This is a genomic window from Mycoplasma sp. 246B (assembly GCF_054353935.1).
Genome location: NZ_JBTHHM010000001.1, coordinates 1 through 57671 on the forward strand (window position 1 = coordinate 1; position 57671 = coordinate 57671).

The window sequence follows — 57671 nt, forward strand, 5'->3', positions numbered from 1 at the left end:
AGCTGACCATTACTAATAAATTGATAGGTTTAAAAGTAAATGTATTCAAGACATTCTAATGAATTATAATTACTATTCAGTTTTCAAAGGACTATGCCTAAGGGGCATTTTTTTAATTGAAAACACAAAAAAGAATAAAGAAATTTAATTAACATAAAAATATTTTAATATAGCAAGAATGATAAAATAAAAATCTAAAATTTTATGTTTTTATTTTTACAAAATTATGCTAAAATATATTAGCAATAAAAAAGAAAAGTTTTTTTGATATATATAGTTTTATTGTATAATACTATAGCCAATACACGGAGAAGTAGCTCAGTTTGGTAGAGCACTACATTTGGGCTGTAGTGGTCGCAGGTTCAAATCCTGTCTTCTTCACCATTTCGGGGGGTTAGCTCATTTGGCTAGAGCGCCTGCCTTGCACGCAGGAGGTGGTGGGTTCGAATCCCATACTCTCCACCATTTATGGCACTATAGCTCAGTTGGTTAGAGCATCCGGTTCATACCCGGAAGGTCAAGAGTTCGACTCTCTTTGGTGCTACCAAAAAATCTATAAATTCGGAAATGGACCTATAGCTCAACGGTTAGAGCAACCGGCTCATAACCGGTTGGTTACAGGTTCGAATCCTGTTGGGTCCACCAATATGGGTGATTACCCAAGTCCGGTTGAAGGGAGCAGTCTTGAAAACTGCCAGGGGCTTTACGGCCCGCGGGGGTTCGAATCCCTCATCACCCGCCACCATAACTTAACATAATATGAATTTATAGAACATATCGCGGAATGGAGCAGTTTGGTAGCTCGTCGGGCTCATAACCCGAAGGTCACAGGTTCGAGTCCTGTTTCCGCAACCAATGGTTCAGTGGTAAAGTGGTTAATACGCCTCCCTGTCACGGAGGAGAACGCGGGTTCGATCCCCGTCTGGACCGCCATTGGCTCTGTAGCTCAGTTGGTAGAGCAACAGATTGAAGCTCTGTGTGTCGCTGGTTCGATTCCTGCCGGAGCCACCATCAAAAATTGCTATATTTTATAAACTGCAGTAAATTAGTTTATAAAATATAGCAATTTTTATTTTTTTGCTAAAATATATAGATATAAAAAAGGAGAAAAATATGGACTATAAAAAGACATTAAATATGCCAAAAACTGATTATGAAATGAGAGCTAATTTATTAGTTAAAGAACCAAAATATCGTCAGTTTTGGGAAAGTTCTAAAATTTACCAAAAAGTATTATCAAAAAATAAAAATAACCCAAAGTATATCTTGCACGATGGTCCACCATACGCTAATGGAGGTATTCATGTTGGTCATGCATTAAACAGAGTTTTAAAGGATATTATTGTTAGATATAAATCTTTATCAGGGTTTTATTCACCATTTGTACTTGGTTGAGATACACATGGTTTACCAATAGAGCATAAAATGCTTACTGAGAGCAAATTAAATAAGGATGAACTTAATCCTGTAATTTTACGTAAAAAAGCAGCTCAATATGCTTTACAACAAGTTAATAACCAACGAAACCAACTTAAATCCTTGCAATTATTTACCGATTATTCAAAATCATATATAACCTTAGATAAACAATATGAGGTTATGCAGCTAAAGGTTTTTAAAAAGATGGTAATGGATGGATTGGTATATAAAGGATTAAAGCCTGTATTTTGATCACCTAGTTCCCAAAGTGCTTTAGCCGAATCTGAGGTAGAATACCAAGATGTAATTTCACCATCAATATATGTTGCTTTTGAAGTTGTAGCAAGTAATTTTGAAAATGTTAAAACTGGTGATAATTTAGTGATTTGGACTACAACTCCATGAACATTATTGGCTAATGCAGCGGTAGCAATTGGTTTAGATATTGAATATGCTCGTGTAAAAAATAATGGAAGTTTTTATATTATTGCAATTGATTTATTAACTGTTGTTGCATCAAAATGTGGTTGAGATACATATGATATTGTTTCAGTTTTTAAAGGTTCGCAAATTTTAAATTATAATATTGAATATTTAACACCAATTTTGAAGTTTCATGCTCCATTAGTGATCGGACATCATGTTAGTGTTGAATCAGGATCTGGTTTAGTTCATATTGCTCCGATGTTTGGTGAAGATGACTTTTTAATTGGACAAAAAAATAAGTTACAGATGATTATGCATATTTGTGATAAAGGTTATATTGAAAATACCAATACTGATTTTGATGGGATGTTTTATCAGGATGCAAATAAGAAAATATCAGAATTTTTAGCAAACAAATTATTACACTTTGAAAGATTTAAGCACTCATACCCACATGATTGAAGAACTCATAAACCAATTATCTTTCGCGGGACACCACAATGATTTGTTTCAATTGACAAAATTAGAGAGCAAATTTTAGATCAAATTGAAAATAATGTTACTACTTATCCAGAATGACCGAAAAAACGTTTATATTCAATGATTCAAAATCGTTCTGATTGAACTATTTCACGTCAAAGAAGTTGAGGAGTTCCACTAATTATCTTTTATGATAAGGATGGAAAACCAGTTTTTGATTCAGAATTATTTGATCATGTTATAGATTTAGTAGCAAAATACGGAACTGATATTTGATGAGAAAAATCAACTGAAGAATTATTACCTTTAAAATATCAAAATCAAGGTTTTACTAAGGAAAAAGACATTATGGATGTTTGATTCGATTCAGGTGTTTCAAGTGTAGCTGCTGTAATTGAACCGAATTTACAATCACCATATGATTTATATTTAGAAGGAACTGATCAATATCGTGGTTGATTCAACTCATCAATTATTAATTCAGTTGCATATAAAGGATTAACACCTTATAAAAATCTTATATCACATGGTTTCGTTGTAGATGCTAAGGGAAATAAGATGTCTAAGTCAAAAGGTAATTCAGTTGAACCTTCTGATATTATCAATAAACGTGGTGCAGAGATTTTAAGATTATGAGTTGCAAATTCAGAATATCAAGGTGACATTTCAATAAGTGAAGATATTTTAAATCAAAATACCGAAATATACCGTAAATTAAGAAATACCATTAAATTCTTGCTTGGTAACTTAAATAATTTTGAATATTCTAAAGACATTAAAAGAACCGGAATCCATATGTTTATTTATCAACAACTTCAAGAATTAAAATACAATGTAATTAAAGCATATGACGAATATAAGTTTTTAATGGTTGTAAAACTGCTTTCAAACTATGTTGTTGAGCTTTCTAGCTTCTATTTGTCTGTTACCAAAGATATTTTGTATGTTCGTTCATTAAACGATCCACAACGACTTATGACACTTACAAATATGTATGAGATAGTCGAATTTCTTATAATAGCGCTTGCTCCGATTTTACCTACCACATCCGAAGAAGCATATGAGTTCTTTAATAAAAAAGATAAATATGAATCAGTATTTTTAGAAAATTTACCAAAACTTTCTGAAATAGCATATGATGCAGCATTAATTACTTCATATAAAGAATTTTTTGAACTACGTGATAAAGTTAATGTGCTAATTGAAAATGCGATTAAAGCTAATTTAGTGAAGCGATCAAATGAATTAGAATTATTTTTACCTAAAACATCTGATTTAATAGCTAAACTTGATTTAAAAACATTATTAATGGTAGGAAAAATAACACAGGGAAATGAATTAAAAGTTGAAAAATTTGATTCATTAAAATGCTTAAGATGTTGAAATCATTTTGATAAAGAAAATGTTAAAAATGATTTATGTAATCAATGTGAGCAAATTGTAAGAGAGTTTCATGAATAAAAAAATAAAAATATTAAAAAACTACTTATCTGTAAATAAAAAACGTATTTTAATAACATATATATTTATTTTTGCTTCATTAATAGTTTTTTTATTTATAGATCAGATGACAAAGAATCTATTATTTAATCACGGTTCAATAAAAACTTTGGATCAAAATTTTGAAGTATCTTATAATAGACAAAGATTTCCTGCTGAATCTATATTAAATAGTTACACAGTTTCGCCACTACTTGGGATACGAAGCATCTGACACGGTGGAATTACTTTTGCTAAAACTCGTAATACAACTTTAATTCAAACCATTTCAATCATTTTGTTTATTTTTATTTTAACATATGGATTGTTTTTAGATAAACATAATAAAATACGTGCAATATTTGTAGGAATAATATTGGCAGGTGATTTAGGTAATATGTTAGATCGTTTTATTTTTAGTGGTTATGTTAAAGACATCTTCTTTATACCTTTTTTAAATAGAGATGGCACATTTAATTTTGCTGATTCATTAATTTTCACCGGAATTGCTTTATTGCTTATCGGTAGTTTGATACCAGAGAGCAAAATTAGAGACCTTAAAAGACATAGGGATTTAATAATTCATTAAAACAAGCATATATGCTTGTTTTTGTTTGCAAAGCATTAAAAAATCGGGATATAAACCCGATTTTTAAATTGTTTATTTAATAATCTTTGTTACTGAACCAGCACCAACTGTACGTCCACCTTCACGGATAGAGAATTTGGTTCCTGCTTCAACAGCGATAGGAGCGATTAATTTAACTTTTAAGTTAACGTTTTCTCCTGGCATAACCATTTCACGTTTTGCATCAAATTCAACTCCACCAGTAACATCAGTGGTACGGAAGTAGAATTGTGGTTTATAGTTTTTAAAGAATGGTGTGTGACGTCCACCTTCTTCTTTTTTTAGAACATAAATAGCTGCTTCAAATTCTGTGTGAGGGATAATTGAACCTGGTTTTGCTAAAACTTGTCCACGTTCAACATCTTCACGGTTTACTCCACGAAGTAATAATCCAGCATTATCTCCAGCTTGTGCTTCTTTAAGGTTTTTACGGAACATTTCAATTCCTGTAACAACTGTTTTCTTAGTAGGTTTTAAACCAACGATTTCAACTTCTTCGTTTAATTTAAGTGTTCCACGCTCTACACGTCCTGTAGCAACTGTTCCACGTCCTGTAATGGTGAATACATCTTCAACAGCCATTAAGAAAGGTTTTTCAAAGTCTTTAATAGGTGTTTCAATGTATGTATCAACTGCATCCATTAATTCCATAATTTTTGGTTCTCATTTTGCATCACCTGATAATGCTAATGATGCAGAACCACGTATAACAGGAGCATTATCTCCATCAAATCCATATTCTGTAAGAAGTGAACGAACTTCAAGTTCAACAAGGTCGATCATTTCTGCACCTTCATCACCTTCTAGCATATCACATTTATTTAAGAATACAACGATGCGAGGTACACCAACTTGTTTTGATAAAAGAATGTGTTCACGAGTTTGAGGCATTGGTCCATCGGTTGCAGCAACAACTAAGATAGCACCATCCATTTGAGCTGCTCCGGTAATCATATTTTTAACGTAGTCAGCGTGTCCAGGACAGTCTACGTGAGCATAGTGACGTTTTTCAGTTTGATATTCAATGTGTGCTGTGTTAATTGTAATTCCACGAGCTCTTTCTTCTGGAGCGGCATCGATTGAAGCATAATCACGAGCTTCTGAAAGTCCTTTTTTAGATAAAACTGTAGCAATAGCAGCAGTCAAAGTTGTTTTACCGTGATCAACGTGTCCAATGGTTCCAACGTTAACGTGTTCTTTACTACGATCAAATTCTAATTTTGCCATATTAATATTCCTTTCATATTGTTTATGATTTAAATTAATTTAGTTTGTCTTAGCGCTAAAACCAACCATAGCCTAGTCTTTCATCTAGGTCCTGTCCATAAGCACCAATAATTTTAGCAAATTCTTTTATATAATTTAGAAATTGCTTTTTGTATTAATATATTTTACCATATTTTTTATATTCATTAATCATTAAGATTATGCTTTTAAGGCTTTATTCTATGATTTTATTTACTAAATGATTGATTTATATAAAATAAATTATTCAAAAAATCAATAAGGTTTCCTTATTGAAAGTTTTATAATAATTTTGCTGCTTTTGAATCTAAAATTATAGTTACATCATTATGTGTTTGTAAGAAACTAGCAGGAACATCCGAGCAAACAGGACCATTTATTGTTTTTGTAATTGCATCTGCTTTAGAATCTCCATCTGCTAACAAAATAATTTTTCTTGCTTTTAATATAGTTCCGATACCCATTGATATAGCTGTTTTTGGAACTAACTTTATATTGTCAAAATACTTTTTATTAGCATTTATAGTACTTTTAGTCAAAATTACTTCACGAGTTATATCATTGATTTTTGAACCTGGTTCATTAAATGCAATATGTCCATTGATACCGATTCCTAGTATCATTAAATCTATACCACCTTTTTCTGCTATTAACTTTTCATATTTTTTAGCATTTAAACCAATATTTCCTATTCCGTTTGGCAGATTAATATTTGATTTATCTACATCAATATAATTAAAAAGTGTATTGAACATAAAATAATGGTATGAGCAAGGGTTTTTTATATCAATTCCAACATATTCATCAAGGTTAAATGTTGTAACATCTTTAAAAGAAATCTCTTTATTTTGATATTTTTGAATCAATAATTGATATGTTTTTATAGGAGAGTTACCAGTTGCAAAGCAAATGTTTAAATTAGGTCTTGATTTAATAGCATCTGCTATTAAATCTGCTGCATATTTAGCTTGTAAATCTGAATTTTCTTTAATTATAACTTTCATATTTTCCTTAGTTTACCTTTTTTCCATCAATATAAACACTTTTAATATTTCAATTATAATCCATTAATACTATATCTGCTAGATAACCTATCCTAATTTTGCCTAACTTTTTATTTAATCCTAAGTATTTAGCAGCATTATATGATGTCATTTTTACTGCATCACAAGAATTTACATTGATACTCAATAAGTTTTTAAAAGCATCGTGTATACTGATACCTGAACCTGCAATAGTATTACTGTCTTTTAAAGTTATTTTTAATCCATCTTTTATAACAGGGATATCACCTGAAATATTTTCTCCATCTTTATAATAAGCAGGTTTAATTGCATCTGAAACAGCAATAATTTTATCAAAACCTTTATTTTTGATAGTGAATCAAATAGACTGCTTACAAATATGAAATAAATCGAAAATCATTTCTACATAAGTGTTTTCGTTCATTAATGCAGCCTGAAGCAAACCTGGGTTTCTTGAGTCGATTCCTGACATTGCATTTCATAAGTGACATACAGATTTGCAACCATTATCAAAGAAGATTGATGCAGTTTCAAAATCAGTTGCTGAATGTCCGATAGACCCTATTATATTGTGTTTTTGCATCTGTTTAAATACTTCTATATCTACCACATCAGGATCGAATGATATTTTTCTTAGTGTGTTTTGTGATGCATTAATAAGTTGTTCGATATCTGAAACAGTTGGTTTTTTAAGATACTCAAATTTATGTGCTCCTTTTTTAGCATTTGCAATAAAAGGACCTTCTAAATGCAAACCTAAATTTCTTGCAACATATTTAGCATTTTTACTCACATCGTCTAAAACATCTAAAATATTTTGTCACTGATTTGTCATCAATGTAGGCATAAAAGCAGTTGTTCCATGTTGAGCAAGTTTTTTTGAAATAGCAGAAACCGCATCGCTTCCTTCCATAACATCGTAATTATAAAAACCGTGTATATGTGTATCGATAAATCCAGGAACTGCTATATATTTTGCTTGATTTTGATTTGGTATAATTTTTTGTATTTTATGATCTTTTATATATATATCAGCACAATCAATGATGTTGTTATAATTTATAATTTTAACATTTTTTATTTTCATTATCCAATTACTTCCCTTAAATTATTATGTGATTTTTTTAATAGCTTAATCGCATTTATTTTATCAACTTTATTTAAATGCATTACAGCAGCAACTTTAATATTTTGATCTGCTTCTGAATATAACTTTTGTGCATCTAATGCAGATATATGTGTTATTTGTTTTAAAATATCAATGCTACGCTTAACTAATTTTTCGTTTTTAGGAATTAAGTCAATCATTAAATCATCATATACTTTACCTAGTTTTATAGCAGTAATTGATGAGATAGTGTTTAAGATAAGTTTTTGCAAAGTCGCTGCTTTTAAACGAGTAGAACCAGAAATAACTTCTTTACCTACATCACCAACTATAACATCATCTGAAACAGATTCACAGTCTCCATTTTTTTGATTTGCTATCAAGGTAGTTTTTGCATTAGTAGTTTTTGCATAAACAAAAAAACCTTTTATATATTTAGTATTTCCCGATGCAGACAAACCGATGATTAAATCTTTATTATTAATATTTTCTTTTTTTGCATCACAGTAACCTAAGTTATAATCATCTTCATAGCCTTCTAATGACGCTAAGATTGCTGCATCTCCACCAGCCATCGAGTATTTGAATCAATTTAACTCTCCAAATGTAGGTAAAATATCTAAAGCATCTAATAAAGCGATTCTTCCACTACTACCAGCACCTACATAAAATATTCTACCGTTTTTTTTGATGACTTTAACACATTGCTTAGCAAGTTGAATAATATCTTTTTTCAAATTATTATATGCTTTGATTACATCTTTATTTGATTCAGCAAAAATATTTACAAGCTGTTTATAATTTAATGTATCTAAATGTTTGTTCATAACAACCTCGCAATTATTTTATTATGGAAGTCTATTTGATATGTTAAATAAAAAAATTTTTTATTTTTTATATTAAACATCATTAATAAAACAAAAAATATGAAAAATTTTTTCATCTTAGCATTTGTATATGAAAATGATTTTATAATATTTTAGAGTGTAAATCACTCAGTGAGGTTATATGGATAAATTTTTAAAAAAACTCAAAGACTTGCACTGGTCGCAATGAGTTTATATTATTTTATGAACTTTATTTATTGTCTTCTTAATCATACTTATCGGATTATTTGGAGGTTTCACAGAAAACAGTCACGGGTTTTCAAAAGAAAAACTAGGTGCTCATTATGATGCATATGTTGCTGCTTTCAAAAAATTTCGATCAGATGTAATAGGGGCAATGGGATTCTTATTCTTTCTTAGCTTTTTTGGAGCAATTATCGCTACAATTGCTTCACATGGATTCTTTTTGAAGAAGAAAAAACTTCTTTTAGCTAAAGCAGGAGGTAAATAATGACTACAACTGCTAAAAAAACATTTTCAGGTGGGTTAGCTAAAGGATGAATGACAAAACTCTCACGTATAGGATCAGCATTGATGTTTCCGATTGCGGTGCTACCGGTTGCTGCGATCTTGTTAAGAATCGGAGCAGAATTACCAGGTGATTCTCCGTTTGGTAAGTTTGTGCAATCATTATTATTAAAAAGTGGTGATGCAGTATTTTCAAACTTATACATTATATTTGCAGTAGGTGTAGCATTTGCTTTCACAAAAGACAAACGGGGTGAAGCAGCATTTGCTGGATTTATTGGAATAATGATATTAACCTTTTTAATGGTTGCTTTAACCGATGTGTATTATGGAACTTTGTTTGTACATAAAGGTTATGTAGATACTGATACAGGTGTTATTAAGGATTTTGTAGCATCTTCGCCAAAAGATACAAAATCAGGAACAGGATTTAAGGAATTTACTAAAACTTATCAAGTAGTTTCTACTGGTTTTCATACAATTTTTGGAAAGAAAACAGATGACGTTCTTGCTAAAAATGTACTTAATGGTATTGTAGTAGGTGCTTTAACCGCATTTGTATATAATCACTCAAACAATGTTGCATTGCCAAAAGTATTAGGATTCTTTAGTGGAAAAAGATTAGTTCCAGCAGTTGCTATTATTGCATCAACATTATTTACAATTGTTTGAGCAGTTATTTTCCCTTGAATCGGTTATGTGATTTTTGCTATTTCAGAAGCGATGTCAAAAGCCGTAACATCAAAACAAGGTGAATCATTTAATTTAAAAGCACAAGCGCGCTTTGCAAGAGCGGGAATAATGGGTGTATATGGATTTTTAAACAGACTTTTAATTCCATTCGGATTACATCATATTCCAAATAACATCTTCTGATTCCAATTAGGTGAATGACCAAAAGAAGGTAATCCATCACAAACTGTTAATGGTGATATTCTTATTTTCTTACAAGGACAAGCAAAAGGCAACCCAGGCGGTATCTTCCAAGCAGGATTCTTCCCAATGATGATGTTCGGATTGCCTGCCTTAGTGGGTGCATTTGTTTATTCAGCAGAAACCAAAGAACAAAAGATTAAAGTTGCTTCATTATATGGTTCAGCAGCAATTGTAAGCTTTTTAACAGGTATTACAGAACCAATTGAATTTGCTTTCTTATATGTTTCTCCACTTTTATACTTATCACATGCAATCTTAACAGGTATCTTTGCATTTATAACAGGAGCATTTGGAATACAATTAGGATTTGGATTTTCAGCTGGATTATTAGACTACATTACTTCAATACCTAAGTCATTAAGAATAATCAACGAATCAGGTTATACAGGCGCAGCAAGAGTGTTTGCTAACCCAGGATGAATTTTCCCTATTGGATTTGTAACTGCTGCTGCTTACTTTGGTGTAGGGGTTGGATTTATCAAAGGATTTAACTTATCAACACCTGGTCGTGGTGAAGGTATCATACGTTCAGAAGAAGAAATAAAAGAAGTTGTCTCACCAGAAGCAAATGATGGTAGCTTTTCAACAAAAGCAAGAAATATTGTTAAAGCTTTTGGTGGCTGAGATAATATAACAACTTTTGAAAACTGTTCAACACGACTTCGTTATGAAGTTAAAGATGGAAGTAAAGTATCTGAAGAAGATTTGAAAAAAGCAGGTGTATTTGGTTTAGTAAAAGTTTCTGAAAAATCATTTCAAGCAATAGTTGGAGTCGAAGCAGAAAGTATTAATAACCAGATTACATCAAATAAAGGTGCAGAATTATAATAATTTAGATGACACAGATGTGTCATCTTTTTGTATTATATAGTTTTATAATAAGATTGATTAAAATAAAGAAGAGGAATAAAGAAAAAAATATTGCAAAATAAAGAAACATAAAAAGCATAAAACACAAAAATAATTTGCATTTTTATAAGCAAAATATATAATTATTTTTACCTATGAAAAAAGAAATTTTTGATAATAATCTAAAGCAAATAATTACATCAAATCAACATATAAAATCATTGATAAAATTAACCGATTTTATTAGTTTATATCCTAATGGTTTTTTAGAATTATCAACTTTGCAATTATCTGATAAGCTTGATGTGTCACAAGCAACTATTTCTCGTATTTCAAAAATATTAGGTTTTAGAAATATTCAAGATATAAGAATCTATATTTCAGCAAGATTGCAATATTTAGATGATCGTATTGATTGAAATAATAATGAATCAAGCGAAAATTTATCAGATGTAATTTCTAATATTAAATCACATTATATGTTTACAATTGAAAAAAGTGTAAATAAGTTTTTAGATAATAAATACATTTATAAGTATATTAACACATTATTAGAATACAAAATTAATCTATTTTTTGGCATTGGTGATTCTGGTATGATATCAGCTTATTTTGCTAATAATTTAAGAAAAATAGGATTTAATGTTTTATATTGTAGTGATGTACATACCTTTTTAAGCTTTAATTCATTGCTACAACTTAAAAAAGTACATGTAACAGTGATATCTAAATCAGGAACAACTTTAGAAATAAAATTTGTTATAAACTTCTTAGAAACAAATAATATTCCATATTCTGTATGAACAAAGAATCAGAGTTTACAAAGCAATCATTCGTTGAATTTATTGTATGTTGATTCGCTTGAGCAAAAGTATCGTATTGGAGTGCTAGGCTCAAAGATTTCTTATTTTATGCTTTGTGATATTATTTATTCATTTTTATCAGTAAAAATAGATAAAAATAAGAAAATCTTTTCGCAGATTAATGATTATATTAGTAGTTGAAATAATTTATTGGATAATAAAAAATAAGGTGCAAACCTTATTTTATTGTAAGTAAATTGGAATGTTAATGAATGAAAGCATATAGTATAAAGTATAAGTGTCAATTAATAGATCGTTATAAATTTTATTAATTACTATTTCTTTGTTTTTTAAACGAAGTGGGACATTAAGATACATAAACCCAAAATCAACATTATAGTTTAAGTAGATAAAATCTCCAGTAGAAAAAACATTAAATCTTTTAATTTTTGAACCTTGGGTATCTTTAAGACGCTTAAGCATTAATTCTTGTGATAATGGTGTAAACATCATTGTGGCTTTAAATCTATCGTTTATCATTGGTGTAACATACTTGTTGAATTCTTTGTTTTCCATTTGAATTTTTTGTAAACCACTACCACTAGCAAGTTTTCCAACCATTAATGTAAATACCATTGCTTTATCTTCAAGATATCTTGTATCTATTTTAAGCATACCGGTATAGTAATGTTTTTCTTCAGTTAGATTACCTTTACTATCTCTTCTTTCATAAACTCAGTGGACATTTATAAGAGAAAGTGGATAGTGTTTCATTAATAAACAATGTTTTGGTTCTTTAACTTCTGATATATATGCCCCACCAGGAATACCAACTGTAAATCTATGTAAATCCTTTTTGCTAACTTGACAATGTCTAAATGCTTCTTTAAAGTCAGTGCTTTCTTCTGTTGGTATATAATCCATTTCGTCATCAAGGATATTAAATGATTCAACATATAGTGCTTCTTGGTTTAAGTTTTGTTTTAATACATGAGCTAAATTAACCCTAAAACGATAAAATTTTCTTCAATAGACAGCACCTAAAATAACACCAATTAGAATAGAAATAATGAATAAGATTAAAAAAACAAAAAAAGGAATAAAACCATTACTTACTACACTGATAATAATGGCACCGATTATTAAGAATACAACACCAGGTATAATAGTACTTAAAAGAGATACTCAGAATTTTTTAAATGCTTTTTTATAATCATTCATTACTTCAGGAGTTAGTATGTTATTTACTACTGTTGTAACAATTGGTAGAAGTTTTTCGTCTGCTTTATTTTTATAATCAGCAAACTTTTGATAATCGCGAACAACTCTCACTATTTATTATTAAAATAAACCTTTCATTGAAACATCTTGTTTTTGTTGTTCAGATGCTGCGTATAAAGGAAGAGTTTCAAGCTTTAACATTGCCGCAATAATTGAAGCAGGATATGAGAAAATTTCTTTATTAAAGATGTTAGCATCTTTATTATATAGTCTTCTTGCAGCTTGTAGCTCTCTTTCTAAATATGTTGATTGATTCATTAATTCTTTATAAGCATCCATTGCTTTTAGTTCTGGATATGCTTCAGAAACTGCCATCAATCTTCCGAAAACACTTGTGTTAAGCTTTTCGATTTCATTTGCATTAGCAACTCCACCTTGACTTACTAATGATCTCATTTTTGCAATTTGTGTAAGTGTTTCATTTTCATACTTGCTGTAACTTTTTGTAATTTCAACAAGTTTGTTTAATGTGTCATAACGTTGTGTTAAGAACACATCAATGGTTGAAGCCGATTCATTTGTTTGTAATTGCATTCTATTAAAACTATTTCTTTTTACAAAATAATAAATTACACCACTAAATAGAAGAAGAATTCCAAGGATTCAGAAAATTACCTTTGATGCTGTTGATGTTGTTGCAGCAGTAGGTCTTGAATCTACATTTGGTTGAAATCCATCTGGATGATGTGCTTCTCTGTTATTAACTAAATTTGCCATATTGTCCTTTCTTTATTTGTCATAATAACTTGTTATATTATACAAAATTTGCATAAAAATTTAAAAAGTCAAAGCAAATATTTGCAGAGACTTTTGTAAGGCAATTCTCTTTTACTAGAAGAAAAAAATGTGTAAATTCTAATGAATTTCTATCAAAAATACCTTTTTCTTACCGATATGTAATAAAGCAAACTTCCCATCAAAAAGCTTGGATTGAAAAGTTGTTTGTAAATTCACTTCAACATTATTTAATTTAATTGCTTTTTTTTCAATAAATTCACGAGCTTCACGTTTTGAGTGAACTAATTTTTTTTCAATCAACGATTCTATGATATTGTTATTTTTTTTAACAGTTATAGTAGGAATTTGATTTTTAAAAGAAGTGATTATATCTATTGATAAAGTTGTGATATCAAAGTTTTTATTAAATAAAATTTCACTTGTTGCTTGCGATATTTTAGCATCATTTTCACTGTGGATGTCTTTTATAACTTCGTATGCTAAAACCTTTTGAGCATATTGATTTGCTGGATCTTTAATATGTTTTTGCATAACATTCTCGATTTCATCAAGTGATAAAAATGTTAGTCATTTTAAAAGTTTTTCAATTTGGCTATCTGGTTGCTTATATAAAAATTGATACATATCATAAGGTTTAGTCATATTTTTATCAAGCCATAAACTTCCACCACCAGTTGATTTACCAAATTTATTTCCATTTTCATCTGTTAATAAGTTAGTTGTAAAAATAAATGCTTGATGATCATTTCCAATTTTTTTTGAAATCATTTCTAATCCAGTCGAAAGATTCCCTCATTGGTCAGAACCTCCTACTTGAATTTTTACATTATAATCTTGATATAAACGAATAAAGTCTCATCCTTGAATTAATTGATAAGAAAATTCAGTAAAACTTAATCCGTTTTCAATTCTATTAGCAACTGAATCCTTTGATAACATATATGCAACATTAACTAATTTTCCTACATCCCTTAAGAAAGTAATTAAATTCATATCTTTGTAAAATTCATAATTATCTACTACACATAATCCAAAATGTTCAAGCTGCATTTTGATTTTATTTTTATTTTCTATTAATTCTTTTTCATTAAGCAGTTTTCTTTCATTGATTTTAAACGAAGGATCACCAATCATCCCGGTAGCCCCACCTAGGATTGCAACGGTCTTTCATCCTGCTTTTTGCATACGAAGTAAGGTTAAAATTTGCAGATAATTACCTAAATGCAAACTAGTTGCAGTAGGGTCAAATCCAGCATATACAGCATCATTTGTAGTTAAATTATTAAATTTATCAATATTACTATGTTGTTTTAAGATACCACGATTATTTAATTCTTTTAATATATTTTTCATTAAAATCCAAAGTCCTTTCCGATATCGTTTTTAGTTCCAAAAATTAAACCATCACCATTTAATCCTAGGCTTTTATAACCCGATAACATCCCAAAACTTTCAACATCTAAAAGTTTGCTTAATAAAACAGCGCTACCATCATTAATAACTGTTCCAGGAAGTGCTAAAACTACTATTTTACCAACCTGTGAATCAGCTGTATTTGTTACAATTTGAATTAATTTATCTTTATTTATATTTATTTTAAGAATGTATAATTTATCACTATTAGGATGATTATTTCTTTCTATAATTTCTCCATAAATAAATTTTTGTTCATCTTTTATAACAAGACCTTCTGTTTTAGCAATTTGCATTAATATACTTTTTTGCTCTGTGTTTAAAGTAAAATAACTTTGATTTTCCTTAATATCAAGCAACTTATTATCAAGCAGATTAATTGAATTTACATTGTTTTGCAAATCTATGAAAAATATTGCATTCTGTGTTCTAATTTGTTTATTTATAACTACTTTTGCATCCACGAATATAATAGATGTATTAGAAAAAAACTTATTTAAATTATTACATATAATCATATTTAACATTATAACATTTTTTATTATAATAGATAAGTATGAAAAAACTAGCAATTATTATTGATTCCTCTAGTGGGCTGACAAAAGAACAAGCACAAAGACTAGGATTTTATTATTTACCACTTATTATCCAAATAGATGGAAAATCATATCAAGATGGTATTGAAATAACTAAAGACAATTTGTTTACAGTATTTAATAAGAATATTAAAAATGTTTTAACATCTGCAACACCAATTGGTTATGCAAGTGATTTATTTGCCCAATTATCTAATGAATATGAAAATTTAGTTGTATTCCCTATTTCAATGCATTTATCGGGCCAATATCAGATTTTAAAAAATCTTGAGCTGGAATTTCCTAAACTTAAGGTGGTTGCTTCTTTAAATCTTTCTTTTACAGTCTTAGATCAAGTTTCAAGATTTAAAAAAGAGTTTGCTCTGAGCAACGATGTAGACTTATCGATTAAAAATGTATCCGACTGAAATAAAAGTTTAGATATTACATTGATACCTAAATATAATGATTATTTAGTTCGTGGAGGTCGTTTAACACCAGCATTAGCAACCTTAGCAAAACTTTTAAAAATAGTTCCATTAATTCGTTTTCGTGAGGGTAAATTAGTTAAACAAGGAAAAGGGAGAATCTTTTTAAAAAGTGTTTTTGATGAAATTAACCGCAAATTAGAGTTAAAAGAAAACCGAGATTTAGTTCTTTTAACAGCAAATGGTGATTTTGATCGAGAAATTATTGATTATTATAAAAATTCTTATGATGGTAACATTCTAGTTTTTCCAATCCCTACTGTTGTTGCTATTCATACTGGGCCAGAAGCGATAGTAATTGGGACAGGTGAAAATATTGTTGATTCGTTGAAAGAATATGAAAGAATATAGTTTTTTTGCTAACGATTTAGAACAACTAAAAGAGAATATTCAAACTTTTTTACCTATAATAAAGCTAAAAAAGTATCTTTTGTTATCTGGTGAATTAGGTGCAGGAAAAACAACTTTTGTACAAGTTTTAGGTAAGTTATTAGGAATAAAAGAAAATATTACATCACCTAGTTTTAATTATATGAAAGTTTATAACGGATTAGTTCATATTGATTTATATACATATAAAGGTGATATTGATGAATTTGAAGATTACTTTGATGACAATATTGTAGCTATTGAATGACCGGAAAAAAAGAATTTACTTTTTGATGCATATGTAAAAGTTGACATAAGTTTTGATAATACAAGAAAGTATAAAATTGAAATTGTATAATTTATTTTTGGATACCACTGGAAAAGATTTTTGTATCGCATTATTTGACCTTAATTTTAATTTAATAAAATCAGTGATTTTAGAGAATTATAAAAAAAAGATAGATTTAATAGTTAAATATTTCAATGATTTTAATATAAAAATTAATGAAATTAATGGTTTATATATAAATTTAGGTCCTGGTTTTTTTACAGGAGTTCGAGTTGGTTTTGTTTTCTTTAGAACACTAGCATTGGCTAATAATATTGATTTTTATACAACTACGACATTTGAACTTTTGATGATGCAGAATGATAAAGATACTTTTTACACCGATGCACAAGGAAAAAAAGTTTATTTTTTTGATAAACAGATGTTCTTAAAAACAGAAGATATCTTTGAAAGCACTAAAGTTATTGATGCAACAGATAATATAACCCTTGATAACATTAATTACCAGAAAGTTATTTCCAAATTCCTTGCTTATCAACACATTTTTACAAAAAAACATCCATTAGAAGTTGAACCTACATATATTAAAAAACCACAAATAGGAAGTAAATAATGCGTATTTTAGGTATCGAAACATCACATGACGATACATCATTAGCAATATTAGAAGATGGTAAAATTTTACAGTTATCCACAATTTCACAAATTGATATTTTCAAAGAATATGGTGGAACAATCCCAGAGTTAGCTTCCAGAGAACATGTTAAGAACATTGCTGTTTTACAAAAAATAATTTTTAATAAATATCCTATTGAGACAATAGATTACGTTGCCTATACAAAGGAACCCGGATTAATAGGAACCTTACAAATTGGTTTTTTATTCGCCTATGCCATAGCACTTTCTATTAATAAATTGCCTATACCAATTAATCATTTGCACGGACATTTGTTTTCAGCAACAATTGATCAAGATGTTGAATTCCCTGCTTTATGTTTACTTGTTTCGGGAGGTCACACACAACTTATTCTTGCTCATGATGTTTTTGATTTTGATATTATTGGAGAAACATTGGATGATGCAGTTGGAGAATGTTTTGATAAAGTTGCCGTTAAATCTGGGTTAGGTTTTCCTGGTGGTGTTTTAATTGATAAGATTTCACAAACTTATCAAGGTGAATATATAAAATTTAGCAAACCACATACTAAAAATCCATATGACTTTTCCTTCAGTGGTTTAAAAACACAGGTTTTGAATTATATAAATAATCAAAAAATGAAAAATATTGATATTGATATAAACCAAGTTGTTGCAAGTTTTCAAAAAACAGCCATAGAATATTTGTGTGAAAAAACAACTGCTGTATTGAACCAATATAAAGTTAAAACATTAATTTTAGGTGGTGGAGTTTCAGCAAATTCAGAACTGCGTAAAGAATTTGTTAAATTACACCCAAATACCATCATACCAAAATTAAAATATGCAACTGATAATGCAGCTATGATAGCACAAGCAGCATATATAAGACTTACAAATAAAATATATTAAAAAATAACAAATTAAGTATAATTAAATAATATGAATTTATCAAAGATGTTAGATTTTAAAACAACTGAAATGCGAATTGCAGAAAGTGCTTTAAAACAGATAAATAAACTTGAAAAATATGTTTCACAACTTAGTGATGAAGAACTAAAAAAACAAACAGAAATTTTCAAGAAATTTCTTGCAGAAGGACATACATTAGAAGAAATTCGTAATGATGTTTTTGCGGTTTCGCGGGAGGCTACCAAAAGGGTTTTAGGTAAGCGTCCTTTTGATGTTCAGATTTTAGGTGGACTTTTATTAGATTTAGGTTCTGTTGCTGAGATGAAAACAGGTGAAGGAAAAACGATAACTTCAATTGCACCTGTATATTTAAATGCCTTATTGGGTAAAGGCGCTATTGTTTCAACAGTTAATGAATATTTAACAGTGCGTGATGCTGAAGAAATGGGACAAGTTTTTAACTTTTTAGGTTTAACCGTAGGAATAAATAAAGCACAATTAGATCCCGATCACAAACGAGCCGCTTATGCGTGCGATATAACTTATTCAGTGCATTCAGAATTAGGTTTTGATTATTTACGTGATAATATGGTGCAAAATGTTGCTGAAAAAGTTCAGCGAGGGCTTCAGTTTTGCTTAATTGATGAGGTTGATTCAATTTTAATCGATGAGGCAAAAACACCTTTAATTATTTCAGGGGGTGAACAAGAAGATGTAGCAACTTATTTTTCTGCAGACCAATTTGTTCGTACCCTAGGCCCTGATGATTATATCATAGACGACGAATCAAAGGCTGTTGCTTTAACTCACCAAGGAATTGCTAAAGCAAATCGTTTTTATAAAACTAAAAATATTTATAACATCGAAAATTCTGAACATATACATTTGATTCAGAATGCTTTGCGTGCCCATAAAATTATGCGTGTTGATGTTGAATATATAGTACGTGAAGGGAAAATCGAACTAGTTGATAGTTTTACTGGCCGGATAATGGATGGTCGTAGTTATTCCGAAGGATTGCAACAGGCAATACAGGCAAAAGAAATGGTTGAAATTGAAGCGGAAACCAAGACTCTAGCGACAATAACATACCAAAACTTCTTTAGAATGTTTAAAAAACTATGTGGAATGACAGGAACAGGAAAAACTGAAGAACAAGAATTTATTGATATTTATAATATGCGAGTGAATGTAGTTCCCACAAATAAACCTATCGCCAGAATTGATGAACCTGATTCAATTTATGGAAGTTATGAAGATAAATGAAATGCAGTTGTTGAAAAAATAGCAGAACTTTATCATAAAGGACAACCAGTATTGGTAGGAACTGCACAGATTGAAGAATCTGAATTATTGCACCGAATGCTACTTCATAAAGGGATTCCACATACAGTTTTGAATGCAAAACAAAATGCTCAAGAAGCTGAAATTATTTCAAAGGCAGGTAGTGTTAAATCAGTTACAATTGCTACTAATATGGCTGGTCGTGGAACCGATATCAAACCATCACCTGAGGCATTAAAATTAGGTGGATTGTATGTTTTAGGAACCGAAAAAGCTGAATCGCGAAGAATTGATAATCAGTTGCGTGGTCGTTCCGGTAGACAAGGTGATATCGGAACAAGTAAATTCTTTATTTCTATGCATGATCAACTAATGCGTCGTTTTTCAACCTTTGATGTTTTTAAAGATGCTTTCAAAAGCGAAGATGGAAGCGAAATAACTGATAAAAATACTAAATACGCATTTAATCATGCCCAAAAGAAAATCGAAGGATTAAATTATGATTCGCGTAAATCAGTGTTGCATTATGATGATGTTATTCGTCAGCAAAGAGATTTGATTTACTCACAGCGTGATTTAATTTTGGGTTCACCTAATATTGATTTTATTGTTCGTAGAATGATTGCTTCATCAGCTCGTGCAATAGTGAAAAGTGGTGAATATCAACTTCATAATAAAATTTATAATTATGAAGGTTTAGTAAGTTTTTTAAATGCTAATATCGGTCAGTTAGTTAAGTTTGAATTTAATTTACAAGAAATTAGTGCGATTCATGAAAGCGATTTACCAGATTATGTTTCTAATATTGTTTTAAGTGTATATCAAGAATGACTTAAGAATGCAGCCGAAAAAACATCACACGAAGAATTAGTTGATTTAAAACGTGCTACAATCCTAAGGGTTTTAGATAATAAATGACAAACTCATATCAACCGTATGGATAAATTGCGTTCAAATGTGCATTTGGTTCAATACTCGCAAAAAAATCCTTATCAAATTTACACCGATGAAGGAACTAAACTTTTTGAAGCATTACTAGATGATATAGCATACAATGTTATGTTAAGTATTTTCTCAAATCATGTTGGCAAAAAATCCCTTATTACCAAAGAAATGCTTTCAAACCCAGTATTTTTACAAGTTAAAAATAATTTTAGTTTAGATCCTTATAAAACATTGGAAGAACAAGAACAAGAGTTAGTTGATTTATATTATTCTGTTGTCAGAAGAATTGAAGAAATAAAACAGCAGGAAATGCTTGAAAATCAAAATTCGGATTTATCAAAAAACTAAAAAGCTGTTTTATTAATAAAATAACGGCATTTTTTCGCTTTTTAATTATTTTATTATCTAAATATAGTAAAATTATAGAGCATTAAATATTGCAAATTAAATCTCAATATAACGAACTTTAATAAAGGAGAATAATTATGGAAAAGTGTTCATGTGGAAGAATAGGATGTAAAGGAGAATGTAAGGTAAATAAAACACATTCTCATAATGCTGTTACTTGCAAGGATGTCAAATGTCATTTAAACAAACAAACTACTGAAAAATCTATTGCTTGTCCAAATTGTGGTAAGGTAGGTTGCAAAGGTGAATGCGAACTTCAAAAAGCACATGTTTGTCCATTATGTGGTAAATTAGGTTGTCGTGGTGAATGTAAAATGAAAAAAGAAGAAGTTTGCAAACACTGTGAAAAAAAAGAGTGTAAGGGAGAATGTAAATTACAAAAATCACAAACCTGTCCACATTGTGGTAAAACAGATTGCAAAGGATTATGCAAACTTAAAAGACCTGAATCAACATGTCCAAAATGTAAAAAACCAGAATGTAAAGGAAATTGCTCAACATTAAAACCAGGTGAAACTGCAACTTTTAAAGATTTAGCTTCTGAATTTGAAAAATTCTCAGATAATTTAAAGAAAAAGTAAATTGCATACACATAGTATGCTTTTTTACTTAAATAATTATGAGAAAAGTTAATATTACACAATTAATTTTATTTATTTTGAAAGTTACTTTTGTAGGTTTTGGTGGAGGCAATGCCTTAATGCCTATTATTAAAAGAGAGGCAGTTGAAAAAAGAAACTGAATTACACTTGAAGAGTTTGAAAACATTGTCATTGTTACCAATTTATTGCCAGGCGCTTCTGTTATTCAAACACTTTCATATATATCAATTCATTTATTAGGTAAATGAAAAGGAACATTAATTACACTTATAGCAATTTTACCCCATGTTTTACTTGCTTTTGGTTTTTTAATTTTAGTTAATAAAATCCCGATTCAGTATGTAAGAATCCTATCAGTAGGTGTTTTAGTAGCAATTATTGCATTTTTGTTGGAATTTGCAATTAGATTTATTAAACAAGCAAATAAAGCAATTTTTATGCCTTTATGACTTACTATTTTTATCTTTGCATTTTCATATAGTTTTTTTGTTCCGGCACCATATAACATTCCGGTAGTAGCAATTTTTTTAGTTTTATTAATATATTCAATAATTTTTTTGATTTTATGAAAAAAGAAAAAACAAATTAAATTAGGAAGAAAATAATGATTTTGGCTTTTTTAGTTGCTCTACCTTTTTTGATTTTAATTTCCTTATCAGTATTTGGTGGAGGACAAGTTTTTATGCCAATCTTTCGTTGATTATGAATGTTTTTGGCACAAAACTTTGGTGCAAATATTAATGATGACCATATTAATACAATATTCACTGTTGCAAATTCTACCCCTGGCGTAGTTTCAACAAAATTCGCTTTTTTTACAGGTTATATAATAGCAAACGGACAATGATGGGGTTATTTAGCAATGTTTTTAACATACCTTATTTTTTGCTTACCTGCAATTATTATTATGGTGTTAGCAATGAAATATATTAATAAGTTCAAAACTAATACATTTGTAAAAAATATGTTAATTATTTTGCGTCCAATTGTTGCTGGAATTATTTTATCTCTCGCATTACAGTTATTTTTAGCTATCTTTGTCCCTGAAGTGTCATTTAATAAATCGCCGGCTAAATATGCGATAGAAAAAAAAGAAGTGTTTTTTGTTGGATATCGAAATATATTATTAAAAATATATGTCCCGATAGGAATTTTGTTTTCATATTATCTTGCTAGGAAAAAGTTTTCATTATTTTTAATTATTGTTATAAATATAGCTATTTCATTTTTTTTGTTTGCAATTCCTTTTTCAGGCAGTTAAAAAACTTTTATCCCTAAAATATAGGCATTTTTTTGAAAAAGTATTATAATATACCTATATTTTATTTAACAAGGAGAATAAATGACAAAAAAAGATTTCTTATTGGAAGTTGCTGATAGATTAGAGACATCACCAAAAGATGTTGAAAAAGTACTTGATGCAATGGTTTTTGTTCTTAAAGAACAATTAATTGCAGAAGACACAGTTAGATTATCACACTTAGGTATTTTCTCTACAGTGGTTAAAAAACAACGTACAATAGTAAACAGATTTACAAAAGAAGAGCAAGTTGTTCCACAAAAACGTGTGATTAAATATAAACCTTCTAAATATTTAAGAGATTTAGTCGATTTAAAAGCTTAGTCATCCAGTATATTTAAAATACATGGAAATTCTAAAGAAAGTTCTTTGGAATTTTTTATTACATCATCTAATTTAATTGAATGTATACCATCTTTAAATAATTTACATAAATACCTTGTATAAATTTTAAAAAAACGATTTACATGTGAAAAAAATATAACAACAAAAGCTATCCCTCCATTTGAATTGATATTATTTAAATAATCTATTTGATGTTCTTTAAGGTTTGCTAAATCAAAGCGATCTTCGTTACAACTTTTTGCTTCAAAACACACAAAAATACCTTTATAGCAGCCGATGTAATCAACAGTACTTTTTTTGTAAATATTTGAATCTCTTACTACTAATTTCTTACCTTCCTTAGTTATTGTTTTTAATGTAACATCCAATCCTTTCTTTTCAATATAAGCAATTTTATGTCTTCAATAATAATCTATCGTTTTATTCAAAACTGATTCTAAAAACATTCCACGATTTTTATTCATATTTTATTTATAATTAAAATACATTAATGAACTAGAACAGAACATAAAATAAACTTATTTATAAAAATAATTTAAAAATACTGTAAAATACTTTAAAGGAGTTAAATGAAGAGAAAACTTATTATTGGTAATTGAAAAATGAATAAAACTTATTCAGAATCCAAGGAATTTTTTGAGAAATTTGGTGATTGATATTTTTCTAACAATGAATTATTACCAAAAAACATTGAATTTGGTATCGCTGTACCTGCTGCTAATTTATGTTCATTTGTTGTTAATACAGTTGAAAAATTTCGCTTAGCAGCACAGGATTGTTCACCATATGAATCAGGTGCTTATACAGGTGATACATCTGCGAGTATGCTTATTGATTTAGATGTATCGTATGTTATTTTAGGACATTCAGAAAGACGTAAATATCATTTTGAAACAGACGAGTTAGTAAATGTAAAAGCAAAACAAGTTATTTCATACCATTTAAAACCAATTATATGTGTTGGTGAAACATTTGAGCAATATCAGGCAGGACAAACCAAAGAAGTTATTAAAAAGCAACTTGAAGTTTCTTTAAAAGATTTAGATTTGAAAAAAGTAGTTATCGCATATGAACCAATTTGAGCTATCGGTACCGGAAAGGTTGCAACACCTGAAATAGCACAAGATATTTGTAAATATATCCACGAAATCACATCAAAAGATGTGGTAGTGCAATATGGTGGAAGTGTTACACCAAGTAATATAGCAGAATTATCTAAACAACCTGATATCAATGGATTTTTAGTTGGTGGTGCTTCATTAGAACATAAAAGTTTTATTGATTTATTGAAAAATACTAAATAAGATTGGCATAATAAGTTATGCCTTTTTTATTATAATATCATTAAAAAAATAAAAATTAACTTTGTTTTGTTATAATAGATATACTATTTTAAAATTAAGAATTTATATTGAATAAGCATAGGAGACAAATGGAAAAAGTAAATATTTTTGCTTTAGGTGGGCAAGATGAAAATGGTAAAAATTGTTATGTTTTAGACTACAACGATGATTTATATGTTGTAAATGCAGGTGTAAAAATACCAATTAACTCTAATAATGGTGTTGATACACTAATTCCTGATTTTACTTTTTTAGAAAAACATCGCAAAAAAATTCAAGGTATTTTTATTACAGATATTCGTAATGAAAGTTTTTCTGCACTTCCGTGACTTTTAATGAAAATACCAGGATTAAAAATTTATACATCTTTTATAAATAAACAAATCATCCAAGAACGCCTTAATAAATACAATATTAAAAATGATTCGTATAAATTAATTGCTCTATCAGACCGTAAGAAAATTGGAAACATACTTGTGCAACCTATCGGACTACCAGGAAGCGCTCCAGGTAACTTAGGTTTTGATTTTATTACACCAAATGGTGATTATGTGTTTATGTTTAATTATATTGAAGGTGATTTAGGAATTTTTGGTAGAACTTGATTTTTACATTTACCAAAACTTTTTAATAAACGTAAAATTAATGCATTGGTTACTGATGCAGGTAAAGATAAGGGTGGTGGTAGAGCAATTGAAAAATTATATCTACCTGATAGTGTAGAAAAAACATTTAGATTTGCAAAACCAAATACTAAAATAATAGTAGGTGGTTATAGTGAAGATATGGTATCGATGCAGCAGATTATAGAACTTGCTAATAAATATAATCGTCCAGTAATACCTTATGGAAAAGCATACGCAGATTTGTTATTTTTAATGAAGCAAATTCAAGCAAAAATAAGTCCAGATTTTAAGTTCCCCGAAATAATTGATTACAAACAAATTAGTAAGCATCCAAATGCTGTTGTGCTTGTAACTGGTGCTATTGAACGTTTATATACCCGTTTTATAAGAATTCTTAATAACGAAGATGTATATTTAAAAATAGATTCAAATGATAGTGTAATTATGATTGCTCCTCCAGTTAACGGTCTTGAATCGCTTGCAGCTGTAACATTAGATGAAATTGCAAAAAGGACATCAAATTTAGTTAATATTTCTGAAAAAGAATATTTTTATTGTCGTCCGAGTAAAGAAGATGTATTTAATTTGGTTAAGAATCTTAAACCCACTGTTTTACTACCTGCTCAAGGGTTGTATCGTTATTTAGTAGATTTAGTTACATACATAAAAGAAGATAAAAATTTAGCAAAAGAAGTTAATCCGATTGTTTTATTAAACGGAAAAGTTGCACATTTTGCATATGGAAAATTAATTTCACATAATGGTAAAATTAAAGATGTTGGAGATACCATTATAGATGGTTTTGGTGTCGGGGATATTTCATCAGAAGTTTTAGCAGAACGTGAAGTTTTAGGTCGCGAAGGTGTAATTATTATTAATTCGCTTTATTCAGCAAAAACCAAGAAAATTATTGGACAATTACATATCAATTATGTAGGTGTTATCGATGTGCAAGAGCAACCAAGAATAAATGATTTGATTAAAGATACAATTATTGAAATTATTAATACCAAAACTTTTACTACAATGCGTGAATTCAATGAAAAAGTCAGAAAAACAGTAAGAAAAAGAATCTTTAAAATAACCGATAAAGATCCAATGATCGCTTTTTCACTAACAACTATATAATATGAAAAAAAGTAAATTATTTAATTCGCTAGGTTTAAAATTCATTGAATTTTTACCTAGCAACCATATTACTTTAGAAAAAAAACTCAAAATTTGAAAGTTAATTTTAATTTTGAGTTTTTACCTTATAAGTCTGCTTTTTTGTGCTTTATATGTATCAAAAATTTTACCTAATTGACTGCAATGAACATATTTATATACATATGGGCTTTTATTTGGAAATAGCATCTTTTTTGCATTATTGTTTGGATTTTTAGCGATATTAGTATGAATTTTTACTTTATTTACTAAAAAGAAAGCTATCAGTTGAACATCTCGTGTGAATAAAATAGATTTTGTTGCATTTAAAAATTGAATGTTGAAAATTTTACTATTTCTCTTTTTGTTTTTTGTTATCTTAACTCATTTAATCCTGCATTATATATACAATCATGATGTAGAATTTAACACAAAGCTTCCTGCACATATTTTTAAAAACGGTTGATATGCAAAATTTATGACATCGAAACAAAAAGTAACTATTGAGGATATTTCAATTTATAATAATGTTGGGGTTGTTTTTGATACACTTATTAATTTGTTTTATTTACCTACATTATCAAGTTTATTAGTAATTTTATTATTAATAGGTATAGTCGTTTTTTTGTGTTTATATATCCTTGATATCAAGTTAATTATCAAGAAAAATAAGTGAAATATTCAGCAATATAAGAAATTTATAAATTCGCATAAAAGTTTTTATTTATCAACTACTCATTTTGAAAAATATCTTGATTTTTTATTTAAAGCAGCAAAATTTTATGATATAGATTACAAAAAAACATCTTTTAAATTACTAGAAAAGAGTATACTATCAAGAGTTGATGAGCAAATAGTGAATCAACTGCTTAAAAATGCTGTTGAAACTTCAATAATTCAACAACAACAAAATGAAGATTTCTTAGATGAACTAGATAAATTAGATTTTAATTAAAGGAGTTATTATGTTTGACAAATTATTATGAGATGATGCTAAAAAACTTATTGAAAGCAAGCAAAAAGATGATTTAACATTCTTGATTTTCACAACAGGTTGATGTGGAGACTGTAAAATGATGAAACCTACCTTGGATCGCATCGCAAAAAAATATGAAAAAACTAAGGTACAATTCATTCATGTGGATGCTGAAGAAGCAAAATTATTTAGAAACCCAGATACAGAATGAAAAGTGCTAAAGGTTCCTACAATGATTTTATTAAACGGTACTGAAATAGTTGAAAAAGCATTTGAATATGTTCCAGAAGAAGTGCTTTCAGAGTGAATAGAAAACAGAATTTCATAGTTGATACACCAACATCCGTTGTTAGAAAAAATACAGGATTTTTGATTTCTGTATTTTTATTTTTGCTTTATAATTGAAAAGCAACTATAACATTGATCTATAAGGTTGCTTAATCGTCATTGTTGTTGAGGACGGTTGAGGTTTTTATAGGGAGTTATGTTCAAAAATCGAACAAGGAGACAACATTTAATGAGTAAATTAAAGATCAAAGTTAAAGGGTTTGACCATGCATTAGTTGATTTAGCAGCAAAGAAATTATTTTTGTTAGCTAAAGAAGAAAAAGCTGATGTTAGTGGTCCAATTCCGCTTCCAACTAAAAGAGATGAAGTTACTATTTTAAGATCTGTTCACATCAACAAAACTAGTCGTGAACAATTTGAAAGTAGAACACACCAAAGATTAGTTGTAATCAAGAACCCTTCAGCACAACTAACCGATAAAATTAATCGTTTAGATTTACCTGCTGGTGTGCTTTTACAAGTAAAAGTTCAAAAATAATTTAATTAAGGAGATCGAATGAAAGGAATCTTAGGACGTAAAGTTGGTATGACTCAAATCTTTACTGAAACAGGTGCTAGTGTACCAGTTACAGTAGTGGAAGTTCAACCAAATGTTGTGTCTAAGGTGCTTACTGTAGAAAAAGACGGTTATGTAGCGACTCAATTAGCAGTTTTTGATAAAAAGTCAAGTCGTAGCAACAAACCACTTACAGGACACTTTAAAAATGCAAACACAACACCTAAGCGCTTCGTAAAAGAAGTTCGTAATATGTCAGGTTATGAACTTGGACAAACAATCACAGTTGACATTTTTAAATCAGGTGAATTAGTAGATGTAACCGGTATCTCAAAAGGTAAAGGTTTTGCAGGAACTATTAAACGTCACAACCAAGCTATTGGGCCTAAATCTCACGGTGGTGGTGGTGGTTCACAACCAGTAAGACAAACAGGTTCACTTGGAGATATTTCAGGTAACAGAGTTTTTAAAGGCATGACAATGCCGGGTCATTTAGGACATGCAAAAACAACAGTGCAAAACTTAGAAGTTATTAAAGTTGATACTGATAATAATATTTTATTAGTAAAAGGTTCAATTCCAGGCCCTAAAAAATCATTTGTTATGATTCGTAAAGCAGTAAAAGGATTACCAGATCATAAAGAAGTTAAATTAGTTAATGTAGCAGAAGTGCAATTAATGAATGAATTAATCGAACATGCTAAAAAATATAATATTGAGGTTTCTGTGGGTATGACATCTGTGCAACTTAAGGCATTGATTGATGAAGCAGAGGCTAAGGAAGGAGAAAAATAGTTATGGCTGAAACTAAAAGCAAAAAAACTGAAAACACAAAACCTGTAACTAAAAAAACTCCAGCTGAAAAAGTAGCAAATAAGCCTGCTTCTAAATCAACTTCAAAGAAAACAAATTCAGATGCTAAAAAAACAAATATAAACAAAGAAGTTAAATCTACCAATGAAACATCAAAGCAAACAAAAACAACTTCCAAATCTGCTCCTAAGTCAGCAAAGATTTCTGTTGTAAAAGAAACTGTTGTTAAAAAAGACTTTTATGCACAATTACCAAAATCACTTTTTGGTTCTGAAAAAATTTACACCCAAGCAGTTTTTGATACCATTTTATCTGAAAGAGCATCAAGAAGACAGGGCACACACCAAGTTAAAAACCGTGCTCAAGTAAGCGGAAGTGGTAAAAAACCATGAAGACAAAAAGGGACAGGAAGAGCTCGTCATAGTTCAACCAGATCACCAATTTGAGTAGGTGGTGGTAGAGCATTTGGACCACAAGCAAACAAAAACTATTCACTTAAAGTTAATAAGAAAGTTAAATTTGCAGCATTTGTTTCTGCACTAACCTTATTAGCAAATGATAAAGCAGTTATTATTAACGATTTATCATTAGATGCAATCAAAACTAAAGCATTAGTTGCAAAATTAAAGGAATTAGAAGTAGATCACTTAAAACGTATATTAATCGTTACTGAAAGTCCTATTGTATATAAATCTGCTGCGAACTTGCAAAATGTTTCAACATCAAAAGCAAACTCTTTATCAGTTGAACAATTAATTGGAGCAGATGTATTAATCGTTTCAAATGAAAGTCTTAAATTGCTAGAAAGTAGAGTTAAATAATGGAATTAACTAAAGTTATTAAAGCACCTATTCTTTCAGAAAAAACAGATATTTTAAGAACAAAAAACAATATATATGTTTTTAAGGTTGATTATGCTGCAAATAAATACCAAATAAAAGAAGCAATTGAAACAATTTTTCAAGTAGAAGTTGAAAGTGTAAATACAATAAAAGTTAATAAAAAAGCAAAGAATGTAGGACGTTATCATGGTTTCACTAATCGTTATAAGAAAGCAATGGTTACCTTAAAAGATGGACAAACCATGAACTACTTGCCTAACGAAAGTGAATTAAAAGCAGATGATAATTCACAACAAAAAGTAGAAGAAAAAGCAGCAAAGGCTAAAAAATCAGCCGATGTTGAAGCAAAAGTAGCACAAAAATTAGCTGCTAAAAAAACAGTAGCAACTAAAACTGCTTCAGTTGCTAAGAAAACTACCACAAAACGTAAAATCGGTGGTGAATAATCTTCTTATAATTAATGAATGGGAATGATATTCATTAATTTATTAAGTTTACAGAGCGGAAATTACTGCTTAAAAGAAAGATCCGCAACTATTTTTAAGCAAGGAGACAAAATAAATGGCATTAAAACATTATAAGCCAACTACCAATGGTCGTAGAAATATGTCTTCATTAGATTTTAAAACAAATCTTTCAGGTCATGAACCAGAAAAATCATTGTTGGTAAATTTAAAAAACCATGCTGGTCGTAACAATCAAGGAAAGATCACTGTTAGACATCGTGGAGGACGTGTTAAAAGATTCTACAGAATCATTGATTTTAAACGTAACAAAGATGATATCCCTGCTATCGTTAAAACAATCGAATACGACCCAAACAGATCGGCAAATATTTGTTTGTTAGCGTATGCAGACGGAGAAAAAAGATATATTTTAGCACCTAAAGGGATTGTTTTAGGTCAAAAAGTTCTCTCAGGAGAAAATGTTGATATTGTAGTAGGGAATGCACTACCATTAGCATTTATCCCAGAGGGTACATTCGTGCATAACATTGAAATGCAACCAGGAGGGGGAGGTATTATTGCTCGTAGTGCAGGTACTTCTGCACAAATTCTTGGTAAGGATGATGATGGAAAATATGTAGTGTTAAAACTTAAATCAGGTGAAACACGTCGTATTTTAGCTCGTTGTCGTGCTACAGTTGGTGTAGTAGGTAACGAAGAACATTTACTTGTTAATGTTGGTAAAGCTGGAATCAATAGACATAAAGGAATTAGACCTACCGTACGTGGTTCAGTAATGAACCCAGTAGACCACCCACATGGGGGAGGGGAAGGAAAACAACCAGTTGGTCGTAAAGCTCCACTTACTCCTTGAGGTAAAAAAGCACTTGGTGTGAAAACCAGAAAAACAAAGAAATCTTCAAATAAACTTATTTTAAGAAGAAGAAAGGATGCTAAATAATGTCACGTAGTTTGAAAAAAGGACCTTTTGCAGACGATCACTTACTTAAAAAAGTTGATGCAATCGTTGAAGGAAAAGCACCTAAAAAACCAATCAAGACATGATCAAGAAGATCAACAATTTTCCCTAGTTTCGTTGGATTAACATTTGCAGTTCATAACGGAAAATCATTTATCGAAGTATATGTAACCGATGATATGGTAGGACACAAACTTGGAGAATTCTCTCCAACTCGTACTTTTTCAGGTCACGGCGCAGATAAAGGTAAGAAGAAATAATGGCACAACAAGCTATAGCAAGTGTTAAACTTCAAAGAGTAAGTAGTTCAAAAGCAAAATTAGTGGCTAATTTATTTAGAGGAAAAGATGTTTCAATTGCTTTAGGGCTTTTAAGAAACACATCAAAAAAATCAGCACCAATTTTTATGAAGCTACTTAACTCAGCAATTGCAAATGCAACTAACAACCACGGAATGAATGCATCGAAATTATTTGTTAAAGAAGTTTATGTCAATGAAGGACCAACTCTTAAAAGATTTCAACCAAGAAGCCAAGGTCGTGCTTATTCAATTTTTAAACGCACATCAAACCTTAAAATTGTTTTAGAGGAGAGAAACTAATGGGACAAAAAGTTAATCCAAATGGGTTCCGTTATGGAATTACTAAGGCACACAATACAGTATGATTTGCTGAAAAAGCAAATTATGGTGATTATTTAGTTGAGGATGCTAAAATCTATAAGTTTTTCGATAAATTAGTGCGTCAATATCAAATTGGTAGAGTTCAAATTAAAAGAAATAAAGATAATAAAGTTACTGTATTCTTGCACACTGCAAAACCAGCAGCAGTTTTAGGTCAAGAAGGTAAAAACATCCAAGAACTTACATTAAAGGTTCAAAAATTCGTAAAAAACAAACACTTGAACCTTAGAATTCAAGTTGTTGAACTTAAAAAACCAGATTTAAATGCAAGATTATTAGCAGAAATGATTGCTACTAAGCTTGAAAATCGTGACAGTTTCCGTCAAGCACAAAAAATAGCAATGCGTGCTGCTTTAAAATCTGGAGCCAAAGGTGTTAAGACAATGGTATCAGGACGTTTAAATGGTGTTGATATGGCTCGTACAGAAGGTTATTCTGATGGAGAAATGCGTCTTCATACTTTAAGACAAAATGTTGACTATGCAACAGCAACTGCTCGCACTACTTATGGAGCAATTGGGGTTAAGGTTTGAATTTCACTTGGTGAAATTTTGGAAGGAGATGATAAATATGCTTCAACCAAAAAGAACTAAATATCGTAAACCATTTGTGGTTCAGCATGACAAACGTAAGGCAACCAAAGGAAACACAGTGAATTTTGGTGAATATGGTTTACAAGCAGTTACATCTGCATGAGTAACTGCACGTCAAATTGAGTCAGCTCGTATTGCTGCTACTCGTAGAATGGGTCGTGAAGGACAAGTTATTATTCGTATTTTCCCTCACTTTTCAAAAACTTCTAAACCAATTGGAGTTCGTATGGGTTCAGGAAAAGGAGCTCCTGAACTATGATATACAGCAGTTAAAATTAATACAATGATGTTTGAGGTAAGTGGAGTTTCTGAAGAAGTGGCTCGCGATGCCCTTCGTTTAGCTGGACATAAATTACCAGTTAAATGAAAAATTGTTAAAAAAGAAGGAGTACAATAATGCTTTTTAAAGATTTACAAAAGAAGTCAAAGCAAGAATTACAAGAATTAGTGCTTAAATTAAAAGCAGAATTATTCACTCTTAGATACCGTAATGTTACTGGTGATTTGAAAGAAACACACAAAATTAAAGTTTTAAGAACTGATATTGCAAAAGCACTCACAGCATTAAACCAAAAAAAGGATACAAAATAATATGGAACGAAATACTAGAAAAACATTAACAGGAACAGTTGTTTCGGCGGGGAAAGCTGCTAAAACCATTATTGTTGCTGTTGATACTTTTAAAAAGCACCCACTTTATGCAAAACGTTTTAAATCTACTAAAAGATTTGCAGTACATGATGAAAATCATCAAGCAGCATTAAATGATGTGGTAGTTATTATGGAAACTAGACCGCTTTCTAAAACTAAACACTTCAGATTGGTTTCAATTAAAGAGAAAGCCTTAGAAGGAAATAAATAATGCTAATTGAATTATCAAAAGCAAATGTTGCCGATAACTCAGGTGCAAAAGAAATCGGTGTAATTCGTATTTTAGGTGGGGCAAAGAAAAAAGTTGCTAATATCGGTGATATAATCGTGTGTTCTGTAAAAAAAGCTATTCCTACTGGAATGGTAAAGGAAGGTCAAGTTGTGAAAGCGGTTGTAGTTCGTTCAAGATACGGAATACACCGTAATAATGGTTCATATATTCGTTTTGATGATAATGCTGTAGTACTTTTAAAAGAAGATTTAACACCAAGAGGAACACGGGTATTTGGACCAGTTGCTCGTGAATTGCGTGACAAGTTTCCAAAAATAGTTTCATTAGCACCGGAAGTTTTATAAGGAGTTAATTTATGTCAAAAATTAAGTTCAAAAGAAATGATCCAGTTATAGTTATTGCTGGAAGCGAAAAAGGTAAAACTGGAACTATTGAAAAAGTATTACATTCACAAAACCGTGTTATCATCAAAGATGTTAATATTGTAACTAAACACAACAAACCTAGCCAAAAAAATCAAGACGGTTCAATTAAAGAGATGGCTGCTCCAATTCATGTATCAAATGTTGCTTATTTAGCAAAAAAAGCCACAAAATCACAACCAAATATTGCTTCAAAACTTGGATACAGAATTAATAAAGATGGTAAAAAAGTAAGATTTGTTAAAAAAACCAATAAGGATATTAATTAATTATGCTAAAAGATGTTTATGTTAAAAAAGCAGTTCCTGCTTTAAAAGAAAAATACCAATACTCATCAATAATGCAAGTTCCAAGAATAGAAAAAATCGTATTGAATATGACTGCAGGTAAAGAGGTTTCAAACTCAAAAGCAATCGAAGAAGTTTTAAACGAATTAACCATTATTTCAGGACAAAAACCATTCCAAACCAAAGCTAAAAAGTCAAATGCTTCATGAAAGCTTCGTGAAGGGATGCCTATGGGTGGTAAAGTTACTTTACGCAGAGGTCGTATGTGAGACTTTTTAGAAAAATTAATTCATGTTGCGATGCCACGGATTCGCGATTTCCGTGGGGCAAATCCTAGAGCATTTGATGGAAGAGGAAACTTTGCTTTAGGGATTAAAGAGGAAATTATTTTCCCAGAAATTGAATTTGATAAAATTCGTCGCATTAAAGGACTTGATGTCCTAATCGTAACTACAGCAAACACAGATGCAGAAGCACGTAGTTTATTAGAATTACTAGGTGTACCATTCGAGAAAAAAGGAGCTAAATAATGGCGAGAAAAGCATTAATTGTTAAAGCAAAACGTCATCCTAAATTCTCATCACGTGCTTATACACGTTGTGAATTATGTGGACGTCCACATGCGGTTTTAAGAAAATATAAAGTATGTCGTATCTGCTTTAGAACCTTAGCACATGAAGGTAAAATTCCAGGTATGAAGAAAGCGAGTTGATAATTATGTTTATAACAGATCCTATTTCAGATTTAGTGGTTCGTATTAAAAATGCCAACGCGCGTAGACATAAAACCGTTTCAATTCCTTTTTCTAAGAAAAAAGAAGCAATTGTAAAACTTTTTGAATCACAAGGATACATTGCTTCTTATGCAGTTGAAGGTGAAGGTATAGATAAGCAAATTGTAGTTACATTAAAATATAAAAAAGGACAATCAGCGATTGTTGGGATTAAAAGGGTTTCGAAACCTGGTTTACGTGTATATGTTAAATCAGATGAAATTCCTTCTATTATTTCAGGTTATGGTACTGTAATTATTTCTACATCTAAAGGTTTAATGACTGGAAAAGAAGCAAGAAAGGAAAATGTAGGTGGTGAAATTATTGCCTACATTTGATAAGGTTTAGGATATGTCTCGTGTTGGAAATCGTGTTTTAACTATTCCTGCAGGGGTAACCTTTAAAATGGATGCTGATGTTGTTACTATCAGTGGTCCATTAGGAACTTTATCAAGAAAATTCAGTCCACTTATTTCAATTCATGTTGATGGGAATAAAGTATCAACCGTTCGTGCGAACGAAGAAAAAATTACTAAACAACTACACGGAACCACCAATGCACATATTGCAAATATGTTATTAGGAGTTTCAAAAGGATTTCAAAAAGATCTTGAAATTAAGGGTGTTGGATACAAAGCAGTTTTAACAGGAAATAAGCTAGATGTATCAGCTGGATACAGTCATATTGTTTCATTAACAGTTCCAGCAGATGTTAAAGTTGTAGTTAGTCCTAAACAAACCGAAGTTTCAGTTTTAGGTATTGACAAGCAAAGTGTTGGGCATTTTGCATCAGTAATTCGTGCAGTAAGAACCCCAAGTGTATATTCAGGTAAGGGGATTTCATATAAAGGTGAAAAAATTAGACGTAAGGAAGGGAAAACTGCTTCTAAATAGTAAGCAGCAAATATGGCGAAATTATCAAGAAATCAAGCACGTAAACTTAAGCATAATCGTGCCCGTCATTACATTGTTGGTAGTGCAAGCAAACCACGTTTAAATGTTTTTAAATCACACCAAAACTTATATGCGCAACTAATCGATGATTCAAAAAGAGTTACATTAGCATCAGCATCCACTTTATCTTTACCAGGATATGGTGGAAATATTGCTGCTGCAAGTAAATTAGGCGATTTAATGGGAGAAAAAATCTTAAAACTTAATCTTTCAGAAGTTGTTTTTGATCGTGGTGGATATTTATATCATGGAAGAATCAAAGCATTTGCAGATGCAGTTAGAGCAAAAGGAGTTAAATTCTAGTTATGGAAAACCAAAAAGAAAATAAAGAACCTAAAAAAGATTATAAGGTTGTCAGACCAACAACCGGAACTAAGGAAGTTAGACCTCGCAGAAATATTAACCACAAGCCATCAAACTCATCAGAACAAAAACCAGTTCATACAAATGCAACTGACAGACCAAACCGTGGGTCAAAAACAGAAAACCGTTTTAAAAAACCAGCAAACCGTGACAATCGTCGCAATAAAGAAGTTTCTGAATACAGCGAAAAAGTAATCGATATTGCTCGTGTTACCAAAGTTGTTAAAGGTGGAAGAAGATTTAGTTTCTCTGCTTTTGTGGTAATAGGGAATAAAAAAGGTAGTGTAGGTTATGGACACGGAAAAGCTAATGAAGTTCCAGATGCCATTAAAAAAGCAATTAAAGATGCGAAAAACAACCTTATTTCAGTTCCTTTTGATTCAAAATCACCTACTATCCCACATGAAGTCTATGCTAAATTCTTAGCATCAAAGGTTATGCTAAAACCTGCCTCTAAAGGGAAAGGATTGATTGCTTCAGGTACAGTGCGTGCTGTCGCAGAATTAGCAGGTTATTCAGATATTGTTACTAAAACATATGGTTCTCGTTCAAAGACTAACACTGTTAAAGCAACCGTTAAAGCACTTAGACAACTTAGAACACCAGAACAAATAGCTGAAATCAGAAATAAAGATGTAAAGGACTTAAGATAATGTCAATTAAATTACATACTCTTAAAGCAACAGAAGGTTCAAGACCAAGCAAGCACCGTAAAGGTCGTGGCCATGCTGCTGGTAAAGGAAAACAAGCTGGTAAAGGTCAATCAGGACAAAACAAGCGCAAAGGACATAGATTAGGATTTGAAGGGGGACAAACTCCGTGATTCCGTCGTTTAGGAAAACGCGGATTTACTAATGTAAACCATATTGAATACCAAATCATTAACCTTGATCAACTGCAAACACATTATGAAAATAACTCAGAAGTTACTATTGAATCATTATTTGAAAAAGGATTAGTAAAAAGAAATCTACCTATTAAACTCTTAGCAAAAGGAACATTAAGCAAATGCTTAACTGTAACTGTTAATAAAGCTTCACAAGCAGCAAAAGAAGCTGTCGAAGCTAATGGTGGAAAAGTTGTTGAATTATAATAACATAAAACTAATACATTTAATGTATTAGTTTTTTATTATCAAACTTTTGCATACAAAATAAATCGAAATAAAAATAAAAAAATAAGTTATTAATACCATAAAAATAGTATAATAGGATAGCATACATTTTAAAGGAGTTTTATATGAAAGCAACAAAAGTTATTTTAGTTGGTGCCGGAGCAGTTGGTGCTTCATTCTTATATTCAGCAATTAATCAAGGATTAGCTGCTAAATATGGTATTATAGATAAATTCGATGGACCAAGAGACGGAAATGTTTTAGATTTAGAAGATGTTATTGTTCCATCAGTTCGTAAATTTGAAGTTTTTGCAGCAAGTTATACTGATGCAAAAGATGCAGATGTAGTAGTTATTACAGCAGGAAGACCACAAGTGCCAGGTGAAACTAGATTACAAATGGTTCAAGATAATGCTCTTATTATGAGAGATATCGCTAAACAAATTAAGGAAAGTGGATTCCAAGGAATTACTCTTATTGCATCAAATCCAGTTGATGTAATGACATATGTATATATGAAAGAAACAGGATTTGATCCTAAAAAAGTTATTGGATCAGGAACAATCCTTGATACTTCAAGACTGAAACAATTACTTTCAAAGAAAACAGGTGTTTCAACCAACAATATTGAAGCATTTGTGCTTGGAGAACATGGGGATTCATCACTTGTAAACTTCTCAACATTTAAAATTGCCGGATTACCTTTCTCAGAATTTGAAGCAAAAACAGGAATTAATGCTTCAAACTACATCGAAGAACTTGAAAAACCTGTTTATACCAAAGCGTATAAAATTATTGAAAGAAAAAGAGCAACTTATTATGGAATAGGTGCTTGTTTAGCACAAATTCTTAGATACATCCAAGAAGATGCAAATGCTGTATTACCACTAGGAGTATTATTAAATGGAGAATACGAAACTAGTGATGTTGTAATTGGTGTTCCAGCAGTTGTTGGAAGTCAAGGAATTAAGCAAATTGTGCAAATTAAATTAAACGATAAAGAAAAAGAAAAATTTGCTAGATCAGTAGGAATTATTAAAGCTGCAATTAAGTCAGTAATGTAATAACACATATATACAGGTGAGTAAATCACCTGTTTTTTTATAATCTTAGGAATAAAAGGAAGAAAAAACGAAGTAAAAAACTTCGTTATATTATTTTATTTAGCTAAGAAATTAATAAACTTAATAAACTCTTTTGCTAATTTTGTAGAATCTTTATGTTTGTTTTCTTTAATGATTAAATAAAGAATTAGTAGTGAAGCATATTTATCTCTTTGATCAATTGGATAATCAACTAATAAATCCTTAAATTCATTTAGTTGTTTTTCTAATTCATCTTTATCTTTTGGTAAGATTTCAGCCATATGTCTACTTGCATATGCTTTCTTTTCTTGTTCTAATGCAGTCTTTTCAAATTCCTTTTGAATATCTTCTTCAGTTGATTTTACAAGATGGAAGTATTCTTTCTTTTTAATTCCATATTGCTTTAAATTCTTATCAAAATCTTCTTGTAGTTTTTTAATAGCATCTTCTAATAAATTTGGGTGGACAACAGGGTTAGCAATTTCTAACATTTCATTTATGATATCTTTTTCAAAATTATGAATCGATGTTATAAAATGTTCTTTTAATTTTTTGTTGAATACTAAATCTAGATATTGATCTTTTGTTTGAACATTTTCACCCAAATTGTATCCTTTAACAATTTCATCTGTTATTTCTTTTTGCACTAAGCGAGTAATAGAATTAATTTTAACTTCAAAAATTGCTTCTTTGTTTTGGTATTCTTTTACGAAGTATGAACCAGGAAATGTTACTTTTATATCACCTTTTCATCCTGTTGTTTTACCAACTAATTGGTCTTCAAATCCAGGTATAAAAGTATTTGATCCTAATACTAAATCAACACCTTCTGCTTCACCACCTTCGAAAGGTTCATCATCAATAAATCCTTTAAAATCAATATTTACTGTATCAGTAAGTTTTGACTTTACTTTTGGATCACTAACTACTTCTTTAATAGCTGTTTCTTTATAAAACTCTTCAATAATTTGTTTCTTATCTTTTTCACCTGATTTAGGAAGTTTAATTTTTGCTTTTAAATTCTTTAAATCTACTTTTGAAAAATCAGGTCACATAGGAAAATGATAAGAAATCTCTAAACTACCATCTTTTTGAGGGTTAACATCTAGTGAATATTTTGAAAGTGCTTTAATTTTTTTGTCATCTAAGTATTTTACAACATCGTTGAAACTTGAGTGAAGAAATGAATCAACAGTTTTTCGTGAAATAGCATTTGTGTCTAAATATGCTTCTAATTTCTCGCGCGGTGCTTTTCCAGGACGGTAACCAGGAACCTTTACCTTTTTTAAAGCTTCATTAAAATAAAAGTCATTTTTCTTTTTTACTTCATCAGTAGGAATTAAAACCTTAATTGTATATTCAGCTAATTCTTTATGCTCTTGGTGTTTAATCATTTGTTCTCCTTACATAATATATTATTATATTTTACCTTATTTTCTGTGATTTTAAAACTATATCTTTATTAATTATGAATTCAAACAAAAAAATAAAAAAATATTTGGTATTTTAAAAAAAATCTGTATTATATTACCAGTAGCCATAGCAAGTGGAATCACCTGATACCATTCCGAACTCAGTAGTTAAGCCACTTTACGCCGACGATAGCCTAACGGTCAAAATAGGAAGCTGCTTTTTTATATCGATTTTTCAATATTTATATAAGGCAGTTCCAGATTATCAATTTTAATTGTTTTATAATAATTAATATTTATATTTGAAATAGTGTATAGTTTCGTTTTTTTATCTAAAAAATCATAATAAACAAAAACTCATGTATCAGGATTTTTATCATATATATAATCAAATAACTTTGGCAATATACAAAAATTACCATCGTTTATTTTTTTTAATAATTTTATAGAATTTTTTGAATTAGCTTTTATATTATTGCTTTGTATCAGGATATTTAGATAAATATATTCATTATTTATTTTAATTTGTGGGATAAAAATATTTTTTTCATTTAAATTTAAATTTAATGGTAATCCAGATTCTTTCAGTTTTATTAGTGTGTTATAAGTAATAATTGTTTCTATATCATCAAAAGGTAGATTTCCATTTTTAGCTTGCTTTAAGCTCTCACCAAATAAAGAATAAACAAATCTAAATTGATAAGCTAGCTCATTAAAAGCGATTATAGTTTTTTTGTCATTAAAAATATTCATAAATTAATTATACTAAATCATAATAATATTTTCATGAGATATTTTTTCATAGGATTTTCTAGAAAAAGAAGAAATATGGAAATTTTGTGAAAATTTCAAATAACAAGGAAAGTAAAATATGTAAAATTCTCACATTTCTTTGCAAAAAAAAAAAAAAAACATAAAATAACTATTTATGTTATATTTCATTACTAATTTCGATATAACATACAATTTCACATTGATTATGAAATTGAGAAAGAAGGATAATATGAAATTTAAAAAGAAACTTTTAGCATACTTATCGGCATCAGGGGTTACTTTAACAACTGTCGCTGCTGTTGCTGTTTCATGTGGTGCAGGTAAAACTCAAGCACCTGCAAAAGAACAAAAAATAACAGATCAATCAATTAATGTTACTGAATATGGTGTAGCACCTGCTAAAGCAGATATAAAAGTTATTTATTTAAAGCACCCTGCTGCTAGAAGTGAAAACTATATGTCAAAGAATGGTTCATTTGTCTTTGTTCTCCACGACCAACCACTTGTCGGAATTAAAGGTGATTGAGTTGCTATTGCAGCAGAAGTTAAATCACTTGATGATAATAGTCTTGTAAAAGACGGAGACATTAAGGCAGCATATGCTAGTGTTGATGTAAATCAAGATCCACTTAAAGAAGGACAATATCCACTTTTATTTAAATGAGATAAAGATAATGATAATGCATTAATACCAAATAAATTTTATTCATTTGCTTTTTATAAAAAAGACGGAAGTGAAAAAATTCTTTTCTCTGTTGAAAATATGAATAAAAACCTTAATACATTTTCAACTACTCCAATAGATAAACCACAAAGACAAATAGACTATAGCAAAATAGCAGTTCCAACTGATTTATCAACCATCTCATCTGGACAACTTGAATGAATAAAAATGCATAATTTTTCACAATTTCAAGCGATTATGCAAGTATTAAAACCTTTGCCTGATAATTGAATTTTTGGACAACCAGGAAATGAATCGGATATCAAATAAACCGAAAGTACATTACCACCAATAAAAAATCAACCAAAACCTATACCTGAAAAAGATTATAGTAGTGTTGCGATTCCTGCAAATGTTTCTGATATAACAACTGAACATTTAAATTGATTACAAAAACACGATGTTCAAAAATATTTAGCAATTAGAGATGCATTAGGATTAGGGAGGGGATTAAATAGTTGAATTTTCGGTTACCCACCAAGAGACCCAAGTAAAAAGCTGCCTGAAAATCTATCAACATTATCTCCTGAACAACTTGAACATATTAAGAAAACAAATTATAATTTATGAGTAACAATTATGAGAGGTAATGGTAAAGCAGATGCTGTTATAACATATAAAGGTGGAAAAAAAGACGAAAAGAAAGAAACAAAAGCAACTACAACTAGCTCTGCATCAGGATCATCGAGCACTACAACAACCCAAAAAACAAAGTAAAAAATATAAAATTATGCAACTATATACAAAATAAAGTTGCATAATTTTATTTACTAACAAGTTTATAATCATATTATTAATACTATACAATTTTAAGAACATATGATATATAGGTGGATAAATACAAATATAGCATTACCAAATCGCTGCAAAAAATACATTTTTTTTGCTATAATATATTAAAAACTTTTATATAAGAAACAAAATTGAGGTAAAAATGGCAAAGAGAAAAAAGACATTTTTTGAACGCTTAACCGAACTTAATGATTCGTATGAAGATAAGCAAAAACTTATCAAAACTAATCGCCGCAAAAGAAATTGAATTAATTTTGGGATTTTAGGTTCGCTAGGAGTGATTATTATTGCTGCTATTGCTATACCGTTAGGTATAAGCGTTAACCGAATTGATTATGTGCAGGCACAAGCAAAAAATGCAGCAGCATTCAAATTCTTTAATACTAATGATAAATCAAAGATTACTACTGAAATGAATGTAGGTGATTTGGAAAATGCATTAGAAAGTAATAAAGAAGCAAATGATAAACAAATTGATGATATTTACCGTCAAGCAGTATTTTATTTTTATGATCAAGAGCAAAAAGCAGCTGATGAATATCGCCAAATTTATAATGCATCATTATTACCTGGTGAAAATCCTAAAGTAGCGAGTGATTTAAAATCATTAGCAATAATCCGTTCAGAAAAACGCAAAGCAATTAATGCAGAATTCGAAAGTACCCGTCAATCATTTCAACCCAATACTTATTTAGATGCTTGAAATAAAAAGTTGCAAACAGAGTATGGTAATTCTAAAAACATTGATGAAGCAGTCGAATATGCAACATTTAAGGAAGTTGAAACTGAAGCCAAACGTCGTTTTACAATTGAAACTAAAATTATTTCTGCAAGTGCATTAAACCGTAAGGCACAAAGAGATATCCCGCATTTTGATGCAAACGGAAATAAATTGCAGGATTTGCTTTATAAACAAGGTGATAATGTAGTCCCATACTTAAAAGAAAATGTTACATACTTTCGACCCGATGCTAATTCAAGTTCTATTATTTTATTTACAACCAAATCATTTATTCAAGACAAAATTGATCCAAGTGCTTTAGTGGCAAAATATTTTGCAAAAAATGATATTCATATTACAACCTCAATTTTACTTCCAGGTGTAGCAAACAAAGATTTATTGCTCCCGTTTTCTTTTGATAAAGATGGTGCAAAGGATAAACTTATTAATATCTTAAGATATACCAGTGTAAAAACAGCAGATGGTAGTCCAATTCTTAAAGCAAATATAGATTACCTTAATAATTTTGTAGATATTCCTACTTTATATGGAATCAGTAAGTCAAATTCAGATGTTCCAAGTAAGCAGCAATTTCAATTTGCCTTAGATAACTTAACATTAACTAAATCAAACACATTAGCAACAAATGGTATAACATCGTTTTCTGATTTAGTTAACTTGGATGTAAATCAAGCACTAGCAACACAAACCCAAGGAATTTTTGAACAACAAGCTAATGCTAACAAAACATCTGTTGTATTACCTCAAATTGATTTATCAACTATTTACCAATTACCAAAAGGATTTAATCCACAACTTGAATCATTGATTCAATCTGATTTAGATAAAGCAAAAACAATTTCAGAATCAAAAGATAAAAGCAAAATTCAAGAATTTTCTGAGTTAGTAAATAATGTAAATACTAATATAAAACGACTAATAGATTCGCTAACAAGTGATCAATTTAGCATTTATATCAAAGATACTTTTAACAAAGCATTCGCAGTAAATATCGATGACAGTAATAAACGTTTAGCGTTTGCATATAGCATCAAAAACAAACCTAATTTTTATCTTATCCCTACTGATAAAGGATTAATGTTATTTTCAGATTATAAAATTTCAAAAGATAACTATAACAATTTTATTAAAAGTGACTTATTAAACTTATTAGCAGGCAATAACACAAATTTACATATTACAGATAAATTAAGTGCAAGTATTTCAAAAGAAGATTTTTTACTTAATGCACTTTCTGATCCAAAATTTGTTGCAACAGTATTAAATACAAAGAACCCAAATTCATTAACTAACACTGATTATACACAAAGTGATATCACAAATGTAGAATCAAGGATAAAGGTGATAGATAATGGAATTCATTTATCAAAAGATTTAGATGATATCTCAAAAATTAATCAATGAATCAATGATACATATAATAAAAATAATTCATTAAATATTGTTTATCAAGATGGTCAACTAAAAGTCGGTTACTTTGATTTAAATACCAAAAAATATACCTACAGCGACAAATCTGCTTTTGATGTCATCGGAGCAGTTGTAGCAAATGAACTTAATAAAGGAGATAAATAATGTTAAAACGCTTTAAGTATTTTGCTTTATCTTCTTTAATTAGCATCTTACCAATTGCCACTGTAGCATGTGGAACCAAAGTTAATACTCCTGAAAAAACTAAACAAGAATTATCTTTTGAAAAAAAAGATGCAATCAAAAAAGAAATCGAAAAAACTTGATTGTTAGGAGTAGTAAGCAAATACTATAATCTCGATTTAAATAATAAAAATCAAACCCAAATTAATGAAACATTTTTGCAATCGCAAAGTTTTGCAACTGATGCATATAATGCATATTTAGCATATTTAGCATTTGAATCACAAAAGGATAATGATTTTTATAATAAAGAACTTGCTAAATTACAAAAATTAGGATTATTCAATCAAAATGATTTAAACTTATTACAACCACAAAATATTACCAATAATCATCCGAATATGGATCAATTTAAATTATTATTTAAAATAGATGAATCAGATGTTAGATATAATGTTTTAAAAAATTTATTGGTTGCTACTTATTTTAAAATCAATAAAAAAGAAGAATTAGAAAAGATTAATAAAAGTGACTATGATGCAAATAAAGATAATTTTGACTTAAATAACTTTTTATTAATAGATTATTTAGTCAAAAACCAGTTTGTGCAACTTTGACAATACAAAAGTTCTAATGCAGATGATATTTTTACCCTACAAACTCGTCAAATTTCAAGTATCAATGATTATAATAATTTAGCAAAAACAAGTTATACAACTAACAAAAATGCTTCTGACGACTTATTATTTTTTGATGCTAGTCAACAAAAGCAACTTGCTTCATATGTAGGAGTTTTAAAAAATGATAATAAATTTAGATTCTTAGTCGGAAAAGATGGAGCTACATCAAATATTGAGATTTTAAAAAACATCGCAAATTTTAGCGATTTAAGTGGATTTTATGATCCTGTAAACTCTCGTCTAGTTTCAGTCGATGCTAATGGTAATTTATCGCAAGCAATTAATATTTCTTCTGATGATAAAAATATTCAAGTATCATTTTTCAACTGAGTTTTACCGATTGGTAAAACAATTGAAATAGACAATCCAGATAAAGACAAGCAAGGACAACCAGCAAAAATTACTAAAAAAATTATTAGTTTCGATGCTACTCCTTTTAAAGACAAAATTATTAAATTATCCGTTTTATTAAACCTTTCTGATTCTGCTTTATATGATCAAGTTGTCAAAGCATTCTTAGATTTAGGTTACCGTGTTTCTGTAGGTATAGATGATGCAAAATTAAAAGATTCAGCAAAGGATTCTAAGTTCCTTGGCTAGTATCTTTACCCAAATTATTAATCGTCAAATACCAGCAGAAATTCTTTATGAAGATGAAAAAGTAATTGCAATATATGATATTAAACCGTTTCAACCTGGACATTTTTTAGTTATTCCGAAAATCCCAGAAGCAAACATTTTAGAAAACAACGATGCAGACTTTATTTATGCAATGTTAAAAGCTCGTGAGTTGGCTGCTAAATATATCAAAGAACACAATAAAAGTGGTTTTAAATTATTAGTTAATACTGGTGCTTCAGCAGGTCAGATGGTATTTCATACTCATATTCATATCATTCCTTTTGATTAAACACAAGCAATTGTGTTTTTTTTATTTTGCTTTAATGATTTTTTTGGTATACTACTTTCTATGAAAAAAGGAACACAACAAATTATTATGACATATATTAATAGACGTTGCAATATTATTAACGTTTAATTTTGTCATAATCTGTTGTTGTTAGTTTAACAGATTACGACATAGTAGTAATCTGTGAGCTAAACTATAGAGGAGCTTTTAACAAGAGTAATTAACCTTGCAGGCATGCTAAAAAGTTAATGAAAGGGTATAAAAGCCGAAACCTAACTTATGGCAGTAAGTTAAGTTGGTAGAAAAGCATAAAAGATTTCTACTCTTTGGTTGAACCATTGGTGCTATAGATTTACATTTCTTATTTTAGATAGTATGATATTAAATACTGATTAAAAAGTCTTGTAAATTTATAAGTTACAAGACTTTTTTCATAACAATAGGAGCAATATGAAAGCAAAGCAATTTAAAAATCATAAGGATATTCCGAGTGAATATACCTGAGATTTAGATGATATTCTTAGTGGTAGTAGCATTGAAAAACTAATTTCAGAGTATAAAAAGGTATATAAAAGCAGAATTTTAAATAAAGATAGCAAATACGATAGCATCGAATCTTATTTAGCTGATGTGATGTTATCGGAGCAACAAACCAAATTAGCATTTAAAATTGATAATTATATTTCAAATAATTTAAATACCGATTTAGTTAATGCGAAATTTAAACAATTAGAATCAGAATTTCAATTTTTATCACACACACTCAATACCGAGTTTGGTTCTGAATCAAATCGTTTTTATGCTAATATGGAAAAAATGAAGGTATGAAAAGACGATCCTCGCTTAGCATCGTATCGTCGGAGTATTTGTGATCAAATCCAAGAATATGAGCATAAATTAGATGATAAAGTTGAAGAATACTTAGTTAATTCAGCATTCGGGCAACCCAATCCACATAATATCTTTAGTATTCTTTCAAATAGTGAGTTATATTATGGAACAGTTAAAACTAAAAAAGGTAAGAAAATTAAACTTAATCCCACTATTTATCAAAAACTTCTTAAATCCGATGATGCTAATGTGCGTAAGCAAGCATATTTAAATTATTGAAAAGCATTTACTAACCACAAAGATACATTTGCCGAATTATTATTCCAACATTTCAAAGCATTGACTACTGAAGCAAAATTACGTAAATATGATTCTACTGTAGCAATGCTAACAGCTTCAGATAAGGTATTAAATCAAATCTTGATGAAACTTTTTGAAAAAGTTGCTTCAAGTAAAACAATATTAAAAAAATATAAGCAATGAAGTGATAAGTTCTATTATCTTAAATTTCATAGCAAACGTCAAAAATGAGATTACTCTCGCGATTTAGTTAATGTGAAAACTTCTTATACAGTTTCCGAAATGAATGAACTTGCTAAAGCAGCATTAAAACCTTTTGGAGATGAGTATTATCAGCAAGTTTGCAAAGCAATCGATGAGCGATGAGTTGATTATATGAGCACCGATACCAAACGAGGTGGTGCTTATAGCATCGGTGGAACCTATGGAATTGACAAAAAATACATTTTAATGAACTTCGAAGGGACACTGCGTAGTGTTGAAACACTTGTACATGAGTTAGGACATTCAATGCATTCGTATTTTTCAGATACTCGGCAAAACTTACCTAATTCAATGTATCCCATCTTCTTAGCTGAAATAGCCTCAATATACAATGAATTTATGTTAGCAGATTATATGTTAACTAATTCAAAAAACGACAAATTAAAATTTCAAATTCTCGATTCAATGATCGCAGGATTTGTCGGTACTGTTTTAAAGCAAACCAATTGAGCTAACTACGAATATGATCTTTACCAAGCGATTTCACAAGGGAAAGTATCTGGTAGTTATGATTCAATTAGTAAGCTCTATTATGTAAATAATTTAAAATACACTCTAACTAAGCAACCATATTCAGTTGCTAATACCATCCAATCTATTTATGTCCCACATTATTACTATGGATTTTATGTATATAAATATGCTATAGGACATCTAGTTGCTACCTACTTTTTTAGACAATATAAAAAGTCAGGTAAAGTTGCTTTAGATAACTACATAAACAACTTTTTATCAGCAGGTGGTAGTGATTATCCAATTGAGATTTTAAAAAAAGTGGGTGTAGATTTAATGAATGATAACTTTTATGATGATGGATTGCAATTTCTTTCAGAAATAGTGGACCAATGAATTAATTTAGGTAAGAAAATTTTTAAAGTAGACAAAAAAGGAAAATAATATGAAAAAAAAGAAATTTTTATGATTAGGATTGTCAGCAAGTTCTCTGGTATTACCAGTTGCTGTTGCTTGTGGTGGTGGTTCGACCACATCAGTAGGTAATCAAGAAATAACTCCAGGCAATGAAAACGGTTTACCGAAACCACCTGCAGATGATAAATATAACACAGCTTTTGCATATCCTAGCAAGCAAATTGATACACAAAAATATCAATCGACTGATACTTTATTAGGAATTATTAATCCACCTGCAAAAACAATTAATCTTGATGGGAAAACCTCTTTTTCACAACAAGCATCAAGCGGATTATATACAGTTAAATACGATTCTACCCATTCTGATTCAAGAAATTTTTACGACCTTTCATTTACCACAGGTGGATTAACCGAATCTACATATGATTCAGAAATTCCAAGATTAGTTGAATTAAACTTTTATGGTCGTCCAGAAGTCACAGAAACTAGTGTGCAAGATACAAAAACATTAGAAACAATTAAGACTCGCACAATTCATAAACCATCGGTTTCTAGATATTCATTAGAATTAGCAGATGCAGTTATTTTGACAGTAAAACAAGATGATGGAACAACAAAAGATATGGTTTTTGATCAAGATGATGCTCCATTACTACCAAAGCCCGATAAACCAGATGGTAGTTATTCATTAAGTTTAGTTGAATTGCAAAGTGATAATCCTAGATCGATTAACTCCGATACATTTAGACATGCTTTAAAGAAAGCAACTAAGATGTCATTTAGAATCCGAAAAAATCAAAAATGAATTAATTCTAAAGGTGAAGCAACAAAATATCCAATTAAAGCAGAAGATTTTTGAATGGGAGTATTACGTACCTATGCTGGACAGGATTCACTATTTCGTTTAAATAATGGTGGAACCGAAGAATTAGAAAAATTAGCAGGTGAAAAATATGTTGTAAATGGAGATTTATACTTTAGAGCTCAAGGAAACAGTTGAACTAATAAATACTTATATGAACTTTATAACATTGATGTAAATAAAATTTTAGATAAAACACAATCAGTACATGTTGAAGGAACAGGCGATGACCAACGTGAATTCTTTGTTTTACAAGAATTAGATCCAAAAAAAGAATCTAAATTTGATTTGGCATATGATAAGTTTTTCTTTAACAGTTATGATTTAATTCCTGCTCCATCACAATATATCGAAGAAACTGTGGCAAGTAAACAACTACCAAACTTCTATAAAAGTGGTGATATAAGTGATTCAGATAAAACAGACATCAAAAACAAAATCAACAATTTACAAGATGGTTTAGCTAAAGAATCTGGGATATACTGATATGGAATGTCAATGGATTCGGCTTTATATGCTGGTAAATATTACTATGCTGGTTATGATGGAACCTCTTTGACTGATACCTTTAAGTTAAATACAAACTATTGAAATCAAAAGTTTGTTAATAATCCAAGACGTGTAAAACTTTTTCAAAATACCTACACTACAACTCCGTTAGGAGATGGTTTTGCAAAATTTAATTATGAGCAATTCAAAGCAGGTTTAACAGCAAGTGCAAATTATAGTAATTTAAAGGCATACCACGAAGAAATTTCAGCAAACCCTGTGCAATGAGGTTTAAGAGATGTTCAATCTAGAAATACAAGTCATTCAAATAATGGATTTACACCTACATGAATTCCGCAAAATCAACAAGAATCAACAACTGCTTCATTTATGAATGATGCATATACAAAATTAGTTTATGGAGCTTCATTGACTGATATCAAAGCCGGAACTGCAACTAATACATTAAAAGCAGCTACCACAGGTTTAGGAGCAGAATTTATGAATATTCTAACTGCTTCAATCAACTGAGCATATGTTGCACAAGAGTTATTAACACCTAATCTTACAATTCCATGAATTTCAGGATTTGCACAAGATGTAACCATCCGTAATAACGACTCAGATACATCATTGCAATATAATACATTACGTCCATATTGAGACCAATTATCAACTGTGTTTGTAGTAGATTCAAAAACTGGACAAAAAGTTAATCTTGGTGAAAAAATCGGAACCGAATTATCACCATCTGAAAATTCAATAGTTGGTAAAACTGCTGATGATCAATTTAGTTCAAGTGCATTAGATATATTAAAAACAAAGATGAAAGAAGTATTGGATGAATTTTATAAACAACATCCCGATCTTGATAAAGTAGAGGATACAAAGAAAGTAAGATTCACAGTTCGTGCTCGATTTACAAATATTAATTCAGTTCATGAAAATGTTTATAAAGGAATGCAAAAAGTTCTTAATAGTTTATATCCTGATCGTTTTGAAGTTAAATTTGAAAAAAATAATAATAGAAAAGACTTTGATGAATTTTTTAATTTTGGATCAACTCCATACACAGTAACTGGTTGAGGATATGATTATAATTTAGTCGGATCAGGTTTTGATGGATATATGTTTCAAGGTAACTTAATTCAATTATTTACTTGAATTAACACTGATGCAGATTATAAAGCTAAACTTCAAGTAAATTATCCAAACCTTGTTAAAGCAGCTGAATACTGAAAGAAATTTATTGAGGATCCTAAAAACAATGTTAAATTCTCGATTCCACTTGAAAAATTAATTAAGTTGGGAAATAAATACACAAACGATATTTCCACTTATTTAAATCAATATCAACTTAAAACAGTTGACGGAAAAGAACAATTAGTTCCTTTAAGCAAAGAAGATGAGGCAAAATACTTACCACCTCTTACAATTTCAGCAAACTTCTGATTATGATTAAATACATCAGATGAAACAAAAGATGTATTTAATAAAAAAGCATTGTTAAATATGGTTGCTGAATTCCGTAATTTAACAGGAATGAATATGACTATAACAACTGGAACATTAAAAGATTCATTTGTAAAAGGATTGAGCAATCCAAACTTTATCATACCTGCAACACTTGATAATGCTACCAACTATGGTTCATACGAAGTTGCAACCAAATAATATCCAGACAATTAACGCAAGTTAATTGTCTTTGCATTATTAAATAAGGAGATAAATGACTAAGTACATTTTACAACGGATAGGATTTGCATTATTAACATTGATTATCATTATCTTTGTTGTATATACACTTACAGCACAGTTTGCTGATAATCCATTTGTACAAACTGCAAATTCAAAGAACGGTGCTGAAGGTCAAAGTCAGGTAGCATTACAGAATATATCTAGACAAAGTTTTGAAAAAAGTATTGATTATCATTTTCTACCAAGTGATTGACGTGGAAAGTATGACCAATATCAAAATGTTTGAAAAACCTATAAACTTAATCCAATAATTCGTTTTGGTTATTGGGTAAATGATTTATTTACTAATAAAGCGAATCCGTTTGGTTTACCATTTGATGATAAATTATTTGCAAGTTTAGGGGTAAATAGCATCCCACAATTATTCTTTTCGCGCTTAAAATACTCAATTATTATCACTTTACCAGCATTTGTTATTAGTGCATTTTTAGGGATATTGTTTGGAATTTTTGCTGGTTATAAACGTGGTACATGAGTTGATGCAGTGGTAAATTTCTTTTCATTAATTTTTATTGCATTACCTTCATTTATAGTAGCACCAATTTTAATTACTATTTTAGCCTCATCTGGTGTTTCACCAACTGTTGCGATACCTGGAACGGCAGAAGCGGCAGCACAGACTCAAAGTCAAGTTGTTATTTCGTGATTACCACCAATTGTGATTATTGTTTTAGGTTCATTATCAGGTTATATCAGTTACACTCGAAATCAAGTTATTACTGTGCTAACATCAAATTATGTTTTAATAGCAAAATCAAAAGGACTAAGTAGAGTTGAAATATTCTTTAAATATGTATTACGTAATATTTCAATTCCACTTGCTGCAATTATCATTCCATCATATATTGGATTGTTAACTGGTGGAATAGTAATCGAAAGATATTGAAAAGTTCCTGGGACATCACAAATTATTGCTAACGCATTTCCGAATGGTGAAATTAATATTATTATGTTTAATACCTTCTTTTTCACATTACTCGGGGTATTTACATCCGTTTTAGTTGATGTTTCATATACCATTTTAGATCCACGCATTAAATATGGAACAAAAGGTTCTAACTTATGAAAACTGTTCTTAGTTACCAGAAAAAGAAACGAAGAATTTGCTAGAATGAAAGCGAAAGGAATATAGATGACTGCAAAAGAATTTAATAAAAAATATAAATTATCTTTTAATGGTATACAAACTCCTTTTGCACTAGCAAATAACCAAAAAACATTTTCTAATATAGCTGGAAAACCAAAAAAATTACTTTTAGAAATTCTCAAAAGATTCTTTAAAAGTTGACCATCCGTATTATTTTTAATTGTCTTTATAATCGTGCTTTTAATTTCGATTATTGTAACTATTAGTTCTAAATATTCAGCAAATGAATCGATTTCAGACACAATTAGTTTAAATTTAATTGCAGATCAACAAGGTAAAACTATTTTTGGGCCTCCTTCGATAAAATCTTTACCAGCTTCGTATCAACCTTATATAACACTAAAAAGCGCTGGTTTTGAACAAGATATTCCAAAATACAAAGCAGCTTTTCACGAAAATTATGGAGGCTTTTTTGATAAGTTTTTAGATATTTCAAAAGATGCCACTGCTGCTTCAGTTTTAAAAACAAGAGAATATACAGTGCAAAGCATTAATGGACCGACAAAGCAATCTGAAATATTAATTGATATGTATCGTTGATACCGAGTATACAGTGCATATTTGATTTTTGATAAATCAAATATTGCACAAAATTTAAATCAAAACGAATATCAAAGTTTATATGATCAAGCACTTGCTTTAAATCCACAAACAAAATTAGATACTTTTTTAGGAACAACGGCAAAGGGTATCGATATTTGAACTCGATCATGAGTTGGAACTTGAAAAGCACTACGTTTAGCATTTATCGTAGCATCAATTCAAACTATTATTGGTGTTATTATAGGAGCATATTTAGGATTCCATGTTGGTTCTAAAATAGATACTATCATGATGCGTTTTATTGATATTTTTTCAGCACCACCAACTCTTATTTGGTTATTAATTGCAGTTACCTTATTCGGTACATCTGATTTAGCCTTAGGAATTGCATTGGTTGTGGTTGGGTGAGTTGGATCAGTAGGGGGAACTCGTTTATTTATAATCACTGTTAAAGATTCTGAGTTTATAACTGCATCCAAATCAGTAGGTGCTTCAAAAATTCGTTTGATTTATAAACATGCATTACCAGGAATAATTGGTAAAATTGCTACTAATTATGTAACTCAAATTCCATCAATTATTCTTTCAGTTTCATCACTTGCTTTCTTAGGATTCTTTAGTAGTGACACTGATGTAAACTTAGGAGAAATAATCTTTTCAGCATCATCTGAAGCAGCACAAAACTTTTGATCATTATTACTACCTGCCTTAATTTTACTTTCAATTTCAGTATCATTATACTTTATCGCATTAGGTGTTCATGATGCTCTTGATCCAAAAGTAATCAAAACTAAATAGGAGATTTTATGCAAGAAAAATTATTAGTTGTCAAAGATCTTAAAGTTAGTTTTAAAACCGGTTATAACAAATTCATCAGCATAGTGCGAGGAGTTGATATTACTATCAACCGTGGAGAAATAGTTGGTTTAGTCGGTGAATCAGGATCTGGTAAGTCAGTTACATCAAAAGCATTTTTAAATATTAATGATAATTCAGTTGTTTCTGCTGAAATTATGCAAATTGATGGAATTAGCTTAATTGATTCAAAAAAAGAAAGTTACTGACAAAAGATTCGTGGACACAAAATTGGTTACATCCCACAGGACCCACTTACATCATTAAATCCAACCCGTAAGGTAGGAAAACAACTTTTAGATGCTTTAAATAAAAATCCAGAATGAAAAAGTAAGCCATATAGTGAAAAAAGAAAATACTTAGTAGGTTTACTTGATAAATTTGGAATCCGTAATTGTGAAAGTGTCTTTGATATGTATCCACATACTTTGTCGGGTGGGATGAAGCAAAGAGTTGTAATTACGATGGTGGTGGCATTAAAGCCAAGCTTAATAATCGCAGATGAACCAACAACAGCACTTGATCCAACAGTGCAAGCATCGGTGTTAGCTTTATTTGATGAAATCCGTACTTCAATGAATATTGCTATTATCTTAATTAGTCATAATATTTCAGTTGTAGCTAAATTTTGTGATTATATTTATGTTATGTATGCTGGAAAAATAGTTGAAAAAGGAAGCAAAAAAGATATTTTTACCGATCCAAAACATCCATATACATGAGCGTTGATTTCTGCGATCCCAGAAAACAAAGAAGATCGCTTATATTCAATTAAAGGAACACCACCTGATATGAATAATTTACCACTTGGCGATGCTTTTGCTCCGAGAAATGATTATGCATTAGAAATTGATTTTATTAAAGAACCTCCATTATTTGAAGTTTCTTCCACCCATGCAGCTGCAACATGATTGCTGCATCCTGATGCACCCAAAGTTTCATTAAGTCCCGAATTAACATCACGATTAAAAAGCTTTAAAGAGGTATTTAAAGATGAGTAAAATACTTGAAGTTACAAATTTAAAAAAGTTCTTTATTAATAAAAATCATATTAATAAAGCAGTCGACGATGTTAGTTTTGATGTTTCTGAAGGTGAAATCCTTGGTTTAATTGGTGAATCTGGTTCTGGTAAAACAACCGTAGGACGTTCATTGCTTCGTTTATATGATGATTATAACGGTTTTGTTCGAATTAATGGTAAATTAGTATCAGGGAAGCGAATCTCGCGTAAGACAAATCGCTTTATGCGTAAAAATATTCAAATGATTTTCCAAGACCCTATGGCTTCATTAAATGGACAAAATAATATCTTTAGTATTCTAAAAGAACCCTTAGTGGTAAACCGTGTTATAAAAAATAAAATTTCTGATATTAAAAAGGATTGAGAATTGGTTCAATACAACTTTCATTATTCTTTTTTAGAAGAAGCGCTGAAATTAAAATTGGAGAATTTAAAAATAGCAAACTCATTAAACCAACCATTTTATAATAAATGAAGTGAATATTTTAATAATTTCAACTTAGATGCAGTTGAAGGAAGTTTTGAAGATAAATTTAATGCATATTTTGCATACTTAGAAGAAAAAAGTAAAAATAACTCACTGATTATTGATAGTTTATACAAGAACACTGAAAAATTAATTAGTTTATATGATCAGAAGAAACAGCAATTTCGAAATGAACAAATTGATTTAGATGAGGTTGAACTAAAACAAGCAAGGGCTGAATATAAAAAACAAAAACAACTGCTTTGACACACATATGAGTATTTTGAATCTAAACAAAATACTTTTATTGCTGCTAGCGAACTAAAAAAATCTTTATTTTCTTGAAGAGAAAAGTATTTGGATTCAAAAAACTCATTAAATAACTTTATTTCAGAGTTAAAAAATGAATCAAAATTACTTTTTAATGAAGCATATGGAAGTCCATATATTGATTATTTTGCTTATAAGGTAAAAATATATCATCTAAATAATCATATTAAAAAGATATTTGGAAAGCATACATCTAAACTTAGATACTTAGATTTTGACGAGTTGCAACAGTTAATTAATCATTTGCAAGACAAATCAAGTGAGTTTTTTAAACATCAACTTAATGCCAATCCATTTGATTTTAATAAACTTTCTGAATTTTCAAAAACTATTAAAAATATTGTGGTTTCAAATTTCAACTTTGATTTATCGGATTATTTAAAGCAATCTAAATATATCCAGGATCAATATCGAAGCAATGCTAAAAGTAAGTGAAAAACCTTTGTAAAAAGCTTAAAAACAACCATTAAAGGATTTTTTGTTAAACCAAAAATAAATAAAGATGCTTTTAACCAAGCAAAACAAAGATTGCAACAAACACAAGAAAACTTCGATAAAGAACTTCAAACTTATATGGATTCATATAAATTAAGAGTTTTAGAACTTAAAAAGCAAGTTCAAGAGCAAGAAGATATTAGTAAATCATTTATTGCTATTGATAAAGGATTGATAGGTAAATTCAACCAAACACATAAACAATTTTTAGCATACTTTAAAGCAAATTATATTGATAAAACTAAACAGCAACTTATTAACAAAAAAGATGATTTGCATTTACATAACAAACTTAAAGCAACATTAAAGCAATATAAAGTTGATTATAAAGTTTTTATTTCAAATGTATATGATAAGTTAAATGGAATTAAATCTTTTGAAATTGAAAGTAGGTATTTAAATAAAGACTTAAAAGCTATTTATTTATTTTTAGGTATATCCAATTATGATATTTTCCTGCAAAATAAATTTTATAAAAAAACAATTAATTTCATCACTAAATTTTGACGGATTCATAAGATATCAAGTCTTTTAACACGTAATACAATATACAAAAGTTTAGAAGATGTTGGTTTGTTAAAACAATTTGCCTATCGTTATCCACATGAATTTTCAGGTGGTCAACGTCAAAGAATTGTGATAGCTCGTGCTTTAATCACAGAACCAAAAATCATTGTTGCTGATGAACCAATTGCTTCTTTGGATATCTCGATTCAAGCACAAATTGTTAACTTGCTTATGGATTTATGTAAACAAAAGAACATTGGAATGATATTTATTGCACACGATTTATCAATGATTGAATATATTGCAGATCGGGTATTAATAATGCATTTAGGTAAAATTGTTGAATCAGGGCATACTAATGCAATTTATCAAAACCCAATTCATCCATATACAATTAATTTATTTAAAGCAATTCCTAAAATTTCAAATGCAAATGAGAAATTTAAGGATGTAAAATTTGAACTTTCATATATGGATGAGCAAAAATATCCAAATCTACCTAAAAATCAAGATATTAGCGAAAATGAGCAAACTCATTATGTTTATGCAACAGATGAGCAAATCCGAAAATGAAGCAAATAATGTGAGCAAAATTTACTAATTTAATTAAATCACAGTTTAAAAGCAAACGATTTTATTACATTTTATTAGCATACTTTCTTATCTTCTGAGTTATTTTTGCTATTTCAGCAGGAATAAACCATAAAAAAGATGTAAATTGAATTATTAATGCTTTTACTGCTTCTGCCTTAATAACATTAGCATTTGTATTACTTATTTTAGTGTTTAAATGA

General features: G+C 29.6%; 61 protein-coding genes, 8 tRNA genes, 1 rRNA gene, 1 pseudogene and 1 riboswitch (1 of these 72 running past the window's edge). Of the genes and pseudogenes, 60 read left to right on the forward strand and 11 right to left on the reverse strand.

What is annotated here, in order from left to right; translation table 4 throughout:
• The first annotated feature begins 307 nt into the window (after positions 1-307).
• The 10 genes from ACXYRR_RS00005 (at position 308) to ACXYRR_RS00050 (ending at position 4393) form a co-directional block, all read left to right on the forward strand.
• Positions 308-384 (forward strand) — tRNA-Pro (locus ACXYRR_RS00005).
• Between the two features lie 4 nt (positions 385-388).
• Positions 389-465: transfer RNA gene (locus ACXYRR_RS00010), tRNA-Ala, on the forward strand.
• A 5-nt stretch (positions 466-470) separates the two neighbouring features.
• Positions 471-547: transfer RNA gene (locus ACXYRR_RS00015), tRNA-Met, on the forward strand.
• Positions 548-569: 22 nt separating this feature from the next.
• Positions 570-645, forward strand: a tRNA-Ile gene (locus ACXYRR_RS00020).
• Positions 646-649: 4 nt separating this feature from the next.
• Positions 650-742, forward strand: a tRNA-Ser gene (locus ACXYRR_RS00025).
• 36 nt (positions 743-778) lie between these two features.
• A tRNA-Met gene (locus ACXYRR_RS00030) sits at positions 779-855 on the forward strand.
• A 2-nt stretch (positions 856-857) separates the two neighbouring features.
• Positions 858-933: transfer RNA gene (locus tag ACXYRR_RS00035), tRNA-Asp, on the forward strand.
• A 2-nt stretch (positions 934-935) separates the two neighbouring features.
• Positions 936-1011, forward strand: a tRNA-Phe gene (locus ACXYRR_RS00040).
• Positions 1012-1113: 102 nt separating this feature from the next.
• Positions 1114-3786 carry an isoleucine--tRNA ligase gene (ileS, locus tag ACXYRR_RS00045; protein WP_458597202.1) on the forward strand — a complete coding sequence of 891 codons (2673 nt, stop codon included), beginning with the start codon at positions 1114-1116 and terminating at the stop codon, positions 3784-3786.
• Entirely contained in the window at positions 3779-4393 is a 615-nt protein-coding gene (locus ACXYRR_RS00050; protein ID WP_458597203.1) for a signal peptidase II, read from the forward strand. Before ileS ends, ACXYRR_RS00050 begins: the two co-directional genes overlap by 8 nt.
• Before the next feature lie 72 nt (positions 4394-4465).
• Here ACXYRR_RS00050 and tuf read toward each other — a convergent pair whose 3' ends face one another.
• From tuf to ACXYRR_RS00070, 4 genes are all read right to left on the reverse strand, one after another.
• Positions 4466-5659, reverse strand: coding sequence for an elongation factor Tu (gene tuf, locus ACXYRR_RS00055; protein ID WP_435129111.1), 1194 nt, complete (start codon positions 5657-5659; stop codon positions 4466-4468).
• Positions 5660-5958: 299 nt separating this feature from the next.
• Positions 5959-6681 carry a glucosamine-6-phosphate deaminase gene (nagB, locus tag ACXYRR_RS00060; protein ID WP_458597204.1) on the reverse strand — a complete coding sequence of 241 codons (723 nt, stop codon included), beginning with the start codon at positions 6679-6681 and terminating at the stop codon, positions 5959-5961.
• A gap of 7 nt (positions 6682-6688) precedes the next feature.
• The gene (gene nagA, locus ACXYRR_RS00065) at positions 6689-7789 is read right to left on the reverse strand and encodes an N-acetylglucosamine-6-phosphate deacetylase (protein ID WP_458597205.1); all 1101 of its coding nucleotides are present in this window, start codon (positions 7787-7789) and stop codon (positions 6689-6691) included.
• The gene (locus tag ACXYRR_RS00070) at positions 7789-8637 is read right to left on the reverse strand and encodes an N-acetylmuramic acid 6-phosphate etherase (RefSeq protein ID WP_435129122.1); all 849 of its coding nucleotides are present in this window, start codon (positions 8635-8637) and stop codon (positions 7789-7791) included. The genes nagA and ACXYRR_RS00070 overlap by 1 nt, the downstream gene beginning before the upstream one ends.
• 181 nt (positions 8638-8818) lie before the next feature.
• Between ACXYRR_RS00070 and ACXYRR_RS00075 the strand changes: the two genes are divergently transcribed.
• From ACXYRR_RS00075 to ACXYRR_RS00085, 3 genes are all read left to right on the forward strand, one after another.
• Positions 8819-9148 (forward strand): hypothetical protein, encoded by a 330-nt coding sequence (locus tag ACXYRR_RS00075; RefSeq protein WP_435129125.1) that lies wholly within the window; start codon positions 8819-8821, stop codon positions 9146-9148.
• Complete coding sequence (locus tag ACXYRR_RS00080; protein ID WP_458597206.1) at positions 9148-10929, forward strand: PTS transporter subunit EIIC; 1782 nt, start codon at positions 9148-9150, stop codon at positions 10927-10929. Before ACXYRR_RS00075 ends, ACXYRR_RS00080 begins: the two co-directional genes overlap by 1 nt.
• Positions 10930-11105: 176 nt before the next feature.
• On the forward strand, positions 11106-11981 hold the full coding sequence (locus tag ACXYRR_RS00085) for a MurR/RpiR family transcriptional regulator (RefSeq protein WP_458597207.1): 876 nt from the start codon (positions 11106-11108) through the stop codon (positions 11979-11981).
• Between the two features lie 15 nt (positions 11982-11996).
• Here the strand turns inward: ACXYRR_RS00085 and ACXYRR_RS00090 are convergent, their stop codons facing one another.
• The 4 genes from ACXYRR_RS00090 to tapR all read right to left on the reverse strand — a co-directional run bounded on the left by ACXYRR_RS00090 (position 11997) and on the right by tapR (position 15703).
• Positions 11997-13085 carry a hypothetical protein gene (locus ACXYRR_RS00090; protein WP_458597208.1) on the reverse strand — a complete coding sequence of 363 codons (1089 nt, stop codon included), beginning with the start codon at positions 13083-13085 and terminating at the stop codon, positions 11997-11999.
• A 9-nt stretch (positions 13086-13094) separates the two neighbouring features.
• Positions 13095-13751 carry a LemA family protein gene (locus ACXYRR_RS00095; protein WP_435130064.1) on the reverse strand — a complete coding sequence of 219 codons (657 nt, stop codon included), beginning with the start codon at positions 13749-13751 and terminating at the stop codon, positions 13095-13097.
• A 138-nt stretch (positions 13752-13889) separates the two neighbouring features.
• Entirely contained in the window at positions 13890-15125 is a 1236-nt protein-coding gene (gene tyrS / locus ACXYRR_RS00100) for a tyrosine--tRNA ligase (RefSeq protein WP_458597209.1), read from the reverse strand.
• Positions 15125-15703: a TyrS-associated PheT N-terminal domain-related protein TapR gene (gene tapR, locus ACXYRR_RS00105; RefSeq protein ID WP_458597210.1), complete on the reverse strand. Its 579-nt coding sequence runs from the start codon at positions 15701-15703 to the stop codon at positions 15125-15127. Before tapR ends, tyrS begins: the two co-directional genes overlap by 1 nt.
• Before the next feature lie 38 nt (positions 15704-15741).
• Here tapR and ACXYRR_RS00110 point away from each other — a divergent pair, with 38 nt between their 5' ends.
• The 9 genes from ACXYRR_RS00110 (at position 15742) to ACXYRR_RS00150 (ending at position 23317) form a co-directional block, all read left to right on the forward strand.
• Positions 15742-16599 carry a DegV family protein gene (locus ACXYRR_RS00110; protein ID WP_458597211.1) on the forward strand — a complete coding sequence of 286 codons (858 nt, stop codon included), beginning with the start codon at positions 15742-15744 and terminating at the stop codon, positions 16597-16599.
• Positions 16586-16975: a tRNA (adenosine(37)-N6)-threonylcarbamoyltransferase complex ATPase subunit type 1 TsaE gene (tsaE, locus tag ACXYRR_RS00115; protein WP_458597212.1), complete on the forward strand. Its 390-nt coding sequence runs from the start codon at positions 16586-16588 to the stop codon at positions 16973-16975. Before ACXYRR_RS00110 ends, tsaE begins: the two co-directional genes overlap by 14 nt.
• A gap of 7 nt (positions 16976-16982) precedes the next feature.
• Positions 16983-17519 carry a tRNA (adenosine(37)-N6)-threonylcarbamoyltransferase complex dimerization subunit type 1 TsaB gene (locus tag ACXYRR_RS00120; protein ID WP_458597213.1) on the forward strand — a complete coding sequence of 179 codons (537 nt, stop codon included), beginning with the start codon at positions 16983-16985 and terminating at the stop codon, positions 17517-17519.
• Entirely contained in the window at positions 17519-18454 is a 936-nt protein-coding gene (gene tsaD / locus ACXYRR_RS00125; protein ID WP_435130082.1) for a tRNA (adenosine(37)-N6)-threonylcarbamoyltransferase complex transferase subunit TsaD, read from the forward strand. The genes ACXYRR_RS00120 and tsaD overlap by 1 nt, the downstream gene beginning before the upstream one ends.
• A gap of 30 nt (positions 18455-18484) precedes the next feature.
• Positions 18485-21031, forward strand: coding sequence for a preprotein translocase subunit SecA (gene secA / locus ACXYRR_RS00130; protein ID WP_458597214.1), 2547 nt, complete (start codon positions 18485-18487; stop codon positions 21029-21031).
• Positions 21032-21168: 137 nt separating this feature from the next.
• On the forward strand, positions 21169-21672 hold the full coding sequence (locus ACXYRR_RS00135) for a hypothetical protein (protein WP_458597215.1): 504 nt from the start codon (positions 21169-21171) through the stop codon (positions 21670-21672).
• Between the two features lie 38 nt (positions 21673-21710).
• Positions 21711-22298, forward strand: a complete 588-nt coding sequence (locus ACXYRR_RS00140) for a chromate transporter (RefSeq protein WP_458597216.1) — start codon at positions 21711-21713, stop codon at positions 22296-22298.
• The gene (locus tag ACXYRR_RS00145) at positions 22298-22954 is read left to right on the forward strand and encodes a chromate transporter (RefSeq protein WP_458597217.1); all 657 of its coding nucleotides are present in this window, start codon (positions 22298-22300) and stop codon (positions 22952-22954) included. Before ACXYRR_RS00140 ends, ACXYRR_RS00145 begins: the two co-directional genes overlap by 1 nt.
• Positions 22955-23035: 81 nt before the next feature.
• The gene (locus ACXYRR_RS00150) at positions 23036-23317 is read left to right on the forward strand and encodes an HU family DNA-binding protein (RefSeq protein WP_435130097.1); all 282 of its coding nucleotides are present in this window, start codon (positions 23036-23038) and stop codon (positions 23315-23317) included.
• Here ACXYRR_RS00150 and recU read toward each other — a convergent pair.
• Complete coding sequence (recU, locus tag ACXYRR_RS00155) at positions 23314-23802, reverse strand: Holliday junction resolvase RecU (protein WP_458597218.1); 489 nt, start codon at positions 23800-23802, stop codon at positions 23314-23316. The two genes, ACXYRR_RS00150 and recU, sit on opposite strands and share 4 nt — an antisense overlap.
• Before the next feature lie 105 nt (positions 23803-23907).
• Between recU and tpiA the strand changes: the two genes are divergently transcribed.
• From tpiA to ACXYRR_RS00280, 25 genes and pseudogenes are all read left to right on the forward strand, one after another.
• Entirely contained in the window at positions 23908-24642 is a 735-nt protein-coding gene (gene tpiA, locus ACXYRR_RS00160) for a triose-phosphate isomerase (protein WP_458597219.1), read from the forward strand.
• A 128-nt stretch (positions 24643-24770) separates the two neighbouring features.
• Entirely contained in the window at positions 24771-26435 is a 1665-nt protein-coding gene (locus tag ACXYRR_RS00165; protein WP_458597220.1) for a ribonuclease J, read from the forward strand.
• A gap of 1 nt (position 26436) precedes the next feature.
• A complete protein-coding gene (locus tag ACXYRR_RS00170; protein ID WP_458597221.1) occupies positions 26437-27408 on the forward strand; it encodes a hypothetical protein in 972 nt (323 codons plus the stop codon).
• Between the two features lie 10 nt (positions 27409-27418).
• Positions 27419-27757: a thioredoxin family protein gene (locus ACXYRR_RS00175; RefSeq protein ID WP_435130113.1), complete on the forward strand. Its 339-nt coding sequence runs from the start codon at positions 27419-27421 to the stop codon at positions 27755-27757.
• Between the two features lie 189 nt (positions 27758-27946).
• Positions 27947-28255 (forward strand): 30S ribosomal protein S10, encoded by a 309-nt coding sequence (rpsJ, locus tag ACXYRR_RS00180; protein WP_458597222.1) that lies wholly within the window; start codon positions 27947-27949, stop codon positions 28253-28255.
• 18 nt (positions 28256-28273) lie between these two features.
• Positions 28274-28933: pseudogene (gene rplC / locus ACXYRR_RS00185) on the forward strand (50S ribosomal protein L3); the annotation flags it as partial.
• 137 nt (positions 28934-29070) lie between these two features.
• On the forward strand, positions 29071-29907 hold the full coding sequence (gene rplD, locus ACXYRR_RS00190; RefSeq protein WP_458597223.1) for a 50S ribosomal protein L4: 837 nt from the start codon (positions 29071-29073) through the stop codon (positions 29905-29907).
• On the forward strand, positions 29907-30374 hold the full coding sequence (gene rplW, locus ACXYRR_RS00195; protein ID WP_435130122.1) for a 50S ribosomal protein L23: 468 nt from the start codon (positions 29907-29909) through the stop codon (positions 30372-30374). The genes rplD and rplW overlap by 1 nt, the downstream gene beginning before the upstream one ends.
• 115 nt (positions 30375-30489) lie before the next feature.
• Positions 30490-31335: a 50S ribosomal protein L2 gene (rplB, locus tag ACXYRR_RS00200; protein WP_458597224.1), complete on the forward strand. Its 846-nt coding sequence runs from the start codon at positions 30490-30492 to the stop codon at positions 31333-31335.
• A complete protein-coding gene (gene rpsS, locus ACXYRR_RS00205; protein WP_435130128.1) occupies positions 31335-31613 on the forward strand; it encodes a 30S ribosomal protein S19 in 279 nt (92 codons plus the stop codon). The genes rplB and rpsS overlap by 1 nt, the downstream gene beginning before the upstream one ends.
• Complete coding sequence (gene rplV / locus ACXYRR_RS00210) at positions 31613-31954, forward strand: 50S ribosomal protein L22 (RefSeq protein ID WP_458597225.1); 342 nt, start codon at positions 31613-31615, stop codon at positions 31952-31954. Before rpsS ends, rplV begins: the two co-directional genes overlap by 1 nt.
• Positions 31954-32628, forward strand: a complete 675-nt coding sequence (gene rpsC / locus ACXYRR_RS00215; RefSeq protein WP_458597226.1) for a 30S ribosomal protein S3 — start codon at positions 31954-31956, stop codon at positions 32626-32628. Before rplV ends, rpsC begins: the two co-directional genes overlap by 1 nt.
• Positions 32606-33025, forward strand: a complete 420-nt coding sequence (rplP, locus tag ACXYRR_RS00220) for a 50S ribosomal protein L16 (protein ID WP_435130137.1) — start codon at positions 32606-32608, stop codon at positions 33023-33025. Before rpsC ends, rplP begins: the two co-directional genes overlap by 23 nt.
• Positions 33025-33219: a 50S ribosomal protein L29 gene (gene rpmC / locus ACXYRR_RS00225; RefSeq protein WP_458597227.1), complete on the forward strand. Its 195-nt coding sequence runs from the start codon at positions 33025-33027 to the stop codon at positions 33217-33219. The genes rplP and rpmC overlap by 1 nt, the downstream gene beginning before the upstream one ends.
• Before the next feature lies 1 nt (position 33220).
• Positions 33221-33490, forward strand: coding sequence for a 30S ribosomal protein S17 (rpsQ, locus tag ACXYRR_RS00230; protein ID WP_435130142.1), 270 nt, complete (start codon positions 33221-33223; stop codon positions 33488-33490).
• Complete coding sequence (gene rplN, locus ACXYRR_RS00235) at positions 33490-33855, forward strand: 50S ribosomal protein L14 (protein WP_435130145.1); 366 nt, start codon at positions 33490-33492, stop codon at positions 33853-33855. Before rpsQ ends, rplN begins: the two co-directional genes overlap by 1 nt.
• A gap of 11 nt (positions 33856-33866) precedes the next feature.
• Positions 33867-34202 (forward strand): 50S ribosomal protein L24, encoded by a 336-nt coding sequence (rplX, locus tag ACXYRR_RS00240; protein ID WP_435130147.1) that lies wholly within the window; start codon positions 33867-33869, stop codon positions 34200-34202.
• Between the two features lie 2 nt (positions 34203-34204).
• Positions 34205-34750 carry a 50S ribosomal protein L5 gene (gene rplE, locus ACXYRR_RS00245; protein WP_458597228.1) on the forward strand — a complete coding sequence of 182 codons (546 nt, stop codon included), beginning with the start codon at positions 34205-34207 and terminating at the stop codon, positions 34748-34750.
• Positions 34750-34935, forward strand: coding sequence for a type Z 30S ribosomal protein S14 (locus ACXYRR_RS00250; protein WP_435130152.1), 186 nt, complete (start codon positions 34750-34752; stop codon positions 34933-34935). The genes rplE and ACXYRR_RS00250 overlap by 1 nt, the downstream gene beginning before the upstream one ends.
• Positions 34936-34937: 2 nt before the next feature.
• Positions 34938-35333, forward strand: coding sequence for a 30S ribosomal protein S8 (gene rpsH / locus ACXYRR_RS00255; protein WP_435130154.1), 396 nt, complete (start codon positions 34938-34940; stop codon positions 35331-35333).
• Positions 35334-35343: 10 nt separating this feature from the next.
• Positions 35344-35886 (forward strand): 50S ribosomal protein L6, encoded by a 543-nt coding sequence (rplF, locus tag ACXYRR_RS00260; RefSeq protein WP_435130157.1) that lies wholly within the window; start codon positions 35344-35346, stop codon positions 35884-35886.
• A gap of 12 nt (positions 35887-35898) precedes the next feature.
• The gene (gene rplR / locus ACXYRR_RS00265) at positions 35899-36249 is read left to right on the forward strand and encodes a 50S ribosomal protein L18 (RefSeq protein WP_458597229.1); all 351 of its coding nucleotides are present in this window, start codon (positions 35899-35901) and stop codon (positions 36247-36249) included.
• Positions 36250-36251: 2 nt separating this feature from the next.
• Positions 36252-36962, forward strand: coding sequence for a 30S ribosomal protein S5 (gene rpsE, locus ACXYRR_RS00270; protein WP_458597230.1), 711 nt, complete (start codon positions 36252-36254; stop codon positions 36960-36962).
• Positions 36962-37402, forward strand: coding sequence for a 50S ribosomal protein L15 (gene rplO, locus ACXYRR_RS00275; protein WP_458597231.1), 441 nt, complete (start codon positions 36962-36964; stop codon positions 37400-37402). Before rpsE ends, rplO begins: the two co-directional genes overlap by 1 nt.
• Before the next feature lie 146 nt (positions 37403-37548).
• Positions 37549-38487, forward strand: coding sequence for an L-lactate dehydrogenase (locus ACXYRR_RS00280; RefSeq protein WP_458597232.1), 939 nt, complete (start codon positions 37549-37551; stop codon positions 38485-38487).
• A 95-nt stretch (positions 38488-38582) separates the two neighbouring features.
• Here the strand turns inward: ACXYRR_RS00280 and tig are convergent, their stop codons facing one another.
• Positions 38583-39902: a trigger factor gene (tig, locus tag ACXYRR_RS00285; protein WP_458597233.1), complete on the reverse strand. Its 1320-nt coding sequence runs from the start codon at positions 39900-39902 to the stop codon at positions 38583-38585.
• 135 nt (positions 39903-40037) lie between these two features.
• Here tig and rrf point away from each other — a divergent pair.
• Positions 40038-40143 (forward strand): 5S ribosomal RNA (gene rrf, locus ACXYRR_RS00290).
• Here rrf and ACXYRR_RS00295 read toward each other — a convergent pair.
• On the reverse strand, positions 40143-40673 hold the full coding sequence (locus ACXYRR_RS00295) for a hypothetical protein (RefSeq protein WP_458597234.1): 531 nt from the start codon (positions 40671-40673) through the stop codon (positions 40143-40145). The genes rrf and ACXYRR_RS00295 overlap by 1 nt on opposite strands.
• Before the next feature lie 250 nt (positions 40674-40923).
• On the opposite strand from ACXYRR_RS00295, the gene ACXYRR_RS00300 reads away from it, so the two are divergent.
• The 12 genes from ACXYRR_RS00300 to ACXYRR_RS00355 all read left to right on the forward strand — a co-directional run.
• Entirely contained in the window at positions 40924-41688 is a 765-nt protein-coding gene (locus ACXYRR_RS00300; RefSeq protein WP_458597235.1) for a hypothetical protein, read from the forward strand.
• Positions 41689-41997: 309 nt separating this feature from the next.
• Positions 41998-42135, forward strand: coding sequence for a hypothetical protein (locus ACXYRR_RS00305; protein ID WP_458597236.1), 138 nt, complete (start codon positions 41998-42000; stop codon positions 42133-42135).
• 217 nt (positions 42136-42352) lie between these two features.
• Positions 42353-44527 carry a HinT-interacting membrane complex protein P80 gene (locus ACXYRR_RS00310; protein WP_458597237.1) on the forward strand — a complete coding sequence of 725 codons (2175 nt, stop codon included), beginning with the start codon at positions 42353-42355 and terminating at the stop codon, positions 44525-44527.
• Positions 44527-45825 (forward strand): HinT-interacting membrane complex lipoprotein P60, encoded by a 1299-nt coding sequence (locus ACXYRR_RS00315; protein WP_458597238.1) that lies wholly within the window; start codon positions 44527-44529, stop codon positions 45823-45825. The genes ACXYRR_RS00310 and ACXYRR_RS00315 overlap by 1 nt, the downstream gene beginning before the upstream one ends.
• Positions 45818-46135 (forward strand): histidine triad protein HinT, encoded by a 318-nt coding sequence (gene hinT / locus ACXYRR_RS00320; RefSeq protein ID WP_458597239.1) that lies wholly within the window; start codon positions 45818-45820, stop codon positions 46133-46135. The genes ACXYRR_RS00315 and hinT overlap by 8 nt, the downstream gene beginning before the upstream one ends.
• A gap of 188 nt (positions 46136-46323) precedes the next feature.
• Positions 46324-46490: riboswitch (Lysine riboswitch) on the forward strand.
• A gap of 95 nt (positions 46491-46585) precedes the next feature.
• A complete protein-coding gene (pepF, locus tag ACXYRR_RS00325) occupies positions 46586-48427 on the forward strand; it encodes an oligoendopeptidase F (RefSeq protein WP_458597240.1) in 1842 nt (613 codons plus the stop codon).
• Between the two features lies 1 nt (position 48428).
• Positions 48429-51428 carry an OppA family ABC transporter substrate-binding lipoprotein gene (locus tag ACXYRR_RS00330; RefSeq protein ID WP_458597241.1) on the forward strand — a complete coding sequence of 1000 codons (3000 nt, stop codon included), beginning with the start codon at positions 48429-48431 and terminating at the stop codon, positions 51426-51428.
• Positions 51429-51483: 55 nt separating this feature from the next.
• Positions 51484-52644 (forward strand): ABC transporter permease, encoded by a 1161-nt coding sequence (locus ACXYRR_RS00335; RefSeq protein WP_458597242.1) that lies wholly within the window; start codon positions 51484-51486, stop codon positions 52642-52644.
• Positions 52645-54000, forward strand: coding sequence for an ABC transporter permease (locus tag ACXYRR_RS00340; protein WP_458597243.1), 1356 nt, complete (start codon positions 52645-52647; stop codon positions 53998-54000). It abuts the gene before it with no gap.
• A gap of 8 nt (positions 54001-54008) precedes the next feature.
• Positions 54009-55058, forward strand: coding sequence for an ABC transporter ATP-binding protein (locus ACXYRR_RS00345; RefSeq protein ID WP_435130201.1), 1050 nt, complete (start codon positions 54009-54011; stop codon positions 55056-55058).
• Positions 55051-57459, forward strand: coding sequence for an ATP-binding cassette domain-containing protein (locus ACXYRR_RS00350; RefSeq protein WP_458597244.1), 2409 nt, complete (start codon positions 55051-55053; stop codon positions 57457-57459). The genes ACXYRR_RS00345 and ACXYRR_RS00350 overlap by 8 nt, the downstream gene beginning before the upstream one ends.
• On the forward strand, positions 57447-57671 hold the 5' portion of the coding sequence (locus tag ACXYRR_RS00355; protein WP_458597245.1) for a hypothetical protein. 231 nt of this gene lie beyond the right edge of the window; the window shows 225 of its 456 coding nt (coding positions 1-225); it begins with the start codon at positions 57447-57449; its stop codon lies off the right edge, out of view. Before ACXYRR_RS00350 ends, ACXYRR_RS00355 begins: the two co-directional genes overlap by 13 nt.